Origin of the sequence: Paenibacillus wuxiensis (assembly GCF_040195695.1) — a bacterium.
In the GTDB taxonomy this organism is placed as follows: Bacteria; Bacillota; Bacilli; order Paenibacillales; family Paenibacillaceae; genus Paenibacillus_B; species Paenibacillus_B suaedae.
On sequence record NZ_JBEFZI010000015.1, the window covers coordinates 57,672 to 115,342 of the forward strand.

Here is a 57,671-nt window from a genome sequence, read left to right on the forward strand (position 1 = left end):
TATTATGATCTTTACAGTGTCAAGTTACATGAAAGGAAGTATATATCAAATGAAAGAAAAACCATATCATCACGGTGATTTGCGAAATAAACTTATCGAAGCTGGAATAGGACTTATTAATGAAGATGGGTTAAAAGGTTTTTCCCTGCGTAAGGTCGCAGCGAAATGCAACGTCAGTCATGCCGCACCATACAGTCATTTTAAAGATATAGACGAGCTGATATATGCTATGGGCGAGCATGTAACGGAGCGATTTATGGATAAGATGCGTACATCAATTCGTGGACAGGAAAACAGTCTCGAAGCAACCTCGCTGCTAGGGCAGGCTTATATTTCTTTTTTTATTGAAAATCCGCAATATTTTCAGTTCCTTTTCTATCACTCAGGATTAACCATTGATTTAGACAATGATAACGCCAATGATTATCCGCCATTTGCTTTATTCAGGACAACGGCGTATCAAATGTTTCGCAGTTTAGGGTTGCCAGAGGAAGCTTTTTCAGAAAAACTGATTGCTCTTTGGTCAATGGTACACGGAATAGCCTCGCTGCTTACCAATCAGGGTATTCGATATTCCGGGGACTGGATTCATGTTTTTATAAACAATTGTATTAAGGAGATAGAATGATGAAAATGATTATCCATGATTTAAATCAACAAGAATTCATGGCGTTGTATGATAACCCAAATACAGACGTAACGGTTATATCAGACAATGGCACAATCCGTAAATGCATTGGTTGCTTTGGATGCTGGATCAGAACACCGGGAGAATGCGTTATAAAGGATGGTTATGACAATATGGGCGAGCTTCTTTCAAAATGTCATGAGCTGGTTATTATCAGTAAATGTGTTTATGGGAGCTACAGCCCCTTTGTGTGCAATATTGTGGATAGAAGCTTGCCATATCTCCTGCCTTATTTCGTAATCAAAAATGGAGAAACCCATCACCGATTCCGATATGATAACAAATTCACTCTATCGGTACATTTTTATGGAAATGACATAACCAAAGCAGAAAAGGAAACCGCACAAGCTCTGGTTGCGGCGAATAGCGTGAACTTAAATTCCATTGGAAACAAGATATATTTCCATAACAGCTTACAAACAATTAAGGAGGTTATATAGTGAGAATTGCTATGATAAATGGAAGCCCCAAGTTAGGAAAGAGCAATTCGGGAAGGATGCTCAAAGCACTTGAACCCCTGATAGACTCCAAGCATGAAATATCACACTATAACATGAATAAAAAACCACTTACCGATAAGCAATACATCGAGCTTTGCCACATGGATACACTGATTATTGCATTTCCTCTATACTTCGATGCAATACCGTCGCATTTATTAGGGATGCTGACTACTCTTGAAGGGTATATGAAGGCAGAACGGAAAAAGGAAATTTATGTTTATGCCCTTGTGAACAATGGATTTTATGAGGGGAAGCAAACTTGCATTGCTCTTGAAATCATCAAAAATTGGTGCATACGATCCGACCTTCATTTTGGACAAGGAATCGGACAAGGCGCTGGAGAAATGATGGGTTTTATCGAAAAGGTACCACTTGGCCAGGGCCCTTTAAAAAATCTAGGAAGGGCAATGGAGAGACTGGCAGAAAATATACATTCGCAGGGGAGTGATGAATCCTTACTGTTCAGTCCCAATTTCCCACGCTTTGCCTGGCGATTTGCAGCAACACACGCTTTTTGGCATGCAAAAGCGAAAAAGAATGGTCTGAAGAAGAAAGATATTATGAAAAGGCTTTAAGAAAGCACTGATCCCCCTGCGTTAATCAATTCGGAACAGCATTTCTATGTTTATGGATATATCAGAAAACCAAATCGAAAAGACAAAGTGAAGACGTCAGCCTGTAGATGTGCTGACGTCTTGTCCGTGTCTATGAATTGCAATACTCAAACTCTTTGTCGAGCGCGTCGAAATTAATTTCCTGTTTTAACACCTCTTCTAATTCATCGATTGAGATTAACCCTTCCAGTGGCAACTCGAGCCCAGTTGAGGTCGTTTCTATGTATTCAAAAACATCTCTACCATATATTTCTTTCAACTTTTCAACTTGATTACGCTTCAAATACTTTCCGTGTGTTCTTAATATGTTGGCAGAATTGACTTTCAAATCGCCACTTGCTGTATGGGAATACTTCGTATTCGTTAAATCTTCAAGCAAGTCCCGAAAAATAAAATCCTGTAAATTTTTCGCCAAAACAACAGCGGTAATATCATCGTGATAAATCAGCGTAATAGGTACATCCTCACCGTTTTGTTTATCAAATTGGAACACATACAAATCTCCGTTTTTTTGTCGACCAAATGGAACAAACTGAAACTCTGGTTTCGTCTGACGATAATCGTTAGGGTCTTTGAATGCTTCGATTTCTTCAACGATGCTGTCCCATTTTAGCAACTCAAAGTCAAAGCCGAAAAACAGCATAGGCGGGTTTTGGGCTAATTTGGCATAATACTTTTCGTTCCAATCCTGCCCATATTCTCCGCCCGAATCCAACATACCGTCTAAATACAACTGTCTATATAGTTTCGGGTATGTAAAATTGTACTTCTGTTCAATTTGCTCTAATTCATTCATACTATCCTCCCAAAACGACAATATTTTCTATTAGTATAGCAAACGCGAACTTGTTATTACATACCACAGAAAAACATTGTGCCGATTGGCATGGAAAGGAGCACGATCGTGGCTATCAGCCATCACAGTATCAAAATCGTCAGCCGCGGCAACGTTATCGGAAATTACGTGGCGTTTCTAAACGAAGTAATAATTGACGTTCATGGAGTCTAAGGATTAATTTCTATTTCGAGTTCAGAGTCCCTTTGAATTCTAAAAGAAGATCAACGCTCGCCGTGGGTTTTCGTTAGATTCAAATCGTCTTTCAAGTGAGGTGGGGTTGAAAGTGATGAAGGCAAATCAAGATCAGCGCATTCCCTATGCAGTTTTCGAGAATGAAACTCAATTACCTATACTGGATATTACTCATCCCCTTTTCACCGGAAGTATTGATGAACAGGCGTATCATTTGAACTGTCTCAAGTCAGCCCGGAGTATTGAATCATTAAAGAAGATGCCTCGCTTTATTCAGAACATATTTGTGAAAATGTCGAGTGTTGACAATTCCTATCTTAGCGGCATGCGTACCCTGCTGTACAAACTTGGTCCCGAGTTATGCCGGGGGATAAAATTAGGCTTCCGGGACAAGTGGGCGGTGAAGCAAACCTCTTTCATGGGGCTTCGGATCAGGCTGAGGGATCTGTGCCGGCTCCAATCGAAAATTTTGCAGCCCCAACTCAAACAATTCCCTGAACGGACCCTTTGCTTCTTCAATATCGCTGGAGGTGCGGCAACCGACAGTATCAACACTCTGATTCTAATTCAGGAATCGGATCCGGATTTACTCAAGGGACGGAAGATTGAGATCAACATATTAGATATCGATACCTACGGACCCAATTTCGCAAAACGATGCATCGATGTTCTGAAGCAGCCGGGGGAACGCTTCTATGGTCTGGACATTACCCTCAATATCATTCATTATGACTGGAGCCAACCAGAGGAACTGCTGAAGTTGAGTTTGGAACGAGCTGGATGGATTCAGTTCTGTTCATCGGAGGGCGGGTTATTTGAGTACGGTTCGGATTCAGATATCATTGAGAATCTAAACCATTTGTTTACCACCTCCCCAGCAGATGCCCGGGTCACGGGTTCCTTAATTTTCGATCGGGCGCATGTAAATCCGGGATACCTTGGATTTACAGAGTTTATTGGCGTGCAAGTCCGCTATCTTGGGCTGGAGGGGTTGCAGCGAATTTTAACTAAAACCTCGTGGGTTTTGGAAGAATTCCATGAAATTGAATCGATCTATATTCTATTTTCATTGAGGAAAGCGTGACTCACGATTGGTGCATTCGCCCCTCGAACCGGTTGGGGGTTGAAGACTATCCGACTGGCAAATGAGATGCAGAGAAGCGAGAGCAGCTGGACACATCGATTTTCCTAAGATAGAAGCGCTATCCAAGGGAGATTGATGTCATGAATACTGAACCAGTGCAAGGGCATAAAAGAAGATTTAGAATATAAAACAGAACATACATTCTTGTATTGTGGTATAATTTCCCTAGATGAATTTACAAAGGGGAAAGAAAATGAGACTACAATTAATTTCTGAATTAGATGAATTTGTGTCGTTCGTAGAATCTTTAGATAACGTAAAGGATGAAATATGGTTTTCACCCCTTGGTGAAGGGAAGTGGAGAATTCATGATGTTATTACCCATATCATGAAATGGGATGATTATTTTAATAACGTCACATTCCCAAATTTATTAAACAGTAAATCTCCTGAATTAAGAGAACATCCGGACTATTTAGGATTTAATGAACAATCCATTATTTATGGAGAGGGAAGAAATAAGAAAGAAATCATCGAAGAAACAATTAAGAATCGCCAAATAATGATAAATAATTTAATGAAGCTGGAAGACAATCAATTTTCTGTCGTTTACCCGGGAGATCGGGGATTCACTATTGGAACATACTTAACAGAATTCTTTATATCTCATGAAAGCTACCATATGAAACAAATTCAAGATTTTTTGATAACTAAGCAGATAATGTAAGATCTTTCAAAGTCGATCCGAAGAAGGCACTAGCTTCTTTATTGGGGAGGAACCTCAAACAATGGCACATCAGCCTTGTTCGAGGTTCTTTATTGTTTCTAAAAGAATTACAATTACACGGGATTTGTATGCACGGGAAATCCAAGCAGCGGCATTGATTTATCGAACGTTGGAACTCTTAAATATTTCGAGTAGGGCTTCTATTAAAAAAGCCAATTTTTAATACTACATTATAATGTTATCAATTGAAATGTAAATGAAAGAAACACATGAAAATGGGACGATTTTTTCATTAATTCCCTAAAAATTAAATAGAATTGAGCCGATAAATGGAGAGGTTACACTTTTATGGACATCTGTCCATATTTTCTTGGCAGCTAAGAGTAACAGGAGGGCAATATGTATAAAAAGGTTAGGTCAGAAGAAGATTTGTATGAATGGCATCGAATCAAAAAGATTTCTTGGGACGAAAAAGGTTTTGACATGGAGTATGCAAAACCAAATTCAGACCAGTACCTATTCTTCATTGACGGGAAAGCAGGCGGGACTTTTGAGTTTACACCTTATGAATATGTTTCAGATTATATAAGAGGCATATTTGATGATGTATTAACGCCTAATATGAGAGTTGTTGAGACAGATAGTTTTGCTGTATTACCAGAGTTTAGAGGGAGACTAGGGCGTGAAATCATTTGCATGATGGTAGCTTACGCGGGGTGGCATGGATTTACGCACTCAATAGGACTTTCTGATCCTGGAGTGTTTCATTCTTTTAACAACAGCTATCATATTGAGGCAGAGCGCGTAGGGGAAAACTTGTTTTACAAAGGTGCCACGGCAATACCGACTGTATTCCATTTGGGAAAGGCGTATTCAAATCTATCATTGTCTCAATATTCCTGGTACACACAACCTAAAGAATTACAAGGAGACTTACTTCATGCTAAATAAAACAGAATTAGTTAGAAAGAGAAACAACTGGGTTGGTTTAGTATTTGCTCTGATTATTACATTTAACCAAGTTGTAAATTTAATCATAGGGATACCACCTTCATTTGTATTTTCAGTTCTAGGTATCATATATTTACTTATGCTGCCCGTTCTATATATAGCGAATCGGCCGCGTTTTAGAGGGAAAATAGAGAGCTATGTTACTTATTATATTCTCGCAGTAATCGGTGGCTTTATGTTCTATATCAATAAATTAGATCCACATATGATTAATATAATGACGATATTCTTTTTTGTTGCTGTCATGGGGATTTATCAAAGCAAGCGCATTAATTTTTTGACTATTTTTATTACTCTATCTATTGTAAGTTATTACTTTGTGACGCAAGGTGAAATCATTTTTCATTCAACGGCCTATTTAGATTTATATTTCTACTTAATAACATTTTGTTTTGTTGCTATCACAAATCTCTTGCAAGCAAGATTCAATAATACACTTCAAAAAACTGCAGATGAAAAGGCACAAGAAGCAATAAAGAGTAGGGGAGAAACGGTAGAGGTACTCAGACTTATCAATGATTCTATTAACACATTAAAAGAGTACCAAACTGAATTGAACCAAACCACCGGCAACGCAAACACGCGATCAATAGAGTTAGTATCCAGCATTGAAAATATGTTGGCTTCATTTGAGATGCTGAACAAACAGGCCTTAAACTTGCGCACCGAAATGAATGAGACTACCAATAATATCGATAATGCTACACAGTCTGTAGTTGAAATGCATACATATGTCGTTTCTACAAAAGAGGCAACTGCAGAGAGTGGAAAGTGGATTGGCTATTTGGAGAATGACCTTGTTGAATACAATAGCAACATCGAGAGTACCTCACAAATCATGGACAAATTAAATTCTGAAACTGAGGAGATTGAAAGAATACTCTCTGTTATTGGAGGATTGGCCAATCAGACAAATCTTTTGGCCCTTAATGCTGGTATTGAAGCAGCTCGAGCTGGAGAGCAAGGTAAAGGTTTTTCAGTAGTGGCCCAAGAAGTTAAAAAGCTCGCAGAACAGACTAAGGTGTCGTCGGAATCTATTACTGGTGTTCTTCTTCGAATAAGAGAGTATGTTGGGTCTGCAACAGACAAGGTTCGAAGTTCGCAAGGGGCTATATCCAAAAATCGTGATGGTATGCGTGAAGTTAAAACCATCTTCTTAGAAATCGAGCAATATATAAATAACTTCTCTGACCGAACAAGAGTCCTTCAGAACTTTATGGAGAATGTTAGAGGAATGGTGCAGGAGACTGGCGTATCGGTTGAAGAAAGTGCTGAAATTACTGAGAAGAATACTGAGAATCTTAAGGAAATATTATCATTAGTGACAACACAACAAGCGGAGATAGAAGGAATATCAGAAGGGTTTGAAGTGTTGGAAAAACAGGTATCTGCTATAGCGAGAAACTAAAACGATGAATAATTCCCCTCATGGAGATGTCAGCTTGGACTAGCTTACTCAGGAGCCCATGCAATATCTCAATGGGGGGATTTTTTGATTCAGGCTCATCTAAGGAATCAGTCTTTCATTCATCCATCCCCTCAATAATTTTCTAAAATGATTCCTCTAGTATCCACAAGAGGGTACTGCTAGTAAATGAAGAAGCATGCTAGAATGAAAGGTATGTTCAACAAGAAAATAACAGATTTTATAAGACATAACTCCTGAAGAAAGGGATCAATAAAATGAAATTAGTCTTATTTGGTGACAGCATTACTGCTAGGACGGAAGGTCATGAACGTCCCCTAATATCAATAAAACTGGAAGATAAATTAAGAGGAAATTGGGAAATCATTAACGCTGGGGTGCCAGGTAACACTACGTCCGATGCTCTCGAAAGAATTGAGAAAGATGTGTTAATCCATAATCCAGATTTCGTGACGGTTTTATTCGGAGCGAACGATGCTGCATCCCACACCATGGTTCCGCTGAATGACTTTGAAAGGAACCTGACTAATATTGTAACGGCGATAACTCCTCAAAAAACGATACTTATTAGTCCAGCACCAGTTGACGAAGGATTACAGCATACGAGAACCAATGCCGTACTTAAGCAGTATGCAGAGGTCGTGAGAGCAATCAGTCTAGCAACTGGCAGTCATCATATAGATTTGTTCACAAGCATGGTCAGTCTTCAAAATTTGTCAGAAATGTTGAGAGGACTTTTGAATGATGGACTTCATTTTGGTGAGCTTGGTTATAACTATTTATCCAATCTAATAAGTGACGAGTTACTGATAATTTCTGGGAAATCATCAGCTAGCGGGATACAATAAATTAATAACACATCTTGTTGAGCAGGCTACCGCAGCCTGCTCATTTTACTAGCTTACGGACAGTTTAGTTATAAATTGTTTACTACCTTCTATATCATTTGTGAGATGCTATAATTGTAAAATATAAGTAAATGGGTGGGGTTTTTAATGAGTTATTGAATCCCAACATAGTTAATGTCACAGATTTGGATAGGGGCGTATGTAGGTTAAATGATGGAAAAATTTTGATTTCCGTGTAATTATGAAAGTGGAGAACATTCTTCTAGCAGCCGGAGGAGCGTATATTATCCAAGATTAAGAGAATGAAGAAAAGGGGAGCATTTATGATAGCACTTAAGGAAATAGATCGTAGTAATTTTTTTGATGTCATTAAGTTGAGTGTCGCTGATGAACAAAGTGACTTTGTAGCGACAAATTTGTTTTCGCTCGCACAGGCTAAGGCATTCCCAGAGTGTGTCTGCTTGGCTATTTATCATGATGAAGTTCTAGTGGGATTTACGATGTATTGTATAGATGAAGAAGATCATGAATATTGGATTTATCGGTTAATGATAGATACTAAGTATCAATCAAAAGGTTATGGGAAGGCTGCTATGGAACTGCTCATTGAAAGGATTAAAGAAGACAGACAGCATCGGGTTATATACATAAGCTTTGAACCAGAGAATACTTGGGCAAAACAGCTATATGAAAAATTAGGATTTGAAGAAGATGGCCGAGTAATAGAAGGGGAAATCGTTTATAAACTGGAGTATTAAGAGTGTTCAAAGCCTACCCTAGGAATGTGGGGCGTCATGAATAAGAGAGACGTTATCGGAAATCTTCGTAAAGACATATTAGAGTGGAGGGCTATTCAAGATGGGTTCGAGACCAGTGATTATTGAAGATTATAATGGTGAATGGCCTGTTATGTTTAATGAATTGAAAGATATATTAAGAGATAAATTAGGAGAGTTAGCTTTAACCATAGAGCATGTTGGAAGCACCTCTGTTCCTGGCCTTTCTGCCAAACCAATTCTTGATATAGATATTGTAATAGACTCTATGACATTACTTCCTCGGGTAATTGGAAAGTTGAGTGAATTAGGTTACTTTCATGAGGGTAATTTAGGGGTAGAGAACAGGGAGGCTTTTGCAAGAACTGATGACATAGTTCCCCATAATGAAGAGATGAATCAAAAACCGAAACATCATCTTTATGTCTGCAACAAGGAAAGTGATGCATTACAGAAGCACATAACATTCAGAGATATATTAAGACAACAGCCGGATTTAGTAGCCGCTTACTCATCTTTAAAGAAAGAACTCGCAGAGAGATTTACTAATAACCGTACAGCATATACGGATGGAAAAAACCATTTTGTGAATACTGTTTTGGACAAATACAAATCATAATACCGCATTCACACATTGGGACTACTGTCCAATGGTTATCAAATGTATAATCATGGGAGAGGCTCAGACAATACACGACCCAGCCTATGATAAGAGCAATCTAGGGCTGGGTTGTTTTGTGAATACACGAACGTTATAAGAGATTGCCAACTCATATACACAACAAGAGAGCTAACTATGAAGCATTATTGGTCAAGGTAGAATGGCTGACATATTTGAATATAAGCAAGGCAAAATCATTAAGTTGTATAGGAGCCATGGTCAATTCAAAAATATTCGAGAACATTAGCGACTTTACATTCATTTTGAAGAAAAGGAAAACCAAATCGATGAATATTAGAGGAGTTATTCTTGAAGGATATTCAAACGCGGGTAAGACTTCGCTGCTCAAAGCGATAAAACAATCTCAAGCACTCGATGATTCAGCAGAGTTGAGTGTCGTAATACTTGGGGAGCATTACTCTCAGATTCTGAATAATGTTCAAGGTGAATTTGTTCGATTATCAAGAGGCCAGCATCTCGAACTATTGCGAAATAGAGTTGGTATGCTAAAGAATCTAAATGATTGGGCAGCCTATTTAGGGCCAGGGAAAAGAAAATCAAGAGGCCTTTTCTTTATCTTAGAGCGGTTCCATCTAAATCATCGAGTCGCATTCTCGGATTCAGATGATGCAGAAATAACAAGTATAGAGCAGGATTTAATCAAATTAGGAGCTAGGTGTTTATTGCTGACTATTTCCGACGATATAGTCGAGGAAAGAATAAAAAGTAGAAACCCTGAAACGTGGATTAACAAATCAAGGGAAGAACTCGATCTTGCATGCAAAGAATTGATTGATACTCAAAAAAGTCTTAGGATTCAAGCGTCTAAATCAATGGTACCGACAATCGAAATAAATACGGATAATAAAGAATGGGACAAGTATGCAGGATTAATCATAGAAGACAATGACTTCGCCTAACAAAGTAGTCTCGAATACAAAGGAGAGATAATGAATGACAATCGTTGGTCTTCTTGGGACTATTCATAATGAAGAAATTAGAAACCGAGTGAATTGTACATTAAACCTCTATAAGGACATTATTATTGAGTTTAACCCTGAAATAATCTGTGGAGAAGTACATCCTCAGAGCTGGATGAAATATCAAAATGATAAGTCATTGAGGGGATATTGGGGTGAACCTGCTAGTGAATACTGGGATCTCATCTTTCCTTTATGTGAGCAACATAATATTGAATTTGTTCCAATCGACTGGTTTGAGTTAGATGTTTGGAACAATTTCGATCCCTTTGCTGTATGTAATGAGATTGAAAGGGAAAAGTACGAGAGGATTGAGGAAGAATGGTTTGAAAAACAACTGAAGACTCATTCTGCTGGAACAATTCCATTTAACTCGGATGAGTATGACCTCATAACGAGAGAAAAGTACGAATGGATTAGCAACATTAATCCGAGGGCACATAACTATAGGTGGACAATTCGGAATCAGATTATGATTGAACGATTAAAAAATACGATTAAAGCAAACCCTCACAAAAAGATATTATGCATTGTTGGTGCAGACCATAATTATTATTTTAAAGAAGAACTTGAAAATGAACCAATTAATCTAGTTTATCCATTAATAACTCGCTAAAAGAATATATAAGAAAGGAAGACCTATCATGACAATCACATTGGGTAATAAGATTGGTGAAGGAGGCTGCTCTGAAGTATTTGAAATAGGGGACAATCAAATCATTAAACTTGCCAAGGAAAATACGAGTATTGAAGCTGCAAAAAGGGAATATCTCAATAATTTCATCGCTTGGGAATGTGGTCTCCCTGTGCCTCAACCTTTTGATTTAACAGAAGTGGATGGCAGACCAGGGATTATAGTTGAACATATTTTAGGTGAGACAATGATGGAACGTATTATGAAACACGCTGGCTATAACGCTGAAATTATCCAGGATGATATTCGACTGACAGCTCAACAATTATATAGCGTACACAAAATTTTATGTGCTGGGCACGAATTGCCGAATCAAAAAACTGTTATTAAATCGCACATTTTGAGTGTGAACTACTTAACAGCTCATGAAAAAGAGAGTGTAATCTCATTACTTGATTCTTTGCCAACCAGACAATGTATGTGTCATGGTGATCCGAATCCAGGAAATATAATCATTGAGAACGATGGGAAGGCGGTCTTGATAGACTGGAGTAATGCTACAGTTGGCAATCCTGAGGCTGATATAGCGGAATATATTCTTATGATTCGTTATGCGATTTTACCTCCTCATTTTCCAGAGGCGCTAATTCATGAATTTGAATTCATCCGAGAGAAATTAATTACTATTTTTATGGATGAATACACAAAATTATCAGGAATTACTTATGATGATGTTGTCCCATGGTTAACACCGATTGCTGCTAGGAAACTATCTGCAGATGCTGTATCCGATTTGGAAAAAGAGAAGCTTCTTGAAGAGATTAGAAGGACTTTAATGGAGATAAAAGGGTAGCTCATTCAATAAAGATGCGACATAAGCTAGCACAGTATTCACGCTGCAGAGTCATACATCTCCTTGGCCTCCCCGAGAATTACTTTGAGCACTACATTGTTGCTTTTCAACTACTGGTTGCACACTTGATAAAAAAGGATTCGAAAAAATAGCAAGGCTATACATAGAAATAGAAGGTATTGATGGATTTATTCATTTAATCAAAGAGATACAGGTTGTTAAGGATAATAACGATTGGGCTTACTTTGAAAGTATTGCTGGAGATTTTGATATAAAAGGCTGTAATACTATCAATTTGCAAGTGATGGCTGAAGTTGCAATGAATGTGTATCACAATATATCTGCAGCGGATGACAATTGATAATAACGCCTATCAAGGTTGGTATGTCGAATAAGGTGCTGACATTCTATAACCAACGTATTTACGTCGTCGTGATCACAAGATTTTTCTAAGAAATATAATAACAGGAGTAGAGCATATGGCTATTTATTTTCCACCATTATACTGTGGGTATGATGCCAGGTTGAAGTTAATTAATGATCTTATTTGGAATGATTTATTTATACCTAGGGATAAGGAATGCAGAGTTGTTGATATTATCGGCTGGACGTATATTATTTGTCCATTAGGAAGTAATGGAACTATTGAACATCGAATGAAAAATAGCATTATGAGTGATTATTTTGAAATAATTGAAGATGGAATAAAACCGTGGATCGAGGAAAATAAACTTTCCATAAGTGAAAAAACACTGAAGAGCATATTAATTAAAGATATTAAGATACATATCAATAAGAGAGAAACCATTTGTATAGAGAAAGGAAAAACATATTATTGTTTGAAAGAACAAGCATCAGATGGAAGAATATTTTGGAATCTGATTGAAGAAAAAAACTATGACAAAACGTTAAGATTAAAGAATGAAGAATTTATAGAGTATATGGAGATTCTTTAAGCAGTAACTCGAATAATACTGGAGCCGGGCAACTAAGTGACCAGGAGTGATACAAGGTGAAAGAAGAATGGGAAAGATCAAGTAAGAGTAGTATGCACATCGAATATGAGACTCTAAATAGTATGATTAGCCAAGTTTTCAGAGGCAAGCGTCTCACCAAAGCTGAACGAACACAAACAGGACTTAGTAATGGTACCTATAAAGTGGAGATTGAAGGAACTACTATACCCTACTTTTTAAGGATCTTTGCTGGAGGTTCAGACGCAGCTTCAAAAGAAAAAGCAATCGCTGAGAGATTGCGCGGCGTCGTGCCAGTTGCCGATTATATATATCTGGATGCGAGCAGAAAGCTAATTGAATATGATTGGGCAATAATAGAGTGGAAAGAGGGAGTGTTACTGCGTGATCTTCTACAAAGAGGAGATGAACGCCAGATTGCAAAAGTTGCGGAATCTGTCGGCAGTGTACTAGCTCGTATTCACAGTCATGCATTTGAATGTCCAGGTTTTTTTGCAGGGGATCTTACCATCTCCACCCCATTCAACATGGATGAGAACGAATTTATCTCTTTTATTTCTGAAAGCTTGGATAAGGGGAAAACTGGGGAGTGGCTGGGAGCGGAAGCAACGGAGAAGGTTCGATCATTCTGTGAGTCGCACCGTTCACTAATATCCGAAATTCATGAACCGCCAGTCCTCGTTCATTCGGACTTCAATGGTCTAAATCTTTTGGTGATTGAAAGGCCAGATGGGTTCGAAGTATCGGCGGTATTGGATTGGGAGTTCGCCTTCTCAGGAAGACGCTATGTTGATATCGGGAACATGCTTCGGTATGAAGACGACAATTCCTTGTTCGAACGTCATTTTATAAAGGCATACCGGGGTTCAGGTGGATTCCTGCATGAGAATTGGGTTCTATTATCTAAGCTGGAGGATTTGATTGCCTTGTGTGATTTACTGAATCGTTCGACTCCAGAAATGCCGAACAGAATCGCGGATGTGAGGCAACTTATCATTAAGTCTGTACAATAAAATTCGACTAACGGAAACATGATAATAACTACCCTAAAGGATTAAAAGGGGGTTAAAACCCATTACAAAGCTAAATACAATCAATTTATTTGTTTTTTTTATTGTAATGAATTTGATATCAGGATGCAGTATACAAAATAACAGTGATCGCAACAATCAAGACGTTAGTAGTATTAAGCTGGAATGTATACAACTTTGTTTAAGGTTGAATGAAAAGCCATTTGAAGAAAAACAGTTTAAAGACTTAGATTCAATAGCTCTTTTTATGCAGGCTATTAATGAATCGAACAAAATGAATGGAATTCTGGATTACGGAGCAATATTTCTTATGACTGTGTATTCTGTAGATGGAACCCAACGTACCTATCATTTGAATATAGAGAATATTGAATATCCGCAAAAAGGTCTCCTATTAAAGCTTCCAAATACGGAACAAGGTTATGAAATCCCAGAGAACATAAGTAAAGATTTGAAAGACTTAATATACAAAAGGTGATGACAAGTGAGAAAAGCAACGGATGAAGAAGTTTCAAATCTGATAGAAACTTTTAGTGTATTGGAAGTTGAAGAAATTGAAAATCCAAATTCTTTATTTACAAACGTGGGGATTCTAGATGTGTACCCTAAATGCTTATCGATTGAAGATGCGGCCATGTTGCTAGGTGCAGAACATAATGCTAGATACGAGCATAGACTGCAATTATAGGGAACTTTGATTTATCTTGGCCAATATATAGCAACTCAGATAATTATAATATTTTCAATGAAGTAGCCAGATTTTGAGGTATCTTGTAAGTTGATAAATGAATATGTGGAAGATCGAACCCCTCAAATTTGAACATAATTGGAGGCATAGTTATGACAGCAACAACATTAATTGATAGCAAGTTTTTACCGTTAATTTCATATACAGAAGAAGCAGGGAAAAAGTTTGGATCTTCCGCTGCTTCGATAGTGATTATTCAGGACAACAAAGTGTTAGCAGAATGGTATGCGGGACATCATCATTTTAAGAAGGGAGCTCTCGCCGTAGCAACTGATTCTATGTTTAACTTATATTCACTAAGCTACAGCAATCGCGGTTGTAGAAGGCAAGTTGTCTGTGGACTGTAAAGTTTCTGATGTGCTCACGAATATACCTGACTACGAGTTGGGCAGTACGACAATAAGAGATTTAGCAACCAAGTCAGGCGCTAAATATTTTGGACCAAACCGTATTGAGCGTGAGGAAGTAGCTTGCGACCTCATAAGAGAACTGACGGGATGTAATATTGCGGAACTGCTTACAGAACGTATATTTAAACCGATGGAGTTAACGGATACGGAGGATAAGAAGCGTATTTTTGGATGGTACTATCAGGATAAGTGGTATTATGCATCGGGTGCAGCAGGTTGTCACTGTGTAGTTGTGCCAGAGTTTCAAGCGGTAGCGGTTCGAATGTTCAATAGATATACGGAGGACTACACGGAAGATCAGAATTCATTTAATGAAATATTCTATAATTGCCTTCAAGGAGTCTGAACGAAATTGAGGTGTGAATCATATGCAGAAAATACGAAGAACAAAAGTGGTAGAAGGTGTAACAGTTCCAGGGATCATTAATAATGGTGGTTCTTATTTCTATATTAATGTTGATGTATACGAAGATGGGATGTCAAATTGCTGGGAGCTTGTAGATTTGAAAGGTCTTCAGGAAAAGCTTCGTTCTGATTGGTTAACTCCAACAATCCCAGAACAGGAAGAACTCTCTATACATGGTCTAGGAATGTATATCATTCAAGAAGCCGAATGGAAATTTGATAAGCCCGCATACTACAAGCACATAGAAAGCAAAATTAGAACGATTAATCCTAACTTCGAAAATATCTATGAAATCACTTCTTGGCAAAAAGAATTGGCGGAGAAACGACGAATTACGTACTCGCCTACAGCCATTAATTATTATGTTGTTCGTGAAATGTTCTATGAAACAATAACTGGCGATGAGTTCTCTATCTTCATGAAGTACGAAGATAATAATCATTTGGTAAATCTAGTTGTTTACGAAAATGGGGTAGTGGTTTGCTATTTCCAGGAGAATGAGCTTACTTATCGTTTAGAGGAGATTGCTGAACTTTTTAGAAATGGCACCTTCTTCACTGACTTTGATGAACCAACAAAAGTTATATTATCTGATTTAGGTGAAGTAACCTTCTCACAAGCCATCTATCCAACAAATATTGAGGATAAATATATCGAGCTGATCGATATGTATAAAAAAGCTAAAGGCGAGAAGACATCTTTAGAAGAGTGTAGAGAAGCATATTACCAATATCTAGAAGATCCGATTGAGTTTTACCGCCAAAATCTAAAAGTAAAATATGAGCTTGTACCAGAGCATGAGAGAATGTACTTAGGTGATATGGACAGTAAGGATTGGGATTATCGGAGAATTATCTACAGACCCGATGAGAAACGTGAAGTGTAATTGAGCATGTACAATCTATCGAAACACTGCAATTGATATACGGAGAGTATGAAAGAGTACATATGTTGGGAATACATGCATGAGAATGAGAAGCTAGTTTTCCTTCCTTCAGGATGGTTGTTGAGCAATGCGGTAGGAATATACAATCATGTAAATAAGGCGCTGAGTGATATGGATAAAGAAATGGCATATGGAGGAATTGTATTTAATACAGAAGGTAAAGTGCTCATGCGAAGCCCGAAGAATCATTGGGGTGGATATGTATGGACATTTGCAAAGGGAGGCCCGGATGTAGAAGATATGACTCCCGAAGAAACAGCAAGAAGAGAGGTGCAAGAAGAAACGGGGTATGCATGTAATATTATAGCTTCAGTTCCTGGGGAATTTGAATCGGATACGTGTAGGACAAAATATTTCATGATGGAACCAACAGGCATGGTGACGGAGCATGATGCTGAGACTCAAGAGGTACGCTGGGTTGATGTAGCAGAAGCTTTTGAGATGATTCAACTGACAAAATCTATTAATGGAAGAAACAGAGATAGGAGTGCTTTAGAAAATGCTCTAAGAGTAAGAGAAGCATTGAAAGGATAAAGGGATTTTTGTATCGTGATTCCCAATGGTGAAGTGGTAGTAGGACTATGCGTTTGGGTCTATCCTCCTTTGGATTTAGGATGTATAATCATGGAAGCAACTCAGAGAACCAGCGCCTCAGCCTAAGATAAAGCTATCTAGGGTTGGGGCGTTTCGCAAATTCAATCGTTTTATGAATGTATTGCTCCATAAATATACTTCGAAGGAGTGTCTTTGATGAAAATTGGATTTCTAGTCATTGATATGCAGGCCATTCACCTGCAAGACGTTGAAGAGAAAGTTGTAAACAGAGCATGCGAATATATCAATTATGTAGCTGATATGATTCGTTCTCATGATCATGTTGTCGTTCATATTCAAGACATCGAAGGGATTACGGATACAAATCGTGATGACTATCGTACGATTTCGGAAATTGAAATTCAAGATCAGGATATCATTTTGACAAAAGAGAATCCCAATGCTTTCTGGGAGACAGAACTTGAGCAGATTCTTAAGAATCATGAAATTGAATTCATCGTCCTGGCAGGGTATGCGGCAGAACATTGCGTATTGTTTACCTATAATGGCGCTCGTGAAAGAGGCTTTAATGCGGTGATACTACAAAATGGAATTGTAAGCAAACATCAGGATGTAATCACATCAACATATAGAGATCGGGATATCATTTCGTACCCCGTAATTCAATATATGATCAATAAATGAAATAAGGGTATTTAATGAATGCCCCGACTTTGGACAGATTGATGGATACAACTACTCTAGGAAAAAACGGCTATTAAGAAACCTAAGAAAGACGGTAATGTTATGGCATTCTGTATTGAATTCAAATTACTTGAAATGAATGATAACAAAGCCATCTATGTATATGGGGATTGTTCAGAGAATTTTGAGGGGATATTTGAATTAGAGTTAGAAAAGTTATTCTCTGGTGAGATTACGGGTGATACGAGCATGACACAAGTAGTGAAAGTAATTCGACCCTGTCTAAGTGACGGAGCTTCTCAGCATAAAGCAAACAGGGCATTCAGTAGGATCTATAAGCATTATAAAGAGACAGGAACCTATTTAATAGAAGGTGGCTATTATGCATAGCATAGAATTAGGAAATTGCTAATATGACAAATTAATAGATCACAAGCCTAAGGAGAGCATCATTATGATTCAGAACTTATATGAGACACATTTACAAGTGAAGAACCTGGATAAATCGATTGAATTCTATAAGAATCTAGGTCTTGAACTATCTTTACTCGATGGAGAAAGAAGAGTTGCCTTTTTCTATATCGGGAAGGATCGCCAATTGCTTGGGCTTTGGGAAGTTCCGGAGAGTAATGAGGTGCAAAGAAGACATTTTGCATTCGGAACAGATGTGGAGTTATTAACTGGAGCAATTGACTGGTTAAAGGAGAAAGGGATAGAGCCGATTCAAGCTCTGGGCAAAGAGCCAACGGAACCGATTGTACATACATGGATGCCAGCGGCAGCCATTTATTTTAATGATCCTGATCATAATGAACTTGAACTGATTGCATGGCTGCCAGATCAGCCTCAAGATATCGGATATGTGCCTTATTTAAGCGAGTGGAATAAAATTGCCAAAACAAGCAAAATTACATTGTTACAATCATAATTAAAGGTAAAAAGGATCGTTCTGGTTAAACTAGGTCAATACATCTGATACAAATAACGTCCCAGTCCGAGATAATAGCTATCAAAGGCTGGGTCGTGTTGTATTTACAGCACCAATAAAGTCAATTAAGAAGTGAGGCTGCTAATGGTAATAGTAGAGGCAGAAACTAGAGAAGATATACTGAGATTAGTCGGTCACATATCTCCTCAAGCTAGAGAATTTGTGAGCGAAGCGTTTCGTGAGCAAGCTGTATCCGTCTTTCATTATAGTCGAACGGAAGAAGTTCATGGTGTATTTTGTGCAGCTGAGAATGATGATTGCACGATTGCGTATGTTTCTTTTCCAAAAATGTCAATGAACGAATCAACCTTCATCTTAGGGTTAATTGATACGACAATCCGGACGTTCTTGGCGAGAGTCGATGGAAAGGAACTTTGCTTCAATGTATATGGGGAAAATGAAGAGGTCATTGCGTTTATAAGAAGCATCGGATTTCAATCGGATATGGAAGGATATCATCTCATATATACCAAGACAGAAGTACCAGATGTACCGCCGTCACAATTGATTGAAAAGCAGTTTGAACACTCCATGCTGCAAGAATTTATTGAATTATTTGATCGGGGATACCTCCAATTACAGATGGAAAATGGTCAGATAACGGATTGGCATAGCTCTAATCGGGTAGAGTTCCTTAACTTGCTTCAAAACAAGACACGCAGCGATGAACTTCGTTCATTTTGGCTAGAGAATCAATTGATCGGTTCTTATCTCATCCATAACAATTACATTCAAGACTTGGTAGTGAATCCAGATTACCAGAATTGTGGATATGGCGGTGTGATATTGGCACACTGTGTTGCACATATGAGAGCGAACAAGGGGATAGATAGTGTTTGTCTGCGTGTGGCGAAATCCAACTGGAGAGCTAAACGATTCTATGAACGAAATCACTTTGAAGAACTGGCCAGTTTTGCAGAGCATACTTACATTCCAGGTTAAGCAGAAACAATTTGCAAGCGATAAATTCTAGCTGAGGGAGCGTGTATGATGGCGACTTGGGTTACGCATTTTAGAATTGCTGAAGCATTGATCAGTAGAAATCTACCGGTATCAAAAATTGATTTTCTAGTAGGGAATATAGGCCCAGACTGTGGGCTCATTGGTGAGGATGGAAAACCTACGCCCCCGAAGGAAATTACTCATTTTAAAATTAATCGTGTCATAACCGCCGAGTCATTTTATGAGCAGTATCTTGCAGATCCTATTGATATCTCATCCCCCAAGGGCTCCTATTATTTAGGCTATTATTTTCACTTGGTGACGGATGAAGAGTGGATCAAACTCACCAATCATAAGAAGAAGGAAGAGGTATTTCAATCCATAATAAATACACCAGAGTATACTCCATTAGTTAAGAAAGATTGGTACGGCCATGACTTCGTATATCTCAAAGAGAATAAAGAGAGTATTTTTTGGACTGAATTTCAGCATATAGATGAATATCCAGAGTTTTTGAGCTTTTTCCCTGCAGGTCAAACGAGTCAGCAGATCAAAAATATAACGGAGTTTTACCATGAAAGTTCAATTGCAGAAGATCATGAGTTTATCTATCTGACACGAGAAGATATTGATGGGTTTGTGAATCATACCATTCATTTGTTATGCGAAATCGTGAGTCAGAGGATGAATATGGGAGGCTGTATGTTATGAATAAGACATGGTCGAAGAATATGCCCGCTGTTCAATTTCGAGTGGCAAGGCCCACCCATCAATTACAGAAGATTGTTGAATTCTACTCGGAAGGTCTTGGTCTCGAAGTAGTAGGTTCATTTGTAAATCATAATGGCTACGATGGCGTAATGATCGGTCTTCCGGATGTTCACTATCATTTGGAGTTTACGCAGGAAGTACATGCAGTGCCTGTACCGCCCCCCTCTTCAGATAATTTGCTGGTGTTCTATATACCAGACGTACAGGAACGGGATGATATCGTTTCTAGATTAGTCACCATGGGCTACCCAATTGTGGAACCAGAAAATCCTTACTGGCAGCAAAATGGGATAACCATTTGTGACCCAGATGGATGGAGAATTGTGTTGCAAAATACGACAGGGCTTTCATAAGGCGGATGGAGATGAGTGATGTAGTGATGATCAGATTAATTCCGACTACACGTGAGAATTGGAAAGATGCATTAAACTTGCAAGTTCAAGCACATCAAAACCATTTTGTCCCATCAGTAGCAGTGTCTTTAGCCAAGGTACATATCCGTCCAGATGGCGATGAATATCAATATCTACCATTTTGTGTGTATAATGCAGAGAGTCGATTAGTGGGCTTTGTCATGATTACGGTAGATGATACAACAACCCAATCCTATTGGCTAAATGGATTGATCATTGATAAAAATGAACAAGGTAAGGGATATGGAAAGGAAACGATCATTTCTGCAATTCGTTACATAAGAGAAAATTACTCGAAAAGCGTGTGTGTGAATTTAACGGTATGTGTAGATAATGTAGCAGCTAGAAAGCTGTATGAAAAGCTCGGGTTTTGTGAGACTAGGGTTGTATATGAGGATGAGATTGTTTATCGATTCACTTTTTAATTACATCGATAGATAAATGAAGAAAACGTTGAACGAATCTAAGATGCGCTTAGAAATTGTGACGAAGTGAACAGTTAAATAGACTAGTGACATTTCGAGAGAAATGGGGCAGGAGAATGAATATACGAGTTCTTCAAGAGAGTGATGCACAGGCTTATCAGGAGCTTAGATTGACAGGGCTGCAGACAAATCCTGAAGCATTTGGTTCTACTTATGAGTGGGAAGCGAATTTCACACTGGAAACGGTAATGGAGCGAGTCAAATCAAGTATGGACAAATTTGTGATGGGTGCGTTTGATAACGAAGGATTGTTACTAGGAATAGCTGCTTTTGTACGAGAGAATGGGATGAAAACTGCCCACAAAGGAAATGTGTTCGGGATGTATGTGAGAGAAGAAATGCGTGGGAGCGGGGTTTCGAAAAACCTGCTGCTTGCCTTAATTGCGAGGGCGAGCGAAATCGATGGCGTAGAGCAGATTAATTTAACAGTGGTATCGAGCAATGAACCAGCTAAGAGGCTGTATTCCACGGTCGGATTCCAGACCTATGGCATTGAGCGCCGTGCCTTAAAATATAATGGGCAATATTTCGATGAAGACTGGATGGTCTTGCAGCTGCCTTAAGAGTAACTAGCAACCGCTGTAAATAGCAAGCGAAATAATATTGTTCCTCATGTCGATCGGATGGTGACCATAACTTAGATGGAAGGTGTGAAGAGCATTGTTATTGGCGATTGGCATATCTCTGTTATTGACGTTCTCTTTCATAATCGTTCAAAGCATATTAAAAGTAGTAACTCGAGTTGATGTCGAGAAATCAACAATCATTTTTTGGGGAATGACCGTAATTGTAGTATCCGTACTATCTCTATGGTATGGGGAGCAGTATATTTACAAAATACCAGAACGCGTCATGCCAGTGATGACATTATTCTTCATTGTTGCAATCGTAAATGTATTCTTGGCTCAAAGGTCAGGATATCGTCCGATCGGGATTTACGATACCATTCACTTTTGTTTAACTTACCCTCTGCTTGAAGAGATGGTATTTCGAGGATTAGTGCTTCCGCTATTAAGCAGCAGCTTGCCCACAAGCTCATCCTTAACCATAATGGGGTTATCGGTTACCCCTGCTGTTCTGATAACAGCCTTTCTTTTTGCCATCTGCCACCTTCAATATTATAGGTTGTCACGCATGAGTATCCGATTTATGCTATTTGCATTCTTTGGCGGTATTTTCTTCGGCATAATCGCTGATCATACCCATTCCATATGGTTGCCTCTTATGCTGCATATCGAGTTTAATGTACTAAGTGTCTATTTTAGCAGAAGAAGAATGTCGGTAGGCAGTTGAAAAGGAGAATGATAGATGATATACCCAGAACTTGAAACGGAAAGATTGAGTATGCGGGAATTAACTTTGGAAGATGCGGATGCCGTATATAGACACTTTTCCATCCCAGAAGTTACGAGATTTATGGATATTGAGGTGTGCACGGAGTTAACAGAAGCAGAAGAGATTATTGCTTTTCATATTCATGATTCAGGTTGTCGATATGGACTATTTAGCAAAGAGAACAACGAACTAGTTGGGACATGTGGCTATCATTGCTGGTCTACGGTGGAATACGAAAGTAAAGCTGAAATCGGTTTTGATTTGTCGCCAAAATACTGGGGAAGAGGACTGATGCAGGAAGCTTTGCTACCGATAATTCGAGTGGGATTTGATATCATGAAGCTAGATTATATAGAAGCGACAACGGAAGTAGATAATATTCAATCGCAGAGCCTGCTTAAGAAAATGGGATTTGATCAAGCGAGTCAATTGAAGGACAATCTCATGTACTTTACATTAAGAGCAGCTATGGATTGATCCAAGGCGTAAGCTGTTGGAGTTCACTTAAGATGTGAGGAATATGCAGTGAAAATAGGAGTGATCCCTGATGAATCAGTTGGATAAGCGATACCCCATTGGTAGATTTGAGCACACCGGAGAGATTTCGTCTTCGCAACGCGATCTTTGGATCAACGAGATTGAAGAGTTCCCTGTCAGACTGAAGGATGCCGTAAGAGACTTATCTGAAGAGCAGTTAGACCTGGAATATCGCGAAGGTGGATGGACAATACGCCAAGTTGTACACCATCTTGCAGATAGTCATATGAATAGTTTTATCAGATTCAAGCTTGCTCTAACGGAAGATACACCTGAGATTAAGCCCTATTATGAAGAACGATGGGCTGAACTGCCGGACTCGGTACATACAAATATCCAATTATCGATTCAGTTGCTCGAAGCATTGCATCAGAGATGGGGTGTGTTATTGCGATCGTTATCTGAGGCTGATTTTCAAAAACAGTTTTACCACCCGGGTTCCAAAGAAGTAATTCGATTAGATTATAATGTCGGGTTGTACGCTTGGCATGGCAATCATCATATTGCCCATATTACCGCGTTAAGAAAAACACAGAATATATATAAGTGTACATGATGCAAGAAGATGAAACGTATCCAAGTAACCGTACTATCGGGTTATCGGGGTACGTTTTCTATTTGATAGAGGAAAATGAGAGTGAGGATCGAACATGTTCTATAGGAATATAATGGGTATCGATGGCCAGTGAGTGTTGCCACTTCATGGAGGACGAATATGGAACTGTTGGTTGTTGGTGATGTGCATGGTTCTCATCCAGACAGCGTGTTGTGGAATCGAGGGAAACTCAAGAATATTGGTAAATTGCAATTTATCGGACACACGCCTTGCAAGTTAGGGAAAGCGGAATTTGATCGCATAAGCAACACGTTGATTATCGATACAGGGGCATATCGACCTGTTGGGCTTACAGCAGTTAAAGAGGACCAAGATGGCGAAATCGAAAAAATCATATTCGAACCAACGCTCTTGATTGATGTGATGAGCGAGAAAGGCTGAAGGTGTAATCATGAATAGAACTGTAATGTTTCCCGATCCATCGCTGCATCCTGAGTGGATACAACCGCATAGCCCTGAGTGGTATGCAGAGCTGAATGATATCGTAGGAGAATACCAGTATCCGTGGAAATCTACCTTTGAAGAGCCAACAGCGGAAATGATTTATGAAAAGGAGATAATGTCGCATCTCACTAGTGATGCACGGATATTAGATGTTGGATGTGGGCACGGTGAATTTACTAGACGTTGGAATCATAGAGTGAAGGAAGCTGTTGGAATAGATAATCGAGAGAATTTTATCCGAAAGGCGCAGCAGCTCAATGGAAGTGAGTCGGTACATTTCATGCTTGTAAATGCGGAGGATGCATTGCTGCCCTTTGCAGACAACACGTTCGACCTCGTTTATACGAAGAAGGGGCCGTGGTTATACGAGGAGGCATCTCGAATTCTTAAGCCGAATGGGATGATGATGGGTTTATATCATGGAGGGACAGATGGTGGGCTTAGAAGCCTGCTCCCTGGATTGTTTACCCCGCTATCTTATGATCCTTACGATTTGGATGATTTGGTCACGAGATATCAGTTTCAGCGATCAGCTGGATTGGCCGATTTTCAGGTTCAACTGGTTGAGGAAGTAGAGTATTTGACAAGGCCGGAAGATGTGCTCATTAAGAAGTGCTTTGGGCAGAGGAAGGAAGTTCGTGAATATGTCTGGTCAGCTTGTCTTCGGGGCGTTGAACAGGTATTTGCAGAGCATGCAACTGACAAAGGATTAAGAGTAATCAATTTTCATTATGTAGTTAAGGCAAGAAAATCGTGACAGGTAACTCCGTTTACATGAATGGCAGAATCATGACCAGCTGTTAGTTGGACAGACTGATGTGGAGTATCAAGAGTGAAACAAGATGAAGAATATATCATGTGCATGGAAAATGCATGGCAAACTCTTATTTTTAATCGATTCGTGAGAATCGATTTTTTTTGTTCTATTTTGTCCCACGCAATAAAAATCGATTTACATAAAATAAAAGGAGCGATAGCGATATTGTTCAATCGCTAGGTAGTAGATTCCTATTACATGGTACGTTTTCACAATCTATCAGGAACTACTTTCCTGAGGGAGGGAAGCTGGATGTCAAATCCCAATATACCGAACATTACACCCCAAATAAGTATTACTAGAGACGATGCAATCAATTTATTGCTTATTTCAATGGCTATGGAAGAACTCTCGCTTAGTCATCTAGTGAACGCGGAGGCAGAGAAAATTCAATATGTCCTTGGGACGCTTCCTGGGTTAGAAGCTCCTGCAACTATTAGCGATGTATTGCAAACCAATGCCAGCGTTCGCAGCGTGTTGGCGGCGACGATTCAAAAGGAATTGATTATTGAGGACAAACTGGAGCAGGTACTGAATGCGGCAGCCTCACCGCCAACGGGGGGAACGGGGGCTACTGGCCCAACAGGGCCAACCGGCTTATCGCCTACCGGAGCTACCGGAAGCACTGGAGCTTCTGGAAGCACGGGGGCAACAGGCGAGACTGGTTCAGCGGGGGCATTGGGCCCGACAGGGCCAACTGGGCTGACCGGAGTGACAGGGGCAACTGGATTAACAGGTGGAACTGGAGCCACCGGGGCTGCGGGTACGGCTGGATCAACAGGCGAGACTGGCCCTACAGGGGCCATCGGAGCGACTGGTGCAGCTGGAGTAACGGGAACGACCGGGCCAACAGGTGTTACTGGAGCAACGGGCGATACGGGTGCAACAGGAGCAACAGGAGTCGCCGGTGCAACCGGAGAAACGGGAATTACCGGGCCGTGTCCGGTTTGTCCACCAGGGCCGACCGGAGCGACGGGTCCTAATGGGGTTGGCGCTACAGGAGCAACGGGAGCGGCAGGTGTGACTGGAGCAGTCGGTGCGACTGGAAGCACCGGAGCCACCGGAGTAGCTGGAGCCACCGGAGGCTTGATTACGGTGAACAACGCCGACTTTGTCACTGTCGGAACACAAACGGTAGCGGATGGCGCTCCGCTTATATTAGAAACGAATTTAACTGTAAATGGTACATTAATCACACATGTACCTTTGACACCCACAATCGTACTTGCTCCAAATCATACGTACTTCGTTGATTACGAGACGCAGGCTACGACCGCCGGAACGACCGCATCCGCGACTCTGCAATTCAATGGAATTAATGTCATCGTCACGACTGCAAGTTACGATACCGTTGCAGGTGTAATCGTAGAGCTGTCCTCACACACGATCATTCAAACCGGGGGGACTCCAGGTACGTTAGAGCTTATCAATACGTCAGGTGTGGCAACGGATTTCACGAATGTGTCGATATCGGTAATTGCTATATTGTGATTTATAAGATGAGGCTCAGTATTTTCCCATATGCGAGCACATCGGATATGATGCTAGGTCTCTTACTATGGCACTTCATAAGGGGTGAGTGAAATGTCGCAAGCAAACATACCCAATATTACACCTACTATTTCGATTTCCAGGGATCAAATAATTCCTCTATTGCTCTCTTCGATCGCATTGGAGGAATTAGGACTAAGTCATATTCTTAACGCTGAAGGCGAGAAAATTCAATTTGCATTGGGAACAATTCCAGGCTTGACCACAGTGCCTACAATTCCAGAACTGCTAGCGCTGAACAGCAGTACACTAGATACATTGAAAGTGGTCGTGCAGCAGGAAATTGTGTCACAGATGAAACTCGATAGAATTGTAGAGGGTCTTGTTCCCTTGCTAAGCTCTGGTGCTACGGGATCCATAGGATCCACAGGGGTTAATGGATCGACTGGTGCAACTGGGGTTACAGGTCCATCTGGAGCAACTGGGCTTACTGGCATCACAGGGCCTGTCGGTGCGACTGGAGCAACCGGAGCAACCGGTTCCTCTGGTGTAACCGGAGCAACAGGCACGATAGGTGCTACTGGGCCAACAGGCTCGACGGGAGCGACAGGAGCAACGGGCTCGATCGGAGCAACCGGCACTACAGGCGTGTCAGGTGCAACTGGCTCTACTGGTCTAGCCGGATCAATCGGGCTCACTGGTAATACAGGAGCTGCAGGTCCGGTCGGTCCTACTGGCCCTACCGGTATAACAGGCAACGCCGGCCCTGTGGGGCCTACAGGTGTCTGCCCTACTGGCTGCCCAACGGGAGCGACAGGGGCAACAGGAATACCGGGTTCAACCGGAGCAACGGGAGCAACGGGTGTGACCGGAGCAGTGGGTTCCACTGGAGCCACCGGAGCGACAGGGGCAACAGGGATAACTGGGGCGATGGCGCTAGCTACGGCGAATTTCGCGAGTATCATTACACCTGGACCTGCAGGTCCGGCGGGATTTTTGGAGTTCGCTACGGCAAGATTGCTGAGCGGCAGCTTAATCTCGTTCACTCCGGGTTCGAGCACGATATTGCTTCAACCCGATCATACGTACTATATCGTGGCACAAGTTGATATTGATGCGAGCAACCCTTCAGGAGGACTAGATGTGATTCTGACTTTTAATGGGGAAAGCATCCTAACGATATTTATGAGTACCGTTGCGGGGAATTTCGCAACGTTAAAGGGAAGCGTGATTGTGAATACACCATCGGGAGCACCGTCCAGCATCATGCTGTTCTCACGCTCCAACAGCAATCGAAACGTAAATATAAGCATTATTGCGCTAAATTAGCAATCTGATGATGTCAGCAAGGGAGTGAGAAATCGTGTCGCAAGCCAATATCCCTAATATTACGCCGAATATTTCTGTGTCGACGAACGAAGCGGTGAATTTGCTGTTAGCCTCAATAGCGTTAGAGGAGTTAGGACTAAGCCACATTGTTAATGCGGAGGCAGAAAAGCTCCAATTCACGCTAGGAACGCTGCCGGGATTAACTACGCCTGCTACAGTGAGTGATGTACTGGCAGTAAACGACAGTATCGTGAATACGTTGCGAGAAGCGATTAAGCTCGAATTCGTGCTTAATAACAAGCTGGAAGAGGTGCTGCAGATACCAGTCGGTACAAGAGGGCCAACCGGAGCAACCGGAGCAGCGGGCGCGACGGGTTCTACTGGCGCAACCGGAGCTACTGGTCCAACTGGGTCAATTGGAGTGCCCGGAGCGACGGGAGCAACGGGCGATACCGGAGCAGCTGGCATTGCTGGCTCGACAGGCTCAACTGGAGCTACTGGCAGTACGGGGGCGGGAGGCGCTGCAGGAGCAGCTGGTTCTACTGGGATAACCGGAGCAACTGGACTTCCTGGCAGCACAGGCTCAACGGGGCCAACCGGAGCAACCGGAGCAACTGGCGCACAAGGTGCCGTAGGTATCACAGGTAGTACAGGCTCAACTGGCGGTACTGGCGCGATTGGAGCGACAGGAGCCACTGGGCCAACAGGAGTGTGCCCTTGTGTTACTGGGCCAACCGGAGCGACTGGGGCAAGTGTAACTGGAGCAACCGGAGCGACAGGGGCGACCGGAACAACGGGAAGTACCGGGGCAACAGGGGCAACTGGAGCAGCCGGAGCGACCGGAGCAACCGGAGTGCAGATCACGGCGAACAATGCATTCATCCGTTCCCCTGGTTCTATTCTGGTTGCGTCTGGCAGCGCAATTCCATTCGAGGAGAATTTCACGTTGAACGGCACCTCCATTACGCATACTCCTGCCTCGACGGATATCGTGTTGGCACCGAATCAAACCTATTATATTGCTTACCGGACGAAGGCAGAGCTGCTCACAGCAGGTAACATTACCGCACATGTTGCTCTGCAATTGGATGGAACAACGATTCCGGGAACAGATTCACAGATGCAGTCCTTGCCAGGAGCTTCTCAAGCCATTACGTCATTGTTATCGAATACGATCATTAATACAGGAGCTAGTTCAAGTATTCTGACTTTAGTTAATCTTGAACCCAATGATAGAACCTTCGACCAGACGTCGATTACGATCATTAAGCTACAATAGCAGCTGGGGGCGAATAGAGATGGGAAGCAGTGCGAATTTCGGTTGTTCGGCCGGCTGTGGATCGATTCCGGTCAATGGCGCCCCTGCGATGTTATCAGTCATTGTCCAGAACGGTACCTCCATACGGCTGCAAGGAATGACAAACATTCTTCTTGATGCGAGTAAAGCTTATTTAGTCGAATATAATGCTGATTTTACCACGGCATCGAGCAACCACATCATCGCTACAGAGCTTAAATTGAACGGAAAGCTAATACCAGGGTCGCAAAGCTTCTCATTTCCTACCACAATTCCATTCGGACAAAATACGCCTACTGCGAATGCGACCGGAGGAGCTATTTTCAACACTCCTTCCAGTCCGAACCCGAGTATTTTGCAGCTGATTGGCTTTTCACCAGTTGAAGCTTCTGGATCGAATTTTAGCGGCGTTAACATACGTGTGACGGAAATCGACAATTTTGCATCTGCTGGGGTGACAAGGAATAACGCTGCAATTTTTAGCTATGGCTATGAAAATGTAGGGCCGGTTTCACCGGTTCCCTTCTTAGCGGCGAAGGTGACGAATGGCAGCGGCATAACGTTCTCTACGAACAATCGGACAGTGATTGATTTGGCTCCGAATGCAACCTACTTTGCATCCTATAGCTTCATCGAGAGTCCATTAATGGCTAACTTGTCTGTCCTTGTTCAGTTGACATTGAACGGGATTCCATTGGATCAGAGCTTATCGGTCGCCCCATCATTAGCGGACGGAGTATCCCGATCAGGTGGAGCGGGCAGCGCCGTATTCAATACAGGGCCAGGAACTAATAAACTGCAGCTTATGAATATGAATGTACAGGAGATTAAGTTTGTCTCTGCAAATGTAAATATTATCCAAATTGGTTAAACAAATTTTCAAGTGCCACATCAGTAGTTTTTATTACTCTTGTGGGATGATTTCTGGAATAAACAAGGTCGAGTTTAAGGGGTATGTACCCTCTGAGCTCGCCCTTGTTTTTTTATTGCCGCATGCGTATATCTCTTATTTTTGACAGGAGATCGAGGTCGTGGAAGCGATTGGTCTCCCGCAGCAAGTATGCTCATAACGGTACACTGTTGGCGAATATTGGCAAGGTAAATATAATAGAGACAAGGATATTCGTTGATGAGAGGAGGGGAAGAATGCGCACGATAAAAATCATCTTTGTTGCGGCTATGTTCCTCGTCATTACCTCATGCACCTTTCTGAAATATGATCAGCTCTTTATTGTTCAGCAAGGCGATACAGCAGACGTTCCATTTCAGGAAAAGAAGAATGGCAGAGTTACCGTTGTTTACAATGGAGCTACTGTAGATTTTGTTGTGTCGGCCAGAGGACTTCAGGCAGGGAAGGGATATAACATATCGGTAGCAGATGCCAATGAGAAAGGGGTAATGTTTGGCCCGAAAGAAAATGTAGTGATACGGCTAGGAACCATCGAAGATGAAACGATATTTAAGTCGAATGGAAAAGGGAATCTGTTTGTTTCCATGATCAATCCCGTTCGAATTGCTGAGGCCCGAGAAATGGTGCTGCAGATTAAGGCTGCAGATGGAACAGAAATCATAAAGTCCCGCCCATTTCGGTTGGAAAATTGAGTGACTACAGCTCAGGATAGTTGAGGCGGAGGATTGAAAATTGTAGGTGGTGAGACACATCAGTTCGGAGTGAGAGGGAGTGGTGATATGAATCAGGTTGTTGTGACTAGAGCTGGCCAAGCTGAAAAGCAGCGAATACAACAGCTAATCCAGTTCTATATTTATGATTTTACTGAATATACTGGTGCGGCCATTCAAGAAGATGGTACGTATCGTCCGATGCCAGACATCGATAAGTATTGGGAGGATCCCATAAGACATCATCCTTACCTCATATCGGTAAATGGTGAGGCAGCAGGATTCCTATTGATCAGGGTAGGAGATGAGCAAAGGCACTACTACGATTTTGCACATTTGTTTGTTATGCGTAAATTCAGACGTACGGGAGTAGGTCGGATTGCAGCGGAGCATATATTTCAGCAATATGGCGGCGAGTGGGAACTGCATCAATTAGAGAATAACGTTCCCGCACAGAGGTTCTGGGACAAAGTTATCGACGAGATATCTAATGGCACAATAACGGTAAAAATGGAGAACGGAAAAAGATATCAACGCTTTGCCTGCAAGTAGTTGTACAAGTTGTGCTGGTTCGTGTTGGCTATATGACGTAGCAGAGAGTACGCTTGGAATGGCGGGGAACATGTGAACAACAATCTTAATGAGGTGGGATGTTGATGGCAGCGAACATAGTACAGCTCTTTGATTATCATGTATGGGCGAATGCTAGAATCATGAATCATCTTGCCGGATTACCTAGTGAAGTTTTTATCAAACCAGTTGATCTTGGATTCGCAACGATTGCAGCTGTAATCCATCATATGATGTCTGCTGATGCCCTCTGGTTTGCCCGGATTAGGGGAGATCGCACATCTCCTGAGGAGGGTAACCAATTTGCTTCGCTTCAGGAAGCAATTGATTACACGAATAACATATACACTCAAATGCGTGCATATGTAGGTTCGATTCCTGATCCAGAGAAGATCATGACCTACCGAACACGGAGGGGAGTAGAGGTTCACAACACGATTTCCGACATCGTGTACCAAATCGTGAATCACGGTTCTTACCATAGAGGCAACATTTCTACCATGCTAAGACTTTTAGGACACGAAGGGGTATTGACTGATTACATTGCTTACATCCATTCTAGCGAACAGATGTAGAAACGTAAACGTACGTTGACATATAGATTCGAACATTGAGGTGAGAGATATGATCGTTACAGAGTCAGTCCGTATTCCAGAGCATATCGCCATTATGATGGACGGGAATGGAAGGTGGGCCACGAAGCGGGGATTGCCTCGGACGGCTGGGCATTATGCGGGAATGAAAGCCATGAGAGAAGCAATTCGGAATTGCAGGGCTATGGGGATTAAGTGTGTGACGCTGTATGCCTTTTCAACGGAAAATTGGAAGCGTCCTGAGGAAGAAGTCAATTATTTGATTCACTTGCCCAAACTATTTTTTCAAGACGATATGATTCAGGAGTTAGTAGCGAATAACATATGCATTCGATTTATTGGTGATTTATCTCGTTTACCAGATTCCATACAAGACATTATGCAGCGTGCAGTTGAGCTGACTGCAGATCATAAAGGGATGATTGTGAACTTCGCTATGAATTATGGCGGCAAAGCAGACATTATTCAAGCGATTCAGCGATGTATTCGAGATGGGATTGACTATGAGGATATAACAGAAGAGAATTTCCAAGCCTTATTATATACGAACGAATGGTCTGAACCTGAGCTCGTCATCAGAACGAGCGGAGAGCGAAGGTTGAGTAATTTTCTGTTGTGGCAGTCGGCTAAATCAGAGCTTATGTTCATCGATAGTCTGTGGCCAGATTTTAATGAAGCACATTTGAAACAGGCTATATTGGAGTACCAAAAGCGGCTGCAGAGAGCGTAATTTGTTAATAAGAGAATTGTCAGGACATTTTTCTTACAAGGTGGTAACCGTATGTCTAATGAACCCAACAAATTCCCTGAATATCCAATGGTGCAAATTCCAGGCGGAGAGGAAGATTTACGAGATGACCGCAAAAAGCTTCAATGGAAGGCAACCATTCGACCCTTTCTTCTTGCACCCTATCCAGTCACGAACGGGTTATATGAGGCGGTTGTAGGAGATTCGGATATCGCTGCTAATTCTTCACATTCTCATCAAATGCCCGTAGTGAATATTTCGTGGAAGGACGCTGTTGTCTTTTGTAATTTAGTTTCACAGAAATCTGGATTGACGCCATGTTACTCTATAGGGAGCGATGGGGAGACGGTTCAATGGAATGTGGAGGCAGACGGCTATCGCTTACCGACCGAAGCAGAGTGGCAATATGCATGTAAAGCAGGGAATTCTGGCTACCAGTATGGCAAGCTGGATCAGATTGCTTGGTACAATGATAATTCACAAGGCATGCTCCATGAGGTTGGGAACAAGGAGCCGAATGCATGGGGATTGTACGATATGCTCGGCAATGTATGGGAATGGTGCTGGGATATTTATGATGAGCAGGTGTACGGCTCTTATCGAGTCTTTCGAGGTGGAAGCTGGGCTGAAGAAGCAAGAGGATGTGGAGCAACCTGCCGTCGGCGCAGCCATCCCGCATTCCGTATCGAGGATCTTGGATTCCGCCTAGCAAGGTCGTTGAACCGTTAGCACCCCTGTGTGATGCAAGCGTATGATGGCAGCTGTATTCAGCATGAATGAGAAGGAATAGCGGATTGAGCGAACATGTGGAGGTTCAAATGGGAAATTACTGGTTGCTGCTGGTGATTATTGCTTCATTATCGCATGCATTCTGGAACATCATGTTGAAGCAAAGTGAGGACAAAACGATATTTCTGTGGTCGCTACGGGTATGGTCTGTCATCTTATTTCTACCCGTTAGTATAGTGCTGTGGCCTATGGACGAACACATAACTTGGGAATGGGTACTTATGGGGCTCGGTAGTATTTTGCTCCATAGCTTCTATGCCCTTATCCTCTCTAAGGCATACGAGAAGAATGACTTTACCTTAACATATCCTATAGCTAGGGGGCTAGGCCCGCTAATCGTTGTGGCAGTTGGGGTTATGCTGCTCAAAGAACCTTTTACATGGATGAGTATCGTAGGAAGTGTACTTATTTTTACAGGGATCTTTGTGTTGTACACTGGTCTTGGCCGCGGGGGACAGTCGATTCGTTCCATGTTCACTTCGCCCTATCCGCTACTAGTCGGCCTTTCCATTGCTGGTTACACCTTATTCGATAAGCTGGCGGTCTCTATCATACACCCGGTATCCTTAAATGTAATCGAAAATATGGGACAGGTGCTCTTACTAGGGAGTCTGCAAGTGAGAGGGTGGGAAAGAGTTCGTACACATTGGAAAAAATACTGGGGCAGTATGGCGATTGCAGGGGGATTAGCTGGATTATCGTATGTTCTCGTATTGATCGTTCTGACTGAAATTCCTGTTAGTTATGTAGCGCCAGTGCGAGAAACCAGCATTGTTATAGGCTCCTTCCTTGGCATTTATTTCTTGAAGGAACGATTTCAATCGCAGAAAATATGGGGGGCCGTTCTTATTTTTGCTGGTGTAGTGTGTATTGTGTTGTGAGAAAGCTTATTCTCATTAATGACACGACTGGGAGGAGTTATGGAGGAAGTAATTACAACGATATACATGGTTCGTCATGGAGAATCGCCTAAGACGGAAGGAACTGAAAGATCGCGTGGCTTGACAGAGAAAGGCAAGGAAGATGCTCGTATTGTCGCGGATATCCTACAAGAAGAGGGGATAGATACGTTCGTATCTAGTCCATATTCGAGAGCAGTCCTCACTTTGGAAGGTCTGGCGAAGTCCCAAGGGAAAGAGATTCACGTCTTTGAAGATTTGAGAGAAATGGTGTTTGTCCCTGGTGATCGCATTGTAGCGAACGATGAGCTGTATCCTGTGGTCAGAAGGATGTTTGCGGATGCCGCTTATTCGCTACCTGGAGGAGAAACGATTGCGGTTTGTCAGGAGCGGGCTATGCGTGTATTACAACAAATCGTACATACCCATAGAGGCAAAAAGATTGCGATTGGCACGCATGGAGCTATCATGACATTGATGATGAGCTGCTTCGATAGTCGATATGATGTAGATTTTCTGTTCCAGACTTCTAAGCCCGACATTTACAGAATGGAATTGAATGAGAAAGATGAGTGTATAGGTGTTCAGAGAATGTGGAAGGTTGCTGCACGTTGAGCTATGAAGTAGAGCAGTATTAACAATCACTTAATCAAAACGAGTTCCTTGAACATGTTAAAATAATATGTTGACACGGATTATCTGGAGCGATAGAATCGATTTGAACATGTTAAACAATAGAGGGGAGGTGTTTATGATGGACAAAACAAAATCTGCAATACTTCATTCCGCTCTGACCCTCTTTCTTGAAAATGGATATAAAAAAACCACAATACGGGAAATTGTAAATCACTCAGGTGTATTGATTGGCAGCATCTACTATTACTTTAAAAACAAGGATGATATATTTCGCTCATTGATTATGGATCTTTTTAGTTTAGTTGATGAATATACAAATATATATATATCGCCTATCAATAGCCCTGTATGCAAATATGCCGTTTCCTGCACTCTGGAGTTGTATATCGTTGATATGAACGAGCGCGCTGCAGAATTAATATTTGAAGGGTATAATTCTCCTAGCATATTAGATAGTTTGGTGAAGCACGCAGCAATGCGTTCGGAAAAGATATTTGAGGAATACAACCCTGCATTTAACTCTTCCGATTATTGCCGTCTGACATTGGCTATTAAAGGTGTAACCCGCAACTTTGTCGAAAATCGGTGGAGCAATGATTCATTTTCACTGGAATCTGTTATTGATACTTTGTTGGATATTAGCCTTCGTGCATATAACGTTCCGGCGGATGAAATAGTGCAGACCAAGCAATACATAAAAAACAATGAAGAACAAATTAGGAAGGCGGCAAATGCCTTGATCCACCAAGCCTTGCCGAGCAAATAATGAGGGTCTAACTGCACATCAGCGTTATACAGCGCCTTGGGCAGTTTTTTACCAATTAATTTGAACATGTTCAACGAGCGTTATCCCGAAAGGATGGCGGCTGGTCTAATGATGAAATAAAACAGATGGGCGTACATGCCGTCACTCATGCCTGAAACGATGATAATAAGAAGGGAGCAGTTGATATGAAGCTAGTAACTTTTGTCCTTAAAAATGACCCTACACAAACAGAAATCGTTGGTGCTTTGACCCAAGACGAACAGCAAATTGTTGAATTGCAAAAGGCATGTAAGATTCATACGGGCAAGCTGAGCAAGTATTTTGATAATATGATTGAATTTCTGACCGGTGCTGAGGAAGCGCGCGCTTTGGCTGCTGAATTGTTGGAAGATGCTGGTGCTGACTGCAAGTTGAGTATTGAGGATGTGCAGTTATTGGCACCGGTTCCTCGGCCTCGTGTAATGCGGGACTGTGCCTGTTTTGAAGAACATCTTATTGGGTGTAATCGCCGTGGGCGCATGATGCAGGGTGAGGATCCCGCAAGTATTGACGCTGAAAGCGTTAAGCCGGATGCTGGATGGTATGCCGAACCCCGTTTTTACAAAGTGAATGTCAATTCCATTGTCGGCCCCGGTGTGGACATCGCTTTCCCGGGCGGAGAGATGTTTAAGGACTATGAACTGGAACTGGCCTTCTACATTTGTAAGGAGGGCAAAAATATCAGCCACCACAACGCCATGGATTATATTGGCGGCTACACCATATTTAATGATTTTTCGGCAAGAATGATTCAAATGAACGAAATGGCTCCAAATAGTTTCAATGTTGGACCCGGCATCGGCAAGGATTTTGCAAATGCAATGGGGCCTTGTATGGTGACGCCAGATGCTTTTGACTATACCGATGCAAAGATGACTGTTCGAGTGAATGGTGAGGTGCGTGGTGACGGAAACCATGGTGCAGCTTACCACAAAATCCCTGATGTCATTGAATACATCTCAAACGCGACAACCTTATATCCTGGCGATGTCATTGCGACAGGAACGGTGGGAACAGGGGCTGGCATTGAAACAGGTATTCCATTGAAAATTGATGATGTTGTTGAATTGGAGATTGAAGGGATTGGCAAGTTAGCGAACCGGATTATTATTCCAGACGCCACCAAACAAAGGAATAAGGGCGAGGCGTTCAAACGCTTGGTGTGCGGGCCAGTTGATGGTAAGTCATCCTTTGTTATTGACGATTATCCCGACAAATGGAGAGGCGGCGCTTCTAAGAAGCCGACGGTTGATGTCTGGCGGATAAATGAAATGCCCGCGAAAGAATCGGCTACTGCCAATGTGGATATGGGGAACCTGCCTATTGAACATGAACCACAGGCCGGCAGGGGTCAATCCATTTTCCGGCATGTTCCTCTTGATATTCCGCAAGGTCCTAGATTTGAGAATTTGCCACCTAATGTTCGGAATTTGCATAGAGGGATGTGGGTGGAGGCACACAAAACCATTGGCACTAAGTATATTCCCACCGAAGAAGATATGAAAAAACATGCGTCCATGCATTGGACTGAGACAATAAATATGTTCTTCTGTGCTGATGCAGAACTCGAATTGGTATCACTTAATGATTTGGATGACGCGCCCCTGAAAACGGGGGATGCACTTGTGCAGATGGCTTGTATGCATGGTTGGACAGGCACCGGGGTAATCGGTGGTATTCTGGCTTCTGCTAACATGAACACCCACACACAACTGATTGACAAGCCTAAGCCAGCATTGGTATCCAAACTTAACCGCTTCAAGCGATATGTAGCTGCAAACATGAAGAGCAGTGAAAAAGAAATTGGGATGTCGGATGTTGTGATAGACGACTATTCTCCGAATGAGAGTAAGATTTTCGACAAGGAGGGAAAACAGATCGGCTATGCGGGTGACATTTGGCGCATGTTAGACCCCAATGCAGATGTATCGGCAAGTGCGGATACGATTGTTGGTCCTATGGAGCCAACACCCCCAAAAAACGGCATTACTTTCCGAATGGTGGATTTGTTGCCCGGTTGCACATTTGAAACTGACGCCAGTTTCATGAGTTACTATTCGGTCATCATCGGCCAGCTGGAGGCTGTTTGTGATGAAGGCTTCGCCACGGTGCCGACTACGGGTGATTTGGTACAGTTGAAAAACGCAAGTCTGAAACTGGTAAACACGACCGATGAAATTGTGCGCTTTGCATACTACATGATCGATACCGAATAGCCGAAAGATGTAAAAATCGTTTTTGGTCTGTTTATTATCTCCCACCAGCAAGGAATGAGGGTTACAATCCATATGCGGATGCAATTTTCCAGCATTCCACCTAGAAAATAGAGCAGCATGTGGGGGATGACAAGTGAACATTCAATTTAAAGCGTATCATGATGGTAATTATAATGAGGTTTGTCAATTTTTAATCGACATCTCTCAAGAGCATCACAAGCATATAAATTGGAATTGGGCTAGATGGGAGTGGATGTACTTCCATCCCGATTTCGACAGAAGCTTACGATCAAAAATCGGCTTATGGTTTGATGAACTTGAATTAGTGGGTTTGGCTACCTATGATCACTATTCGGGTGAAGCATTTTTTGCAACGAAGCAAGGATATGAAGAACTGGAAGATGAAATTGTCGAATACGCTGTGAAGACTTTCAGCGATGAAAATGGGCTTGGAGTCGCAGTGAACGATACTGACTCGGAACGTTCTCAACGCTTGCAAAATAAAGGATTTGTAAAACATGATCAGAGTGAAAATATTCTTGCGTGTTCCATTGCAAATATCGAACATCATTCCGTGCTCCCGGCGGGCATTACGCTCAAAAGTTTGGATGCAGAAACAGACGTATATAAGCACAAGACCGTGCTGTGGAAAGGCTTCGATCACGATGGCCCAGTTCCCATAGATGATGTAACCATACAGAAGCAGAAAGCGATGCTGTCTGCAACTCATATGAACCCATCCTTGCATATTGTTGCCGTTAATGAGGACGGGGAATTTGTGGCTTATTGCGGATTATGGTATAGTCCCCAAACCGATTATGCGTATGTCGAACCTGTAGTCACCATCCCGAGTTATCGGGGGAAGGGGCTTGGTGCTGCGGTTGTAGTAGAAGCACTAAAGCGCAGCAGTGTATTAGGAGCGAACAAAGCGTATGTCATTTCGGATCATCTCTTTTACAAGGCGATAGGATTTGTTCAGCATTCACGGTACTCCTTCTATTGGCACAATGACTAACGGACAGCGACACGTAATCGTTTCATGCGGGTTTAGCGGTACGGATGAATGGGCTGGGCATATCATACATATTCTTGACATGAAGGGAAGGGTTGCGGTTTTTAGGACGGAGAACAGATGCGGTGAGCAGTGATTATCATTGTGTGCTACAACGACAGTAAGGAGATCGCATTGAAAAAATATATGGGAATCGGTAGGAAAGAAGGATAACGATGATTACAATAAGGTCAATTAAGGAAAATGAGCTGTTGGCATTAAGCCGGCTCTATCAAGAGCTAATGGGACAGCAGACGAACCAAGCGAAGCTGGAGCAGGTATACCGAACGATCCAGCATAATGAACAATACATCATTCTGGGAGCATTTGACGAGGAGCAGTTAGTGGGTTCCTTGATGGGCATTATATGTCATGATCTTGTGGGAGATTGTAAGCCATTCATGGTAATTGAGAATGTGATTGTGTCTCCATTGGTTCGCAGACAAGGTGTCGGTAAGAAGCTGATGCAGGAAATTGAAAATATGGCAAGACAGCGTGATTGTTACTACATCATCTTTGTATCTGGCGAGCAGCGCAAAGAGGCGCATCAATTCTATGAACGGCTCGGCTTCAAGGATGAGAAGGTAGAAGGGTATCGGAAGCATCTAACTTAGAGCGCTGATATCGTACATGAGAGAATGTTTTGGCAAATAAAGTGCGTTATTGTTACGATCTCACAAGGTAAGAGGAAGAAGCGACTCATGGCTGACTATCTGAAGATTGATATTTACGTATTAATCATGAAACAGGAGTGATCTGGTGTGGGTATAGCTATGTTTTTTTCTTTTTTATCTTTTGTCTTCTACATAGGAGCATTTGTCATCTCAATCTATTGTCTTGTTCTCTTTATTAAGCTAGCACGGCGGGGAATCAGAGCATTGGATCTGTACATTCAGGAAAAGGAAAACGGGATCGAATGAAAGGACAAATGAGTCCGCGAAGAGAATGGTGATGGGATTGCAAAACACAGCAGCTCTATATGGTGGAACAGAGCGGAAAGGAACGATTCACAGATGAATGCATCACCTAGGCATACACTTGTTGCAGCCGTGATTGTAAGGAATAGCAATCATGACATTTTGCTCATTCGTGGTGCGAAGCGGGGATGGGAGATTCCAGCTGGACGGGTGGAAGAAGGGGAATCTATTACAGCTGCAGCTGTTCGCGAAGCTAGGGAAGAAACAGGCATCGACATTGAGATCATCAAGTACTGTGGACTATTTCAACATGTAAGGGATTCCGTGTGCACAGCGCTGTTTCTCGCTAATCCTATTGGAGGAACCCTCCAAACGACCGAGGAAAGTGACGAGGTCGGTTACTATTCTGTAGAGGAAGCGCGAAGCAAGATCACTTGGCCAGGGTTTCGAGAACAGATTGATCTCTGCTTGAATCAAGAGGAGCCATTCATGATAGAGTTTCATTGTTGATATTGAATTGATATATGCATACAGATTCCTACGCACCATTTTACATCACGAAATGAGCGGGCATATGAATGGAAAAATAAATTGGCTAAGAGAGGATTGTTCAACATGACAACTTATCATTTTCACCCGATGACGGAGGAGCAAGCTGCTATCATTTGTACGTGGAAATATGAGGGTATCTATTCCTTGTACAGTATGGATGGGGATGACGAGTCCATCAATGAGATGCTAGAAGAAGAATTCTATTATACCGTCGATGATGAGAATGAACTAATCGGCTACATATGTATTGGCAACTCTGCCCGTGTTCCGGGAGGCTATGCGGCTGGTATCTATGAAGATGAGCAAGCAATTGATATCGGACTCGGACTTCGACCCGACTATACAGGACAGGGAAAAGGGGTGGAGTTCCTGGCTCAGGTTATGGACTACATTCGGAAATTGAATCGAGGAGAGAAGATTCAATTGGTTGTCGCTGCCTTTAACGAAAGAGCGATTAAGGTGTATGAGCGTACAGGGTTTGTTAGGGGAATCTCGTTCACAAGTAAAATAGGGGAGCAGGACACTGAATTTGTAGTGATGAGATATTCTCCTGCCCAGTAAAGCAATATAGAGCGAGTGAAGGAACGAAACAGCTTATATGATTGGAGATTCGATGCATGTCAACTGGCAATAGCATCGCAACTGGAGGAGATACAATGCAAGCTACAGTGGTTACACTGCAGGCCATGCAACTTGTAGGATATCAGGTTGAGGCCACGATAGAGGAGTTCGAATCGGGTCTTGGCAGGCGTACCTATCAAAAGCTAGTGACACAAAAAGATGAAATTCAATATCGCAACAATGATGATGTGCTTATGGTGCAGATCTATCCTGATAAATCCGACTTTGATCCGCTCAAAGATCGGTTTATTCAAATTTTTGGATACGAAGTGGCGAGTCTAGGAACGATTCCTCCGCAAATGATAAGCCATAACATCCCTGAGAGTAAGTATGTGACTTGCACACACTATGGTCTCGAATCCGAATTAAGTCGGACGTATGAGTTCTTATATGGCGAATGGATGCGTGAGACAGGCAATGCAGCGCGCTTCTATGATTTTGAGAAATGGGATGAACGTTACAAGCCTAACAGTCAGGACAATGAAATTGATATCTTTATCGCATTGGTATGATCTGTTCCTTCGCAGATTCGCCATCTGCTTCGTGAAAATGGTATAGTAGAGATACTAATCTATTCGACGAAAAGGAATGCTGACAGATGAACTATAAAATGATTGTACTTGATTTGGATGATACATTGCTGCGTGATGATCGGACGATATCCCCGCGCTCGAAGCAAGCGCTTCTTGATGCGCAAGCCGCTGGGGTGAAGGTGGTGCTCGCATCAGGGCGACCAACCTATGCCATGATCGCCATTGCAGAGGAATTGGAGCTGGATCGATTCGGGAGCTTTATTTTATCGTTTAACGGTGCCAAGATTACGAATTTCTCGACGAAAGAAGAACTGTTCAGCAGTACGCTGCCAGTAGAAACGGTTCGTGATATATACGCGCTTAGCCAGCAAGAGGAAATGTCAGTCTTGACCTATGTGGGCGATGATATTGTGACGGAAGCTTGCAATGAATACGTGGAGAAGGAGTCCGAAATTACCGGCATGCCGATCTTGGAAGTGGATAGCTTCGTAGATGCAGTACAACAGCCTGTTGTTAAGGTGTTGATGGTCGGGAATGCGGACAAGCTCGCTGTCATCGAGAAGAAATTGCAGAAGCAGCTTGAGGGTCAATTAAGTGTCATGCGTTCTAAGCCGTTCTTCTTGGAATTCACCGAGCACGGTGTGGACAAGGGCACGAGCCTTCATGAGCTGATTCAGAAATTAGGAATTCGGCAGGAGGAAGTCATTGCAATGGGTGACAGTTATAACGATGTTGCCATGATTAAATTTGCCGGTCTCGGTGTAGCGATGGGAAATGCCCCGGCAGATATTCAAGCGTTAGCGGATTATGTAACGGATACGAATATGAACGATGGCGTAGCCAAGGTTGTTGAGAAGTATGTGCTTGGCGAGCTTGTTGCGAAGTAAGGGTCAGCGTATCGAAGGAGAACCTTGTGAGGGTTCTCTTTTTTTTTAAACTAAAAACTGAGATTTTGGTTCTGTCGGTAATTATGGTACCATTCATAAGATAGATTCGGTTACGATTGCCGTGCCAACAAGGAGTAAGTTGTAGATGATTGGCACGGTTACTATGACATATAGAGAGCAGGGTTGCATGGAATGGAAGAGGGACAACAACGATACCGCTTTAGCGAAGCACCAATATGGGATTTACAGCGTGCATACTACGAACGCAAAGGGCTCAAGGCATGGAATAATGATCAGGTGCCCCAATACATCACAAGCAATCCGATGATTGCTACTGGATATGCGGACATTATTTTCGGTTTTCTTCGGGATCGGGCTGAACGAGGAGAGCGCTCGGAACCCGTTGTCATTATGGAACTGGGAGCAGGAGCAGGAAGGCTTGCCTTTCATATTCTTCACAAGCTGTGTGAACTTCGTGATGATGCAGGAATCTCGCTGCCTCCATTCCGGTATGTAATGACGGATTTGGCTGCCAAGAATGTGGAAGGATGGCGGGAGCATCCTCAATTGAAGCGCTTCGTGGAACAGGGGATACTCGACTTTGCCGCATTCGACGCAGTTCATGATAAGGAACTGAATCTCACTATTGCTCAAGAAACGATTCGTCCAGGCGATTTGACACAGCCGCTGCTTATTTTGGCGAACTATTTCTTTGACAGTATCCCGCAAGAGCTGATTTATGTAGGAAATGGCGAGATCTATGAATGTGATGTTCTTGTTGAGTTCAAGGAAGAGGACGATGCTGCTCAAGTAGATCCGCTTAGAAATATGACGCTGACCTATGAGCATCGTCGTGCTCCGGCATATGAAGATGACGCCTATCCCTATCGAGAAGTAATCGCGCTATACCAGCAGGAGCTTGAGGATTCTCATGTCTTGTTCCCAGAGGTAGGATTGAGATGCTTGGATAGACTAAATAAGTTGTCCCAGCAGGGATTTGTATTGCTTACTGCGGATAAAGGCGATCATAGACTGGATAACTGGAAGTTTAATGATCCGCCTGAAATTGTTCACCACGGGGGCAGCTTCTCACTGACAGCGAACTATCATGCGTTCCAGTATGCATTTGAGCAGAGAGGCGGTCTGGCACTGTTCCCTCCGAACCATTATAAGGATATTAATGTCGGTTGTATCTTTATGCTGGAGGATCCCCACAATTATGTGAATACCCGATTAGCGTATCACCAAGGAATTGAACGATTTGGGCCGGATGATTTCTTCAGTCTGAAGGTGTGGGTGGATCGGCACCTGGATACGATGGACTTGCAGCATATTTTAGCCTTCTGGAGACTTGGTGGCTATGACGCAGAATTCTTCATACAGAGCGCGAAGCAAATTTCAAGCTTGCTCCCTGATGCAAATGATGAGGAGATGCTCGATATTCAGCAGGGTATTCACATCATGTGGTCCGCTTTTTATTTCATGGAACAGAAGTATGACGTGGCTCTGGATTCAGGACTGATCCTCTTTGAAATGGGGATGTATGAGGATGCGAAGCAGTTCTTGGAGACGTCTGTAGCAAGTGATGATGATCCTGTTGCGACTGTAATATTCTGCTTGGCGATTTGCTGCTATGAGCTCGGTCAGGAGGACACAGCGCTGAAGTACACTCGCGAGGCACTTGTACTGGAGCCAGATCATGAAGAAGCTTTGGAACTGCTGAGATGCTTCGAGTAAGGAAAGCTTGCTTCACGAACTGAATATGCACTGTGAGAAGCAAAGTATGAAGAGAAGAACTTCATGACTGATTTGTGGATACAGGGCATGTACTAATGATGAATGATGAACCGGATCAGTCACGCTGTTAAGGAGTGGGTTGATCCGGTTATTTGTTGGAATTTCTAGTAAGCGGTTGCACGTCGAGTGTATAATATTGTTAATTTGATAGAGAGGTGGCACCGATGAACATATCTAACATTTCCAATGAAGAATATGAGTTAAGTGGATTAACGATTAAGGGTCTTATGAATCAGCAATATTGTGTGTTTGATTTTGAAGGAACCGGCATCGACCATCATCTCGACCATATTACTCAAATAGGTGCATTGAAGATGGACGCAAGGGAGATTCATGAGGAGGAACCCTTTGTGACACTTGTGCGTTCGCCGAAGCCAATCCCTGAACATATTGCAGAACTTACGGGAATCACGAATGAGGCGATTCATGAAGCGCCAGATTTTGCTCAGGTCTATGAGGCATTTACGCGGTTTATTGGCGAACGGATTCTCGTGACACAGGCGGGTTATGAATACGATATTCCGCTGTTGCGCAAGGAATGTGAACTAGCCGGATTTCCGATGGTTAACAATGTCGTATTGGATACGAAGACCATGTTCACGAACATTCATCCAGAGCTTGCTGATATCCCCTCAACTGATTTCCTCATCCAGTACTATCAAATTGACGATACGGATATAGCCAGACATGATGCAGTGGGAGATAGCGTTCTAATCAGTCGACTTTTCGTAAAGATTCTTGAAGAGTATAAGGAACGAGGACTGGATGATTTGATTATAGAAGATGCCCTTCGGGTGAAGAGGTTTAGGAGACCGTATTAAGGTCACTAGGGTTATATACATATCTATCATTGAGTAGTAAATTGCTGCATACGAGAAAGAGGAGATTGTAAGTATGTCCAAGGTTGAGTTGACGAATATGTGCATGATCTATGATCCTGACACAAATCGGGTATTGGTGCAGGAACGTGTGAAATCGTGGAAAGGCCTTTCGTTTCCAGGAGGTCATGTGGAAGAAGGCGAGAGTCTGGTAGATTCCACGATTCGAGAAGTGAGAGAAGAGACAGGACTTACGGTATCCGACTTGAAACTATGTGGAATCGTCTATTGGTACAACAATGAAACAGGCGATAAATACTTCGTCTTCAGCTATCGGACGAGTGTGTATGAAGGACAACTGATAGAGCGGACGGAGGAAGGTCCTATATATTGGGTGGACAAGGATGAACTGCCGAATTTGCCGCTTTCAGAAGGGTTGAAGGAGAGGCTCCCGATGTTTTGGGATGATAACCTCTCTGAGGCATTCGGGGTGTGGAATGAGCAGGATGCAGGAGTATTAAAGCTGCGATAAGAAGCTGCGATAAAGCAGATTCGAGCGAATCGTTGATAGCAGGTGCAGCCCGGTTAGATATTGCAGAACTTGTCAATGAATAGGATTGAACCTGATAAGAGTTAACAGGGTAGTCAGTCTCTGCAGAAATGATTTATTTATTGGTGTGCGGGTGTGTTATGACGAATCTGTGGGATGGGTATGCATAAAGGAGGCGGTAGAATGATTTACGTAGTTCGGCATGGTCAAACGGATGCTAATAAACAAGGAAGAATTCAGGGGAGAATGGGACTCCCGTTAAATGAAATTGGGGTGAGACAAGCGGAAGAGCTGCGAGACATTCTTCAACCGATTACATTTGATTACGTATTCTCCTCGCCGCAAGAGAGAGCTGTGCAGACCGCAGAGATTGCGACAGGGATAAATCCCACAATTGATTCAAGACTGGATGTGTATGATTTAGGGGAAGCCGATGGTCTGCTAAAGAATGAGGTAAAGCTGCTAGGGGGGATTCCTGATCCCAATGTATATGGAGGAGTCGAAGAACCACGCAGTTATGCGAAGAGGGTATTTGCATTCATGAATGAGCTGATGGAGGACGAAAGTCTCCAAGAAGTGAATATTTTAATTGCTGGTCATCGCTGTACGACTGGATGCATTGGCGCGTATTACAATGGGGTGCCGGATGATTGGAACATCTTGAAATATTCATCTGGTAATGGCGAGTACAAGATGTATCCGTTTCAGGCTAAGCGAAAGGTGCATATTTAAACGTACGCGGAGCCCATACCTGTTAAGGGTTGCCGACACTTGGGGGAGCAAGTGATGTTGAGAACAACCATTTATGTCGATTGGAACGGACATCATATGAAGCTGACGTGGATTCCTTATGAAGAAGCACCGGATATTACGAAGTTCATCCGTTCTCTAGAGAGAATGAAACGACAACACGAATCTGGGTGAGCCGACCGAAGTTCCCTTCGCCATTCAGGAGTATGAATGAGCCTTGCTCGTGCTTCAAGAGGCTCTAGCAATTGGTGCGCCTGTAAACTAAATAATAGCAACGTTATCGAAACCCAAGCATTGCGCAGTCTGTAAGATTGCAAATGCTTGGGTTTTATCATGTAAGAAGCATGAAAATTGATCCCTTGACTCTCCCCTTAACTGGAACGTTATACTCGGTACAGAACAGAAGAGCAAGGAATGTTTGTTGCCAGGAGGAACATGAATGTTTAAAATCAGCGAATTTTCGAAGCTCAGTCAGGTGTCTGTCAAGACGCTTCGTTATTATGATCAATTGAACCTGCTCAAGCCAGCTCACATTGACCAATTCTCAGGTTATCGCTACTATACGGCAGATCAAATGTTTCAGCTTAATCGCATATTGGGTTATAAAGAGCTTGGCTTTTCGTTAGAGCAGATTCGCGAACTGATGGGGGAGCATATCCCGCTTGAGCAAGTCAGGGGGATGTTCCGCTTGAAGCAGAGCGAGATCGAGTCCATTCTGGAAAAAGAACAGGCTAAGCTGGATCGGATCAAGGCTCGCCTAGAATGTATCGAGTATGAAGGGAAGGTCTCAACGGTAGATGACGTCGTTCTGAAGCGGGGCGAATCTCAGTTGGTGGCCTCTTATCGACAAAAAGCCTCATTGGAGCAAATTCCTGAGCTATTTGGGCGATTGGACGATTACGTAAAGAGTTATGGGCAGACGCTGCTATCAAAATTAACATTGTGGCATAGCTGCGAGGAATGTGAGGACAATATCGACATTGAGGTGGCACGCGTACTTACGCAGGACATCCCAAGCTGTGCTCCCTTTGTTGTAAAGAGATTGCCGGAAATCCCGATGATGGCCACGCTTATCCATCATTGTCCGACAACAACTCCATGTTCAGCGAGCTCGGAGGTGGCGCTGTGGATTGAACAAAATGGGTATCGCATGGTAGAAAACGAGCCGAGGCGTGAAATTTGTGTGCCGCATGACCAAGCTAATGATAAAGAAGCTCATGTGGCTGAAATCCAAATTGCAATCGAGCGAGTATAACGAAGAAGTAGAATCACATAGAGAGGGGGTGGCAGCCTTGACCAGATATCAAAGGCTTCTCACATTGAATTTATTTGCACTTACCTTTGTATTAGGTACGAGTGAATTTGTCATTGTTGGATTGCTGGCGGAAATATCGACAGATCTGAATATCGCAATCTCGACTGCGGGTGCTGTCGTATCTGCTTTTGCACTCGCCTTTGCCATTGGCACACCAATCTTGACAGCACTATTTAGCCGCTTCTCGAAGTTCCCGCTCATGCTGACTTTGCTTGGAATATTTATCATCGGCAATATCTTTACGGCCTTGTCTACGACATATGCGCTGCTTTTTATATCCAGGCTCATAACAGCTATCGTAACAGGAATACTAATTGCGTTGGCAATGGCGGTTGCGAGTGAATCGGTTCCTGCTGACAAACGGGGTACAGTCATTGCCATCATATTCACAGGCTTCACGGTTGCGAGTGTAGTCGGGGTGCCGCTTGGTACGTATATCGGCCAATGGGGCGGGTGGCATCTGACGTTTTGGTTTACATCGGGATTGGGGATCGTGTCAATGCTAGCTAGCTCAGTAACGATTCCTAAGGGATTGAAGGGCACGCGCAGCTCGCTGCGGAAGCAAATCGGCTTTCTAGCCAATCCCCGTGTTATCATTGCTTTCCTGATTCCAGCATTAAGTATTGGAGCGACATATACGGTATATACGTATTTATCCCCCTTTCTCCAACAAGTGTTAGCGGTACCGGAGCAGTATATTGGACTCGCCTTTTTGCTCTACGGGATCGTCACCGTATTCAGCACGCTAATTGGAGGAAAATTGGCTGCAAGCAACAGGATCGCCAAGCTGCGCTACGTATTTCTCATTCAAGCCGTCATTCTTGCATCGCTGTATGCAACATCCCAATCGCTTATTGCGGGACTGATTAGTATTTCATTCATTGGATTAGCCATGTACACCATGACCTCAACGATCCAGCTGTACTTTATTGATCTGGCTAATCAACAATTTCCGTCTGCTAAAGATTTCGCATCATCGTTAGCTCCCGTATCTGTGAATGTCGGGATCGCAATCGGATCAGCATTGGGTGGCTTCGTTTCGACGAACATGAAGCTTATCGATGTCTCATGGGTTGGCGGAATTGTTGCAATCGCTGCCTCACTTCTCGCCTTTATTAGCTACTCGCTTGATCATAAAGCGTTATCGATGCGTGCGAAAAGCCTTCCTGTGCAGGGCCATTGTGATTCAAAATGTTAATGAAATGAATCGGCTGAAGGTTATTTTCATAACTAGTCAATAAATTAAGGACTATCCACAGAAGCGGGATTTGTAATCCTAACGCTAGAGGGGTAGTCCCTTTCGAATTTATTTTACTAATTTTCAATTATAGGGATCGCGTAGGATGTTGAACGTTCGATCTCTTGTTGTTGTCGAACATGATGATCGATATCGAAACAACTGCCATTACAACAGCAGTGATGATCGCTGCCATTACGGATGATCTTACGATAAATACATTCGCTAAGGCGTTGGAACAACTATGGAATAACACACAGAGCCAGACGCTATTGCTTATCTTTCGAATACATGCCAATGCGAAGCTTAGACCGATGATTTGAAAAGTAAATACTAGAAAACTTTTTCCGTATTGTCCTGTTCCTACGATAAAAAAGAGTGGCAAATGCCATACCGCCCAGATCACACTAGTTACAAGCGTTGCAGGAATAAAGGACATCCTCTTCTCGAGTGCGGGCTGCAATATATATCTCCATCCGGCTTCTTCCAAGCCACCTCCAATCACCATCGCAGGTATCAAAAGAATGACATAATACCAAGGCATCACGATATCAACATCTGAAAGAAATCCTCGAATACCGAAATGGAGAAGCAAAAATAATGGCAGCAGTAAATACAACTTTAGACTATGCTTAACGTCAAAAAGATTGCGCAGCCATTCCCTAAAGGAAGCGACTTGCCCGTCTCGTTTTAAAACATAATACGAAACGATTGTAGGAGACCATCCTCCGATAAGAATAAATAGATACATCCACGAAGCTGTTTTGGTCGTGAACCCCGAGTAACCGAGAGCAATTGCGAGTCCGCCTGCAAGTGCCATCAGCATATAGGTGAAGAGAACAAACTTTACGTATGTCTCACTGCCATTTGTTTTGGTAGGTAACACATCATCCCTCCGTAATCTTTCATTCGACTTGCCTGAGATCTATTGCATTTGTTGAAACAGGAAAAATTTGCGCACTTAATCAAGTATATGAATATCTATCAATATTTCAAGGTCTATCTGCAAGTGTGCGCAGAAGGAGTTTCAGAATAATGATCGAATGGAAGAAGATAGAATAAGGAAGCTGGTAAGCTGGAATCCTCTCATCAAGAAAAGAAAGGTAGAGATGAAATGACTGAAATCAATGAATTATTGGAACAGCTAAAAGCGGTCGGTATGCATCATCTGAAAAGCGATGCTGTTGTCATGCTAGAAATGTTACATGGCACACAGGATGCAGCCAGAATCGATATTCTGATCAATAAGCTATTGTCTAGCATGACAAGCAATAAACTGCAATCCATATTGCTTGAATGTCCTCACACTTTATTACATGAGCTGCCCATTGTTAAGCAAAAAATGAGCGTCATTGGTGAACGAGCGATGTATACTAGGGAACTTAGAGAACAGTTAGGCATATCTATTCCCGCCTATGAAGTTTGGTCCATAACGGAACCTAAGGCTATCGCGTTTCTAGCGGAAGTCATGAATAAGAGTAAGTACGATGCAGCAAAATTTCTTGAAACCATGAAGATTGAATTGCCATCCCAAGTGGATACCATGTATACCGTTTACATGCTCAATAATGAGCCCGTAGGTGTCGTGTTTCCTCATATCGAACCAAATACGAATCAAGAAGGACGCCTATTTTGGATAGGCATTCATCCTGCGTTTAAAGGGAAGGGCTTGGGGAGAGGGTTACATACGATTGGGCTGTATCGCTTGCAGCATGACTTTCAAGCAAAATCGTACCTCGGGGCAACGCAAATCGAGAATGCTCCGATGCGAAAGATTATGGAAGCCAATGGATGCATGCAGCAAGCAACGGTGGTCTCGCTGAAGTATTCCATTGCATAACTCATAACGAGAAGGTGGAAATCAATATGATTCTCGAAGTGGCCGCATTACATATCATTCCGGGGCAAGACTCAGCGTTTGAGCAAAGCTTTAAACAGGCTTCCAAGATCATCTCTCGTATGAAGGGCTACATCGATCATGAGCTGCAGAAGTGTATGGAGCAAGAGAATAAATATATATTGCTAGTCAGATGGGAGACGCTAGAGGATCATACAATTGGATTTAGGGGTTCGGAGGAATATCAGGATTGGAAGGCACTCTTGCATCACTATTATGATCCATTCCCGGTAGTCGAGCATTACGAGAAGATCGGGCTCGGATAACGTTTATGCACATTGAGAATAAAGAACAGGTCTTTCGGAATATATATACTTCACTAAAACTCGGCGGATATTTGATTTTGTCGGTAAGCAAGGGTTCGGAATGGTTTGAGTTCAACGATAGGAAATTGCAGTTCTTTCCTGCTAGCGTTGATACGTACAGGCAGTTGTATAAGCAGACGGGATTCCTACTAGAGATGGTAGAAGAGACAGAGAGCAAGTATGCAACCATAATGAAGGGCAAGAAGATATAGAAGGGAATGGACGAACATGACCGCATACGCAGTAAAGCTAGCCACAATCGAAGATTTGCCTGAGCTTGCAGAGATATTTAATTTATATCGTGTATTCTATGGTCAGGACTCAAATGTAGAGCAAGCCAGCCGTTTTTTATTCGAGCGGTTTGAGCACCGGGAATCGGTTGTTCTTATAGCCCGAGATCATGATACGAAGGAAATAGCCGGTTTTACACAATTATATCCCTCCTTCTCATCTATTTCGATGGAGAGAACTTATATTCTGAATGATCTATTTGTGCGGTCTGTACATCGGAAGCAAGGGATTGGACAACTCCTGTTGAAGGCAGCGGAGAAGTATGCACAACAGATGTATGCCAAAGGACTTGGACTTTCGACAGCCATTGATAATGAACAGGCACAGAGATTGTATGAGCGTAATGGGTTCGAGAGAGATGAAGAGTATTTTCATTATTTTCTGCGAGTTAGGAAATAAGGGGAAAGCGAACAGATCGCGGCCAGGAATGAATAGGGGGTCCACGAAATAAAATGGCTGTATGACATAAAGATTAGCAAGGCTTAAACGGAGTTAGTCTTTAATGAAGAGAGGGATGTCGGTGAATAGGAAAGAGGAAGTTGCTTGCATTGAGGAATATGTGAGAGTTTATAATTCATTCGATATAAAAGGGATGGTCGAGCTGCTGCATCCAGATATCGTATTCCGGAATGTTGCCAATGGAGAAGTAACTATAGAGACACATGGGATTGAACCCTTCCAACGGCTCGCACAGCAATCAGCGGGATTATTTTCGAGTCGCCGACAAAGTATTCTACAATATATTTCCAGTGATGGCCGCATTGAAGTAGATATTGACTACGAAGGCACCTTGGCTGTTGATCTTCCGACCGGATTGAAGGCTGGAGATAAGATTCAGCTAACAGGGAAAACCATTTTTACATTCACAAACGGGAAAATATCAAGTATTGAAGATCATAGTTGACGATGGTATACGGGCCATTTACCTCATATATTTTTCAAAAAGTCGTCTCTTTCAAGTTGTGCTGTGTAAACGTGCAGCCGATTTCGGAGAGGCGGCTTTTATGTGTGTAAGTCAAAAAAATGCATATAGGGGTCAGAATTATATCCTGTGCCAAGGCATGTTCTCTCCTATAGTAGAAGAAATCAATATGCTTAGTAATCAGTGACGGAGGTTGGCGTACATGAGGCAGAAATGCTTTATGTGTGCTGATCTATTTCTTATTGGGCAAAATTATGCACAATGAAGTCAAAATAAGACACACACTCCTTTTGGTCGGATCGCTTATAGTTGAGCTATCTATTCATGATAACGCTTACAAATAAATCATCAAATCATTTGGGAGGAAATACATAATGAAACAATGGCCACATTGCGTTATTCGTGTCACGTTAGCGGTGTTCTTGCTGTGCTCTCTAATTCCCGTTATGGGACTGCCAAATGCTAGAGCGGAAGCAAGCAATCTGCTTAACGGCAGCTTTGAAGCGGGACAGCCTCCAGGGGGGCCTTGGAGCGCATTGCAGCCCAGCTACTGGAGTGAGTGGGTTCCATCCGGCAAGCCGATCCTGTCCTTAGATTCGGATATCTATTATGAAGGGGAGCGGTCGCTTACTATCAGCAGTGCTGAATATGCGCGGGCAGACGTTCTGCAAACCGTTGACGTAACGCCAGGCGAATCGTACACACTTACGGGGTGGCTGCGGACTAAGGACTTGCAGTCGAGTGTTTCTTATGGCGGGGCTTTTATTCGCACGCAATATTTGAACAGCTCGAATGATAAAATCAGTTCTGGTCCATCCTCATCTCCGCTAATCGGAACGCATGATTGGACGGAGCAGCGTTTGGAACTGTCCATTCCACAGCAGGCAACCCGGTTGAAGGTGGAACTGTTCTATGAGAGTGCGGCTGGGGAGGCATGGTACGATGCGATTCGCCTAAGTAGTAGCGGCAGCAATCCAGGCAATCCTCCAGCTGATGCCGCACAATTCAAGGCTGTGCGCGACAATCGCATTCAGCAATTGACAGGCAATGCCAGTTACAATTCGGCGGATTCGGACATGAACGCGGCGATCGCTTCTTTAGTGGAGAGTGTAAGCAATGGCAGCGGCACAGGGTTCTGGAATACGATGAACAAGCAGGCAGATCGCAGCTCGCTATGGAGTGATCTGTCCAGCCGCACCGAATCGGCTCATGTAACGGGGGCATTTCAACGCCTGCGGCAAATGGCGCTGGCATATGCGACGCAAGGCTCATCGCTGTATCGTGATCCGCAGCTGCGCGCTGATCTCATAAGCGGAGTCGATTGGATGTATGCCAATCGCTACAATGAGCGTGTCGCTCCTTATAAAAACTGGTGGGATTGGGAGATCGGCTCTCCGCAATATTTGAACGATATTACGGTGTTGCTGTTCGATGAACTGTCTGCCGCTCAAATCAACAGCTACAATTGCGCGATTGATGCGTTTGTCCCAGACCCGACAAGAAGAACTGTGCAGCCTAGCCTTATCGAAACAGGCGCTAACCTAGTAGACAAGGCCTTCGTTGTGATCCTGAGAGGAGCAACGGGTGCTTCGGACGCGAAGCTGATGCAAGGCAGAGACGCGATAAATCCGGTATTCCCATATGTAACTCGGGGGGACGGTTTCTATGCGGATGGCTCATTCGTGCAGCACGATGTCATTGCATATACAGGCAGCTATGGAACGGTATTGCTGGATCGGCTGTCCGAGATGCTCTATTTGCTGAATGGATCGCCATGGCAGGTTATCGATCCGCAGGCGGCGAACATATACCGCTGGATTGAGGATTCCTTCGAGCCGCTTATATACAAGGGCGCTATGATGGATATGGTACGCGGCCGTGCAATATCCCGCGAACTGTCGACCGATCACACCGCCGGCCGCGGCGCGATCAAGAGCATCCTGCGGCTGTCCGAGGCTGCTCCTGCTGCGGAGTCTATTCGTATGAAATCTGCCGTCAAGGCCTGGCTTCAGCAGGATGATTCCTTCGACAATTACTATGTTGGCTTAGGAACATACGATATCGCTTTAATGAAGAACCTGCTGCAAGAGTCCTCGATTTCACCCCGGGAAGATTTGGTCAAGCATCAGGTTTTTTCCGGCATGGATAGAGTCATTCATTTGCGGCCAGGCTTTGGCTTCGGTATCAGCATGTCCTCCAAGCGAATAGCCAGCTATGAATACGGCAATGGAGAGAACAAGAAAGCATGGCATACGGGGAACGGTATGACCTACTTATATAATGATGACATTACCCAATACAGCGACGGTTACTGGGCTACTGCAGACATGCTGCGATTGCCGGGCACGACCACAGACGGTTCATCCAGTGCCTTGCGCGACTGGAAATATTACCTTAGTCCGAAATCATGGGTAGGCGGAGCCTCCCTCGATGGTCAGTATGGGGCAACCGGGATGGAGTTTGCTGTGGAGAACAGTTCTTTAACGGGGAAAAAGTCATGGTTTGCCTTCGACAATGAAATCGTGGCGCTTGGTACAGGCATTACGGGCGGGGATGGACGTCAAGTCGAGACGATTGTCGATAACCGCAAAGTAAGTGAAGGTAGTGGGGCGCTAACTGTAAATGGTACCGTTCTACCCGTACAACCAGGGTGGTCGGAGAAGTTTTCTGATGTGTCATGGGCGCATCTAGACGGCAACGGCAAGGGGGATATCGGATACTATTTCCCGAAAGCAGCAATGTTTCAAGGCAAGCGCGAGGCTCGTACGGGAGCGTGGAAGGACGTCAATAACGGCGGCTCCGCATCACCGATTACAAGAGAGTATGTCTCTCTTGCCTTCGATCATGGCACGAATCCGAATCTCGGCTCCTATTCGTATGTGCTGCTGCCGAATTATGATGCGCAAGCAACCCTTCGCTACAGCCAAGCACCGGACATTACCGTGCTGAGCAATGGCACGAGCGTGCAGTCAGTTCGCGAGCATAAGCTGGGTATAACTGCGATCAATTATTGGTTGCCTGCGGTTGTGGACGGAATAGCGTCCAAGCAACCGGCCTCCGCACTGGTGAAGGAGACGGATTCGGAGCTGGTCATTGCCGTATCCGATCCAACCCAGAACCAATCGCAAGTCGTGATGGAATTGAATCGCAAGGGATGGAGGCTGGCATCGGCGGATTCAACGATTACGGTGCAGCAGACAGAGCCTTCGATTAAACTGACGGTGAATACTGCGGGAGCCAAGGGACGTACACATACTGTTCGTTTTACGAAGTAGAGACCTCGGTTCAGTAGCATCAACCGCAAGCGGCAATAGAGCAAGTTCTAATCTGCAACGAAAGTAACTTCATATGCGTAAATCCAAAAGTCCTTACGTACATCAAGCATCGCTGATGTGTGTAGGGACTTTTTTCAATGCAACAAGGTGATAGGCAAAGAATTGGAAATATGAACGTTAAGCGGATGGTAGCACTCAAATCTACCACCTATGCCCCCAAACCCGCTGATCCCGTTGTTGCTACTGCTTAGGAATGCCAATTGGCATTATTAATACCTCTAAGGGATAACTGTTAAATATGAATGATACCTCCGTCATCGTTTGCACAAATAAGAGTCGCCCTCATCTGCCTTTTATATGCTTGACCTTAACGCTGGGATAAAGTGTATGTTGTAAATAAGAAATATCGTCGGCAATCGGAAGGATGAGGGGACGATATTTCTCAGTATGTAATGACATCCTATTAATGAGGTGAGAGGGAATGAATGAAAAGCAGGTTGTTCGAATCGGAAGTAGAGTTCGTTTACGCAATATTACATTAGACGATATACATCAATTATACTCGTTCATATACGGTGAAGCAGCACCGGAATGGAAGAAGTGGGACGCTCCGTACTATCCTCTTGAGAGCAAGAGTTATGAAGAATATCAAGAAGAGATGATGAGATTTTTAGATATGGATCCGAAGCCTACGCCTGAAATGTTAATAGAAGTGAACGGCGAGATAATCGGCTTTGTGAGCTATTACTGGGAACACAGGCCATCCAATTGGCTGGAGATCGGCATTGTAATCTATAATCCACAGTATTGGAATGGAGGATACGGAACAGAAGCATTGCGTTTATGGATCGATCATTTATTTGCCGAACTGCCGCTCGTAAGAATCGGTCTGACGACCTGGTCCGGGAACGAGAGGATGATAAGGGTCGCCGAAAAGCTTGGCATGACATGCGAAGGGAGACTTCGAAAGTGCCGGTTATACAATGGGTTATATTACGATTCTATTCGTATGGGCATGCTGCGCGAAGAGTGGGAGCAACAGGGCTGAGCTCAGAATCGATCATTTTCTATAATGACATGGAAGGATTCAGGGTCAATGTCATTTTTGAATCGAAGTATGCACTTTGTTTTGGATGATACTCGTGTATACTCAAGATATATGCTATTTGAGCTTATGCAGAAATGTAGGCACTAATCTATGAAAGATGGGGGCTTTGAGTTATGCCAGACAACTACAGTGTTTCACGTGGTACAACTGAGGAAGCTGAATATGTACGAAATAAATTGATTGAGTTCAATAAAAAGATTGTCCCAAATGTTAGATTCGAAGAGGTTCATCTTTGTGTCAAAAATGATACAGGCGAAATCATCGCCGGACTTAACGGTATCGTATGTTGGAATTGGATGGAGATCGATATTTTGTGGGTGGATGAAGGACATCGTGGAGAAGGCCACGGCGCGCAATTGCTGCAGGAAGCAGATCGCATCGCCAGAGAAAAGAACTGCACCTTCATAACCTTGAATACGTTCAGCTTTCAGGCGCCGGAATTTTACAAAAAGTATGGTTATGAAGCACTTGCAATTATTGAGGACGCGCCGATTGGCTATCGGCACCACTTCTATAAGAAGGATTTGTTAGCAAAATGAGAGGGCGTTAACGACAGAACCCTGATGCAAAGGACAAATCATAATGGAGCATGCGAAATACCTGATAATTCCATTCGTTCATCGATTGCGAACATGCGGCACTACTAACTACAGCGTAACAATAAATCACGATTGAGTGGAGAATGGAACATGTCTTACATATATCGCAGTTTAACGATGGATGAGTGTGAACGAATCCAAGAAATTAATCCGTCTCAGTACATCAAAAGGGCATGGCGGGAAGTAGATGGTGTACGTCGATTAATCGAAATTAATTATCAAGAGAATGATTGGCCTGATGGCTATGAGCATTACCTCTCGAAATTGAAACAAACCATCAATCAGGATGGCTGTGCGGTTGGCGTATTTGAGGATA

At 42.9% G+C, this 57,671-nt stretch carries 70 protein-coding genes (1 of these 70 only partly in view); 68 read left to right on the forward strand and 2 right to left on the reverse strand.

Translation table 11 applies throughout. The annotated features are described in order from the left end of the window. Positions 1-49 precede the first annotated feature (49 nt). The 3 genes from ABN764_RS26530 to ABN764_RS26540 are packed head-to-tail and all read left to right on the forward strand — an operon-like array spanning position 50 to position 1,766. Positions 50-628: a TetR/AcrR family transcriptional regulator gene (locus tag ABN764_RS26530; RefSeq protein WP_268627713.1), complete on the forward strand. Its 579-nt coding sequence runs from the start codon at positions 50-52 to the stop codon at positions 626-628. Further along, on the forward strand, positions 625-1,128 hold the full coding sequence (locus tag ABN764_RS26535; protein WP_268627710.1) for a flavodoxin family protein: 504 nt from the start codon (positions 625-627) through the stop codon (positions 1,126-1,128). Before ABN764_RS26530 ends, ABN764_RS26535 begins: the two co-directional genes overlap by 4 nt. Continuing rightward, positions 1,128-1,766: an NADPH-dependent FMN reductase family protein gene (locus ABN764_RS26540; RefSeq protein WP_446673600.1), complete on the forward strand. Its 639-nt coding sequence runs from the start codon at positions 1,128-1,130 to the stop codon at positions 1,764-1,766. Before ABN764_RS26535 ends, ABN764_RS26540 begins: the two co-directional genes overlap by 1 nt. Positions 1,767-1,896: 130 nt before the next feature. Here the strand turns inward: ABN764_RS26540 and ABN764_RS26545 are convergent, their stop codons facing one another. Next, complete coding sequence (locus tag ABN764_RS26545; RefSeq protein WP_446673601.1) at positions 1,897-2,601, reverse strand: SMI1/KNR4 family protein; 705 nt, start codon at positions 2,599-2,601, stop codon at positions 1,897-1,899. A gap of 328 nt (positions 2,602-2,929) precedes the next feature. On the opposite strand from ABN764_RS26545, the gene ABN764_RS26550 reads away from it, so the two are divergent. The 56 genes from ABN764_RS26550 (at position 2,930) to ABN764_RS26825 (ending at position 48,919) form a co-directional block, all read left to right on the forward strand. Beyond that, entirely contained in the window at positions 2,930-3,919 is a 990-nt protein-coding gene (locus ABN764_RS26550) for a hypothetical protein (protein ID WP_446673662.1), read from the forward strand. A 253-nt stretch (positions 3,920-4,172) separates the two neighbouring features. Continuing rightward, positions 4,173-4,646 carry a DinB family protein gene (locus tag ABN764_RS26555; protein ID WP_446673602.1) on the forward strand — a complete coding sequence of 158 codons (474 nt, stop codon included), beginning with the start codon at positions 4,173-4,175 and terminating at the stop codon, positions 4,644-4,646. 399 nt (positions 4,647-5,045) lie between these two features. Continuing rightward, on the forward strand, positions 5,046-5,597 hold the full coding sequence (locus ABN764_RS26560; RefSeq protein ID WP_072728681.1) for a hypothetical protein: 552 nt from the start codon (positions 5,046-5,048) through the stop codon (positions 5,595-5,597). After that, positions 5,587-7,065 carry a methyl-accepting chemotaxis protein gene (locus tag ABN764_RS26565; RefSeq protein WP_446673603.1) on the forward strand — a complete coding sequence of 493 codons (1,479 nt, stop codon included), beginning with the start codon at positions 5,587-5,589 and terminating at the stop codon, positions 7,063-7,065. The genes ABN764_RS26560 and ABN764_RS26565 overlap by 11 nt, the downstream gene beginning before the upstream one ends. 275 nt (positions 7,066-7,340) lie before the next feature. Continuing rightward, the gene (locus ABN764_RS26570; RefSeq protein ID WP_446673604.1) at positions 7,341-7,931 is read left to right on the forward strand and encodes an SGNH/GDSL hydrolase family protein; all 591 of its coding nucleotides are present in this window, start codon (positions 7,341-7,343) and stop codon (positions 7,929-7,931) included. A gap of 323 nt (positions 7,932-8,254) precedes the next feature. Then, entirely contained in the window at positions 8,255-8,689 is a 435-nt protein-coding gene (locus ABN764_RS26575; protein WP_446673605.1) for a GNAT family N-acetyltransferase, read from the forward strand. A 100-nt stretch (positions 8,690-8,789) separates the two neighbouring features. Next, entirely contained in the window at positions 8,790-9,326 is a 537-nt protein-coding gene (locus ABN764_RS26580) for a GrpB family protein (protein ID WP_446673606.1), read from the forward strand. Positions 9,327-9,655: 329 nt separating this feature from the next. Then, positions 9,656-10,288: a hypothetical protein gene (locus ABN764_RS26585; RefSeq protein ID WP_446673607.1), complete on the forward strand. Its 633-nt coding sequence runs from the start codon at positions 9,656-9,658 to the stop codon at positions 10,286-10,288. Between the two features lie 34 nt (positions 10,289-10,322). After that, positions 10,323-10,964, forward strand: a complete 642-nt coding sequence (locus ABN764_RS26590; protein WP_446673608.1) for a hypothetical protein — start codon at positions 10,323-10,325, stop codon at positions 10,962-10,964. Between the two features lie 28 nt (positions 10,965-10,992). Further along, positions 10,993-11,835 (forward strand): phosphotransferase family protein, encoded by an 843-nt coding sequence (locus ABN764_RS26595; RefSeq protein ID WP_446673609.1) that lies wholly within the window; start codon positions 10,993-10,995, stop codon positions 11,833-11,835. A gap of 479 nt (positions 11,836-12,314) precedes the next feature. Next, positions 12,315-12,791, forward strand: a complete 477-nt coding sequence (locus ABN764_RS26600; protein ID WP_446673610.1) for a hypothetical protein — start codon at positions 12,315-12,317, stop codon at positions 12,789-12,791. A gap of 56 nt (positions 12,792-12,847) precedes the next feature. Continuing rightward, the gene (locus tag ABN764_RS26605) at positions 12,848-13,822 is read left to right on the forward strand and encodes a phosphotransferase family protein (protein WP_446673611.1); all 975 of its coding nucleotides are present in this window, start codon (positions 12,848-12,850) and stop codon (positions 13,820-13,822) included. Positions 13,823-14,027: 205 nt separating this feature from the next. After that, positions 14,028-14,318 (forward strand): YhfM domain-containing protein, encoded by a 291-nt coding sequence (locus ABN764_RS26610; protein WP_142543703.1) that lies wholly within the window; start codon positions 14,028-14,030, stop codon positions 14,316-14,318. Positions 14,319-14,324: 6 nt separating this feature from the next. Next, a complete protein-coding gene (locus ABN764_RS26615) occupies positions 14,325-14,528 on the forward strand; it encodes a hypothetical protein (RefSeq protein WP_315745248.1) in 204 nt (67 codons plus the stop codon). 152 nt (positions 14,529-14,680) lie between these two features. After that, positions 14,681-14,935: a hypothetical protein gene (locus ABN764_RS26620; protein ID WP_446673612.1), complete on the forward strand. Its 255-nt coding sequence runs from the start codon at positions 14,681-14,683 to the stop codon at positions 14,933-14,935. Then, positions 14,925-15,344 (forward strand): hypothetical protein, encoded by a 420-nt coding sequence (locus ABN764_RS26625; protein WP_446673613.1) that lies wholly within the window; start codon positions 14,925-14,927, stop codon positions 15,342-15,344. The genes ABN764_RS26620 and ABN764_RS26625 overlap by 11 nt, the downstream gene beginning before the upstream one ends. 22 nt (positions 15,345-15,366) lie before the next feature. Beyond that, entirely contained in the window at positions 15,367-16,290 is a 924-nt protein-coding gene (locus ABN764_RS26630) for a DUF7638 domain-containing protein (RefSeq protein ID WP_446673614.1), read from the forward strand. Between the two features lie 120 nt (positions 16,291-16,410). Next, on the forward strand, positions 16,411-16,884 hold the full coding sequence (locus ABN764_RS26635; protein WP_446673615.1) for an NUDIX domain-containing protein: 474 nt from the start codon (positions 16,411-16,413) through the stop codon (positions 16,882-16,884). Between the two features lie 216 nt (positions 16,885-17,100). Continuing rightward, complete coding sequence (locus tag ABN764_RS26640) at positions 17,101-17,589, forward strand: cysteine hydrolase family protein (protein ID WP_446673616.1); 489 nt, start codon at positions 17,101-17,103, stop codon at positions 17,587-17,589. A gap of 454 nt (positions 17,590-18,043) precedes the next feature. Beyond that, a complete protein-coding gene (locus ABN764_RS26645; protein WP_446673617.1) occupies positions 18,044-18,517 on the forward strand; it encodes a VOC family protein in 474 nt (157 codons plus the stop codon). A gap of 144 nt (positions 18,518-18,661) precedes the next feature. Next, a complete protein-coding gene (locus ABN764_RS26650) occupies positions 18,662-19,519 on the forward strand; it encodes a GNAT family N-acetyltransferase (protein WP_446673618.1) in 858 nt (285 codons plus the stop codon). A 45-nt stretch (positions 19,520-19,564) separates the two neighbouring features. Beyond that, complete coding sequence (locus ABN764_RS26655; protein WP_446673619.1) at positions 19,565-20,230, forward strand: hypothetical protein; 666 nt, start codon at positions 19,565-19,567, stop codon at positions 20,228-20,230. Next, positions 20,227-20,643, forward strand: a complete 417-nt coding sequence (locus tag ABN764_RS26660; protein WP_251489029.1) for a VOC family protein — start codon at positions 20,227-20,229, stop codon at positions 20,641-20,643. Before ABN764_RS26655 ends, ABN764_RS26660 begins: the two co-directional genes overlap by 4 nt. An 11-nt stretch (positions 20,644-20,654) precedes the next feature. After that, positions 20,655-21,128 (forward strand): GNAT family N-acetyltransferase, encoded by a 474-nt coding sequence (locus ABN764_RS26665; RefSeq protein WP_446673620.1) that lies wholly within the window; start codon positions 20,655-20,657, stop codon positions 21,126-21,128. Between the two features lie 116 nt (positions 21,129-21,244). Continuing rightward, positions 21,245-21,751: a GNAT family N-acetyltransferase gene (locus ABN764_RS26670; RefSeq protein WP_446673621.1), complete on the forward strand. Its 507-nt coding sequence runs from the start codon at positions 21,245-21,247 to the stop codon at positions 21,749-21,751. Between the two features lie 214 nt (positions 21,752-21,965). Further along, a complete protein-coding gene (locus ABN764_RS26675; protein ID WP_155987241.1) occupies positions 21,966-22,481 on the forward strand; it encodes a CPBP family glutamic-type intramembrane protease in 516 nt (171 codons plus the stop codon). Between the two features lie 15 nt (positions 22,482-22,496). Then, the gene (locus tag ABN764_RS26680) at positions 22,497-23,000 is read left to right on the forward strand and encodes a GNAT family N-acetyltransferase (RefSeq protein ID WP_446673622.1); all 504 of its coding nucleotides are present in this window, start codon (positions 22,497-22,499) and stop codon (positions 22,998-23,000) included. 70 nt (positions 23,001-23,070) lie between these two features. After that, positions 23,071-23,616, forward strand: coding sequence for a YfiT family bacillithiol transferase (locus ABN764_RS26685; protein ID WP_446673623.1), 546 nt, complete (start codon positions 23,071-23,073; stop codon positions 23,614-23,616). Positions 23,617-23,775: 159 nt separating this feature from the next. Continuing rightward, entirely contained in the window at positions 23,776-24,057 is a 282-nt protein-coding gene (locus ABN764_RS26690) for a hypothetical protein (RefSeq protein WP_446673624.1), read from the forward strand. Between the two features lie 10 nt (positions 24,058-24,067). Further along, a complete protein-coding gene (locus ABN764_RS26695; RefSeq protein ID WP_446673625.1) occupies positions 24,068-24,877 on the forward strand; it encodes a class I SAM-dependent methyltransferase in 810 nt (269 codons plus the stop codon). Positions 24,878-25,189: 312 nt separating this feature from the next. Then, positions 25,190-26,428 carry a collagen-like triple helix repeat-containing protein gene (locus ABN764_RS26700; protein WP_268626068.1) on the forward strand — a complete coding sequence of 413 codons (1,239 nt, stop codon included), beginning with the start codon at positions 25,190-25,192 and terminating at the stop codon, positions 26,426-26,428. A 93-nt stretch (positions 26,429-26,521) separates the two neighbouring features. Next, positions 26,522-27,757 (forward strand): alpha-helical endospore appendage domain-containing protein, encoded by a 1,236-nt coding sequence (locus tag ABN764_RS26705; RefSeq protein WP_446673626.1) that lies wholly within the window; start codon positions 26,522-26,524, stop codon positions 27,755-27,757. Between the two features lie 34 nt (positions 27,758-27,791). Next, positions 27,792-29,036: a collagen-like triple helix repeat-containing protein gene (locus tag ABN764_RS26710; protein ID WP_446673627.1), complete on the forward strand. Its 1,245-nt coding sequence runs from the start codon at positions 27,792-27,794 to the stop codon at positions 29,034-29,036. A gap of 19 nt (positions 29,037-29,055) precedes the next feature. Continuing rightward, positions 29,056-29,925: a hypothetical protein gene (locus ABN764_RS26715; RefSeq protein WP_446673628.1), complete on the forward strand. Its 870-nt coding sequence runs from the start codon at positions 29,056-29,058 to the stop codon at positions 29,923-29,925. A 275-nt stretch (positions 29,926-30,200) separates the two neighbouring features. Continuing rightward, positions 30,201-30,656, forward strand: a complete 456-nt coding sequence (locus ABN764_RS26720) for a hypothetical protein (protein ID WP_072728659.1) — start codon at positions 30,201-30,203, stop codon at positions 30,654-30,656. An 87-nt stretch (positions 30,657-30,743) separates the two neighbouring features. Beyond that, on the forward strand, positions 30,744-31,226 hold the full coding sequence (locus ABN764_RS26725; RefSeq protein WP_446673629.1) for a GNAT family N-acetyltransferase: 483 nt from the start codon (positions 30,744-30,746) through the stop codon (positions 31,224-31,226). Between the two features lie 104 nt (positions 31,227-31,330). Further along, positions 31,331-31,819, forward strand: coding sequence for a DinB family protein (locus ABN764_RS26730; RefSeq protein WP_446673630.1), 489 nt, complete (start codon positions 31,331-31,333; stop codon positions 31,817-31,819). Positions 31,820-31,868: 49 nt separating this feature from the next. Then, complete coding sequence (gene uppS / locus ABN764_RS26735) at positions 31,869-32,567, forward strand: undecaprenyl pyrophosphate synthase (protein ID WP_174809127.1); 699 nt, start codon at positions 31,869-31,871, stop codon at positions 32,565-32,567. 51 nt (positions 32,568-32,618) lie between these two features. After that, a complete protein-coding gene (locus ABN764_RS26740) occupies positions 32,619-33,314 on the forward strand; it encodes a formylglycine-generating enzyme family protein (protein WP_446673631.1) in 696 nt (231 codons plus the stop codon). A gap of 89 nt (positions 33,315-33,403) precedes the next feature. After that, positions 33,404-34,255, forward strand: coding sequence for an SMR family transporter (locus tag ABN764_RS26745; protein ID WP_446673632.1), 852 nt, complete (start codon positions 33,404-33,406; stop codon positions 34,253-34,255). Between the two features lie 39 nt (positions 34,256-34,294). Then, the gene (locus ABN764_RS26750; protein WP_268626076.1) at positions 34,295-34,888 is read left to right on the forward strand and encodes a histidine phosphatase family protein; all 594 of its coding nucleotides are present in this window, start codon (positions 34,295-34,297) and stop codon (positions 34,886-34,888) included. Between the two features lie 139 nt (positions 34,889-35,027). After that, positions 35,028-35,675: a TetR/AcrR family transcriptional regulator gene (locus tag ABN764_RS26755; RefSeq protein WP_446673633.1), complete on the forward strand. Its 648-nt coding sequence runs from the start codon at positions 35,028-35,030 to the stop codon at positions 35,673-35,675. 185 nt (positions 35,676-35,860) lie between these two features. Beyond that, positions 35,861-37,930, forward strand: a complete 2,070-nt coding sequence (locus ABN764_RS26760) for a fumarylacetoacetate hydrolase family protein (protein ID WP_446673634.1) — start codon at positions 35,861-35,863, stop codon at positions 37,928-37,930. Between the two features lie 133 nt (positions 37,931-38,063). Next, a complete protein-coding gene (locus ABN764_RS26765) occupies positions 38,064-38,945 on the forward strand; it encodes a GNAT family N-acetyltransferase (RefSeq protein WP_446673635.1) in 882 nt (293 codons plus the stop codon). Positions 38,946-39,157: 212 nt separating this feature from the next. Then, the gene (locus ABN764_RS26770) at positions 39,158-39,595 is read left to right on the forward strand and encodes a GNAT family N-acetyltransferase (protein ID WP_072728651.1); all 438 of its coding nucleotides are present in this window, start codon (positions 39,158-39,160) and stop codon (positions 39,593-39,595) included. Between the two features lie 399 nt (positions 39,596-39,994). After that, entirely contained in the window at positions 39,995-40,408 is a 414-nt protein-coding gene (locus ABN764_RS26775; protein WP_174809120.1) for an NUDIX hydrolase, read from the forward strand. A 105-nt stretch (positions 40,409-40,513) separates the two neighbouring features. After that, the gene (locus ABN764_RS26780) at positions 40,514-41,011 is read left to right on the forward strand and encodes a GNAT family N-acetyltransferase (protein ID WP_174809119.1); all 498 of its coding nucleotides are present in this window, start codon (positions 40,514-40,516) and stop codon (positions 41,009-41,011) included. A gap of 56 nt (positions 41,012-41,067) precedes the next feature. Continuing rightward, complete coding sequence (locus tag ABN764_RS26785; RefSeq protein WP_446673636.1) at positions 41,068-41,583, forward strand: GyrI-like domain-containing protein; 516 nt, start codon at positions 41,068-41,070, stop codon at positions 41,581-41,583. A gap of 86 nt (positions 41,584-41,669) precedes the next feature. After that, positions 41,670-42,491: a Cof-type HAD-IIB family hydrolase gene (locus ABN764_RS26790; RefSeq protein WP_174809118.1), complete on the forward strand. Its 822-nt coding sequence runs from the start codon at positions 41,670-41,672 to the stop codon at positions 42,489-42,491. Positions 42,492-42,683: 192 nt separating this feature from the next. Continuing rightward, the gene (locus ABN764_RS26795; RefSeq protein WP_446673637.1) at positions 42,684-44,228 is read left to right on the forward strand and encodes a tetratricopeptide repeat protein; all 1,545 of its coding nucleotides are present in this window, start codon (positions 42,684-42,686) and stop codon (positions 44,226-44,228) included. A 224-nt stretch (positions 44,229-44,452) separates the two neighbouring features. Continuing rightward, positions 44,453-45,109, forward strand: a complete 657-nt coding sequence (locus ABN764_RS26800; protein ID WP_446673638.1) for a 3'-5' exonuclease — start codon at positions 44,453-44,455, stop codon at positions 45,107-45,109. A gap of 73 nt (positions 45,110-45,182) precedes the next feature. Next, positions 45,183-45,638 carry an 8-oxo-dGTP diphosphatase gene (locus tag ABN764_RS26805; RefSeq protein ID WP_446673639.1) on the forward strand — a complete coding sequence of 152 codons (456 nt, stop codon included), beginning with the start codon at positions 45,183-45,185 and terminating at the stop codon, positions 45,636-45,638. A gap of 201 nt (positions 45,639-45,839) precedes the next feature. Next, a complete protein-coding gene (locus ABN764_RS26810; protein WP_446673640.1) occupies positions 45,840-46,388 on the forward strand; it encodes a histidine phosphatase family protein in 549 nt (182 codons plus the stop codon). Between the two features lie 54 nt (positions 46,389-46,442). After that, the gene (locus tag ABN764_RS26815) at positions 46,443-46,580 is read left to right on the forward strand and encodes a hypothetical protein (RefSeq protein ID WP_175560665.1); all 138 of its coding nucleotides are present in this window, start codon (positions 46,443-46,445) and stop codon (positions 46,578-46,580) included. A gap of 265 nt (positions 46,581-46,845) precedes the next feature. Then, a complete protein-coding gene (locus ABN764_RS26820; RefSeq protein ID WP_446673641.1) occupies positions 46,846-47,661 on the forward strand; it encodes a MerR family transcriptional regulator in 816 nt (271 codons plus the stop codon). 28 nt (positions 47,662-47,689) lie between these two features. Further along, positions 47,690-48,919 carry an MFS transporter gene (locus ABN764_RS26825; protein ID WP_446673663.1) on the forward strand — a complete coding sequence of 410 codons (1,230 nt, stop codon included), beginning with the start codon at positions 47,690-47,692 and terminating at the stop codon, positions 48,917-48,919. A gap of 127 nt (positions 48,920-49,046) precedes the next feature. On the opposite strand, the gene ABN764_RS26830 is transcribed toward ABN764_RS26825, so the two are convergent. Continuing rightward, on the reverse strand, positions 49,047-49,844 hold the full coding sequence (locus ABN764_RS26830; protein ID WP_446673642.1) for a CPBP family intramembrane glutamic endopeptidase: 798 nt from the start codon (positions 49,842-49,844) through the stop codon (positions 49,047-49,049). A gap of 228 nt (positions 49,845-50,072) precedes the next feature. On the opposite strand from ABN764_RS26830, the gene ABN764_RS26835 reads away from it, so the two are divergent. The 9 genes from ABN764_RS26835 to ABN764_RS26875 all read left to right on the forward strand — a co-directional run. Beyond that, positions 50,073-50,798 (forward strand): GNAT family N-acetyltransferase, encoded by a 726-nt coding sequence (locus ABN764_RS26835; protein ID WP_446673643.1) that lies wholly within the window; start codon positions 50,073-50,075, stop codon positions 50,796-50,798. Positions 50,799-50,824: 26 nt separating this feature from the next. Then, complete coding sequence (locus tag ABN764_RS26840) at positions 50,825-51,121, forward strand: antibiotic biosynthesis monooxygenase family protein (RefSeq protein ID WP_446673644.1); 297 nt, start codon at positions 50,825-50,827, stop codon at positions 51,119-51,121. 77 nt (positions 51,122-51,198) lie between these two features. After that, the gene (locus tag ABN764_RS26845) at positions 51,199-51,372 is read left to right on the forward strand and encodes a hypothetical protein (RefSeq protein ID WP_446673645.1); all 174 of its coding nucleotides are present in this window, start codon (positions 51,199-51,201) and stop codon (positions 51,370-51,372) included. Between the two features lie 16 nt (positions 51,373-51,388). Then, positions 51,389-51,850: a GNAT family N-acetyltransferase gene (locus ABN764_RS26850; RefSeq protein ID WP_446673646.1), complete on the forward strand. Its 462-nt coding sequence runs from the start codon at positions 51,389-51,391 to the stop codon at positions 51,848-51,850. A gap of 115 nt (positions 51,851-51,965) precedes the next feature. Further along, positions 51,966-52,355, forward strand: coding sequence for a nuclear transport factor 2 family protein (locus ABN764_RS26855; RefSeq protein ID WP_446673664.1), 390 nt, complete (start codon positions 51,966-51,968; stop codon positions 52,353-52,355). 392 nt (positions 52,356-52,747) lie between these two features. Beyond that, a complete protein-coding gene (locus tag ABN764_RS26860; RefSeq protein ID WP_446673647.1) occupies positions 52,748-55,648 on the forward strand; it encodes a polysaccharide lyase family 8 super-sandwich domain-containing protein in 2,901 nt (966 codons plus the stop codon). A gap of 481 nt (positions 55,649-56,129) precedes the next feature. After that, complete coding sequence (locus ABN764_RS26865) at positions 56,130-56,696, forward strand: GNAT family N-acetyltransferase (protein WP_446673648.1); 567 nt, start codon at positions 56,130-56,132, stop codon at positions 56,694-56,696. Between the two features lie 173 nt (positions 56,697-56,869). Continuing rightward, positions 56,870-57,295, forward strand: a complete 426-nt coding sequence (locus ABN764_RS26870) for a GNAT family N-acetyltransferase (RefSeq protein ID WP_174811542.1) — start codon at positions 56,870-56,872, stop codon at positions 57,293-57,295. 150 nt (positions 57,296-57,445) lie between these two features. Further along, positions 57,446-57,671 carry the 5' end (the start) of a GNAT family N-acetyltransferase gene (locus tag ABN764_RS26875; RefSeq protein WP_268626105.1) on the forward strand. 311 nt of this gene lie beyond the right edge of the window, so 226 of the gene's 537 nt are visible here — the first part of the coding sequence; it begins with the start codon at positions 57,446-57,448; its stop codon lies off the right edge, out of view.

Coding starts and splice junctions, on each gene's coding strand:
- ABN764_RS26530 (WP_268627713.1), top strand. CDS start 50: ATGAAAGAAAAACCATATCATCACGGTGATTTGCGAAATAAACTTATC.
- ABN764_RS26705 (WP_446673626.1), top strand. CDS start 26,522: ATGTCGCAAGCAAACATACCCAATATTACACCTACTATTTCGATTTCC.
- ABN764_RS26690 (WP_446673624.1), top strand. CDS start 23,776: ATGGAACTGTTGGTTGTTGGTGATGTGCATGGTTCTCATCCAGACAGC.
- ABN764_RS26600 (WP_446673610.1), top strand. CDS start 12,315: ATGGCTATTTATTTTCCACCATTATACTGTGGGTATGATGCCAGGTTG.
- ABN764_RS26785 (WP_446673636.1), top strand. CDS start 41,068: ATGTCAACTGGCAATAGCATCGCAACTGGAGGAGATACAATGCAAGCT.
- ABN764_RS26810 (WP_446673640.1), top strand. CDS start 45,840: ATGATTTACGTAGTTCGGCATGGTCAAACGGATGCTAATAAACAAGGA.
- ABN764_RS26685 (WP_446673623.1), top strand. CDS start 23,071: ATGAATCAGTTGGATAAGCGATACCCCATTGGTAGATTTGAGCACACC.
- ABN764_RS26790 (WP_174809118.1), top strand. CDS start 41,670: ATGAACTATAAAATGATTGTACTTGATTTGGATGATACATTGCTGCGT.
- ABN764_RS26630 (WP_446673614.1), top strand. CDS start 15,367: ATGCAGAAAATACGAAGAACAAAAGTGGTAGAAGGTGTAACAGTTCCA.
- ABN764_RS26575 (WP_446673605.1), top strand. CDS start 8,255: ATGATAGCACTTAAGGAAATAGATCGTAGTAATTTTTTTGATGTCATT.
- ABN764_RS26565 (WP_446673603.1), top strand. CDS start 5,587: ATGCTAAATAAAACAGAATTAGTTAGAAAGAGAAACAACTGGGTTGGT.
- ABN764_RS26740 (WP_446673631.1), top strand. CDS start 32,619: ATGTCTAATGAACCCAACAAATTCCCTGAATATCCAATGGTGCAAATT.
- ABN764_RS26570 (WP_446673604.1), top strand. CDS start 7,341: ATGAAATTAGTCTTATTTGGTGACAGCATTACTGCTAGGACGGAAGGT.
- ABN764_RS26670 (WP_446673621.1), top strand. CDS start 21,245: ATGAATATACGAGTTCTTCAAGAGAGTGATGCACAGGCTTATCAGGAG.
- ABN764_RS26780 (WP_174809119.1), top strand. CDS start 40,514: ATGACAACTTATCATTTTCACCCGATGACGGAGGAGCAAGCTGCTATC.
- ABN764_RS26795 (WP_446673637.1), top strand. CDS start 42,684: ATGGAAGAGGGACAACAACGATACCGCTTTAGCGAAGCACCAATATGG.
- ABN764_RS26755 (WP_446673633.1), top strand. CDS start 35,028: ATGGACAAAACAAAATCTGCAATACTTCATTCCGCTCTGACCCTCTTT.
- ABN764_RS26730 (WP_446673630.1), top strand. CDS start 31,331: ATGGCAGCGAACATAGTACAGCTCTTTGATTATCATGTATGGGCGAAT.
- ABN764_RS26835 (WP_446673643.1), top strand. CDS start 50,073: ATGACTGAAATCAATGAATTATTGGAACAGCTAAAAGCGGTCGGTATG.
- ABN764_RS26820 (WP_446673641.1), top strand. CDS start 46,846: ATGTTTAAAATCAGCGAATTTTCGAAGCTCAGTCAGGTGTCTGTCAAG.
- ABN764_RS26580 (WP_446673606.1), top strand. CDS start 8,790: ATGGGTTCGAGACCAGTGATTATTGAAGATTATAATGGTGAATGGCCT.
- ABN764_RS26800 (WP_446673638.1), top strand. CDS start 44,453: ATGAACATATCTAACATTTCCAATGAAGAATATGAGTTAAGTGGATTA.
- ABN764_RS26560 (WP_072728681.1), top strand. CDS start 5,046: ATGTATAAAAAGGTTAGGTCAGAAGAAGATTTGTATGAATGGCATCGA.
- ABN764_RS26650 (WP_446673618.1), top strand. CDS start 18,662: ATGGTAATAGTAGAGGCAGAAACTAGAGAAGATATACTGAGATTAGTC.
- ABN764_RS26700 (WP_268626068.1), top strand. CDS start 25,190: ATGTCAAATCCCAATATACCGAACATTACACCCCAAATAAGTATTACT.
- ABN764_RS26745 (WP_446673632.1), top strand. CDS start 33,404: ATGGGAAATTACTGGTTGCTGCTGGTGATTATTGCTTCATTATCGCAT.
- ABN764_RS26640 (WP_446673616.1), top strand. CDS start 17,101: ATGAAAATTGGATTTCTAGTCATTGATATGCAGGCCATTCACCTGCAA.
- ABN764_RS26760 (WP_446673634.1), top strand. CDS start 35,861: ATGAAGCTAGTAACTTTTGTCCTTAAAAATGACCCTACACAAACAGAA.
- ABN764_RS26805 (WP_446673639.1), top strand. CDS start 45,183: ATGTCCAAGGTTGAGTTGACGAATATGTGCATGATCTATGATCCTGAC.
- ABN764_RS26770 (WP_072728651.1), top strand. CDS start 39,158: ATGATTACAATAAGGTCAATTAAGGAAAATGAGCTGTTGGCATTAAGC.
- ABN764_RS26850 (WP_446673646.1), top strand. CDS start 51,389: ATGACCGCATACGCAGTAAAGCTAGCCACAATCGAAGATTTGCCTGAG.
- ABN764_RS26645 (WP_446673617.1), top strand. CDS start 18,044: ATGATTCAGAACTTATATGAGACACATTTACAAGTGAAGAACCTGGAT.
- ABN764_RS26715 (WP_446673628.1), top strand. CDS start 29,056: ATGGGAAGCAGTGCGAATTTCGGTTGTTCGGCCGGCTGTGGATCGATT.
- ABN764_RS26620 (WP_446673612.1), top strand. CDS start 14,681: ATGACAGCAACAACATTAATTGATAGCAAGTTTTTACCGTTAATTTCA.
- ABN764_RS26695 (WP_446673625.1), top strand. CDS start 24,068: ATGAATAGAACTGTAATGTTTCCCGATCCATCGCTGCATCCTGAGTGG.
- ABN764_RS26535 (WP_268627710.1), top strand. CDS start 625: ATGATGAAAATGATTATCCATGATTTAAATCAACAAGAATTCATGGCG.
- ABN764_RS26555 (WP_446673602.1), top strand. CDS start 4,173: ATGAGACTACAATTAATTTCTGAATTAGATGAATTTGTGTCGTTCGTA.
- ABN764_RS26675 (WP_155987241.1), top strand. CDS start 21,966: ATGACCGTAATTGTAGTATCCGTACTATCTCTATGGTATGGGGAGCAG.
- ABN764_RS26585 (WP_446673607.1), top strand. CDS start 9,656: ATGAATATTAGAGGAGTTATTCTTGAAGGATATTCAAACGCGGGTAAG.
- ABN764_RS26655 (WP_446673619.1), top strand. CDS start 19,565: ATGATGGCGACTTGGGTTACGCATTTTAGAATTGCTGAAGCATTGATC.
- ABN764_RS26840 (WP_446673644.1), top strand. CDS start 50,825: ATGATTCTCGAAGTGGCCGCATTACATATCATTCCGGGGCAAGACTCA.
- ABN764_RS26865 (WP_446673648.1), top strand. CDS start 56,130: ATGAATGAAAAGCAGGTTGTTCGAATCGGAAGTAGAGTTCGTTTACGC.
- ABN764_RS26870 (WP_174811542.1), top strand. CDS start 56,870: ATGCCAGACAACTACAGTGTTTCACGTGGTACAACTGAGGAAGCTGAA.
- ABN764_RS26855 (WP_446673664.1), top strand. CDS start 51,966: ATGTCGGTGAATAGGAAAGAGGAAGTTGCTTGCATTGAGGAATATGTG.
- ABN764_RS26545 (WP_446673601.1), bottom strand. CDS start 2,601: ATGAATGAATTAGAGCAAATTGAACAGAAGTACAATTTTACATACCCG.
- ABN764_RS26665 (WP_446673620.1), top strand. CDS start 20,655: ATGAGTGATGTAGTGATGATCAGATTAATTCCGACTACACGTGAGAAT.
- ABN764_RS26815 (WP_175560665.1), top strand. CDS start 46,443: ATGTTGAGAACAACCATTTATGTCGATTGGAACGGACATCATATGAAG.
- ABN764_RS26660 (WP_251489029.1), top strand. CDS start 20,227: ATGAATAAGACATGGTCGAAGAATATGCCCGCTGTTCAATTTCGAGTG.
- ABN764_RS26860 (WP_446673647.1), top strand. CDS start 52,748: ATGAAACAATGGCCACATTGCGTTATTCGTGTCACGTTAGCGGTGTTC.
- ABN764_RS26720 (WP_072728659.1), top strand. CDS start 30,201: ATGCGCACGATAAAAATCATCTTTGTTGCGGCTATGTTCCTCGTCATT.
- ABN764_RS26590 (WP_446673608.1), top strand. CDS start 10,323: ATGACAATCGTTGGTCTTCTTGGGACTATTCATAATGAAGAAATTAGA.
- ABN764_RS26775 (WP_174809120.1), top strand. CDS start 39,995: ATGAATGCATCACCTAGGCATACACTTGTTGCAGCCGTGATTGTAAGG.
- ABN764_RS26750 (WP_268626076.1), top strand. CDS start 34,295: ATGGAGGAAGTAATTACAACGATATACATGGTTCGTCATGGAGAATCG.
- uppS (WP_174809127.1), top strand. CDS start 31,869: ATGATCGTTACAGAGTCAGTCCGTATTCCAGAGCATATCGCCATTATG.
- ABN764_RS26595 (WP_446673609.1), top strand. CDS start 10,993: ATGACAATCACATTGGGTAATAAGATTGGTGAAGGAGGCTGCTCTGAA.
- ABN764_RS26725 (WP_446673629.1), top strand. CDS start 30,744: ATGAATCAGGTTGTTGTGACTAGAGCTGGCCAAGCTGAAAAGCAGCGA.
- ABN764_RS26680 (WP_446673622.1), top strand. CDS start 22,497: ATGATATACCCAGAACTTGAAACGGAAAGATTGAGTATGCGGGAATTA.
- ABN764_RS26550 (WP_446673662.1), top strand. CDS start 2,930: ATGAAGGCAAATCAAGATCAGCGCATTCCCTATGCAGTTTTCGAGAAT.